This window comes from Aporhodopirellula aestuarii (assembly GCF_023701485.1).
GTDB lineage: Bacteria > Planctomycetota > Planctomycetia > Pirellulales > Pirellulaceae > Rhodopirellula > Rhodopirellula aestuarii.
Map to the genome: position 1 here is coordinate 447,628 of NZ_JAMQBK010000060.1, position 57,671 is coordinate 505,298.

Consider the following 57,671-nt stretch of genomic DNA (forward strand, 5'->3'; position numbering starts at 1 on the left):
TACCGAATCACTTCTATGTACCTGCTTAGCGCTGTCGGCTCACTCATGTTTGCGAAACGACTAACTCAACAGCCCGCTCGCGCCGTTCCGCTAGGACTTTTGGCGGCAGGGCGCGACCCCAGGTTCAGGTTTGACGAAGCACTAGCTCGCTGCTTCGGCGGTAGTGATCTCGCGTGATTTGCGACTCAGCAAGGCGTTGGCCTGGTCATCGTCGATGAACTGTTCCGCTTTGGGATCCCAACGCAGTTCACGGCCGAGCATCAGGGCGATGTTGCACATGTGGCACGAGGTCATCGTGCGATGGTGCGACCACACGTCCGAGATCGGTAGGCCACCGTCTTCGATGCAGGCGAAGAAGTTGCCCATGTGATTGCCGGATCGTTTGCCTTTGCAAAGTTCGGCGATCTTGTCATCGAGTTCTTTGCGGTCGGCGTCGGTCAACGCTTCCATCGGGCGACCTTCGATCTTGCCACGGTTCACGAAGATACGTCCCTTGTCGCCTTCAAACAAAATTCCGTTGCCGAAGTCGACGTTGTCGCCTTCACGTTTGTAGTGATCGTTGACGCTCAGTGTGGAACCGTTCTCGAATTCCAAATCGATATGGAACTTCGTCGCCGTGTTGTACCCGTTGGGTAGCGAGGCTTCTCCGTTGAGGAACGAGTTCCAATTGAAATCGGCGGGAACGATCGGCGTGAATTCACCTGTGGCCGAAATGCGTACCGGGCCGGTTTCGCCGGGGGCGAGTGCCCACTGCGCGATGTCGATATGGTGGGCGCCCCAATCGGTCATTTTGCCGCCGGAGTATTCGAAGTACCAGCGGAAGAAACGCCGTCGCTCTTCGCTGTACTTGGCTTCGGGAGCCGGGCCGACCCACAGGTCCCAATCGAGATCGTCGGGGGCGGTGGTGTTTTCAAACGGGCCGCCTTCGGGTGCACCGCCGATGGCGACGTAGGCGTTGACGTTGTCGCCGAGGCGTCCGGTCTGCACCATGGCGATCGCGGTGAGGAAGCGGCCCTTGTCGCTGCGTTGTTGGGTTCCGACCTGGAACACTTTGCCGGTTTCTTCGACGACTTTGCGAATCTGTTTGCCTTCGTCGATCGTGAGCGTCAGCGGTTTTTCGCAGTAAACGTGTGCACCGGCACGCAGCGCGGCGATCGCGATCGGGACGTGCCAGTGGTCTGGGGTTCCGATCGTGACAACGTCAGGCTTTTCGGTTTCGAGCATCTCGCGGTAGTCGCGATAGGTGTTGAGTTTGCCGCCGAAGGACTGATTGAATTCCGCGGTGTGTCGATCATCGACGTCGCAAACGGCGACCATGGTGGCGAATTTCGCGGCTTGGCGGGCGACGGCGCCTCCGCGGTTGTACCGTCCGCGGCTACCGCCCACGCCGATCGACGCCAAACGTAGTTTTTTCGAACTCGAGTCGTCGGATTGGTCCGCGGCAGTCGTGGTACCGGCTAGCGTCAGCGCGGAGCCGGCCGCGGCGCTGGTTCGTAAAAAATCTCGTCGATTGGCATTCATGGCAATGTCCATTTTGGGGAGGGGGATAGGAACGTGCGATGTTAGCAGAGTCTCACTCGATACTGCTGATTTTAAACGTCCACGCGAACTCGCATGGCATTTTAGAAGGGTTCATGGAGGGGATGTTGATGACGACATCGGATCCGACCTGTCTCCAGCTCAGTTCCTCATCACGGCCGAGCATGGTGACCACCGCGTCTTGGGATGCCGTGACGTCTTGGATCGTCAACGTTTCATCGGGGAATAGGCCGCAAATCGCGTAGAGGGCCTTCCCTTTGCGTGTGAAAACGGCCTCTTTGCGGGCTTTGCCTTGGTCGGGATTTTTCAGCAGTTTGTTGACGTCGTATTGGACGCGGTAGTTGCCTTTGCCGAGTTCCTCTTGGATGCCCGCGGTCCACTGGCAAGTCTTCTGATGGGTTGTCGTGCCGTAGATCGCTTCGCCGTTGACGTCGAGCCAATCGCCGATCTCAGCGAGTCGCTCTTCCATCAACGGTGGAATTCGGCCGTCGGCCGTCGGGCCGATGTCGAGCAGGAAGTTGCCGCCCCGTGAGACAATGTCGATCAGCATCAAGACCAGCGATTCGCTGCTGTTGTAATCTTCGAACCGTTCGGTTCGGCTGTAACCGAACGAGTGAGCCATCCCGCGGTTTTCTTCCCAAGCGTTGTCGGCATTGGGAAGTCCCGCGCCGTATTCGGTGGTGTAATAACCGCCGTGTTTGTGACGATCACCTTTGCCCCAGCGGTCGTTGATGACGACCTCGTCTTTGCACGGCGATTCGTTGAACAACCAAGTCAACATTTCCGAAGACCTCCACGTCTCCGCCGGATGATCCCATTCCCCGTCAGTGAAGATGACCGCGGGTTGGTATTGATTGACCATGTCTTTGAATTGAGGAATCAAATGTTTCTCAACGAACAAGTCAACGTCAGCGGTGTAGAGCGGGTTGAACCATTCGTAAATCGAATAATACAGACCCATTTTGACATCCGTTTTGCGGACCGCCGTGGTGAGTTCGCCGACGAGGTCGCGGCCGGGTCCGGAGTTGGTGCTGCACCACGGGCGTCCCCACGCGAGGTCTGATTCTTTGCTCGGCCAGAGACAGTAACCGTCGTGATGTTTGGACGTCAGTACAACGTATTTTGCGCCTGACTCTTCAAATGATTTTGCCCACTGGTCGGCGTCGAAAAGCTCGCACGTGAACATCGGCACGAAGTCGGGATACGTGAAGTTTTCACCATACACGCGATCATGAAACGGTTTGACGAACGGGTGGGAACGTCGTTTCGGATTTACAAGATCCATCCAGTACCACTCCGAGTATCGACCAACTTCGGAGAACGCGGGTACTGAGTAGGGACCCCAATGAATGAAAATTCCGAACTTGGCGTCTCTCCACCACGCGGGGGTCGGGCGGGCATCGATCGCTTGCCAAGCCGCTGCTTCTCTTTCTTGTTTGGTGAATTCCGCTTTCGTTTCGACTGATTCGGTTTGCTGCGCACGGGCGACACTGAACAAGCAAACGACGGACAACGTCACCGACAGAAACGGCGCAACGCGATATAGCACGGCGGGGCTCAGAAGAGAGTGGAAGGGTGGGAAGGTTTGGTGGGAGGGCAAACGGCGAGCCGTTTGACGGCCAAATTATAGTCCCTGGCCCCGTGCAGAGGACGTCCGATAGCACGTCCGCGACAATTTTACGTCTATTGACTTCGCTTCAAAAACGCTGGGCTATTTTGTGCAGCGGTATACAAATGCGGGCGGTAGATTACGCCACACTGTGGGACTGCGATGAACGTCCGAGAAAGTCTCGCGAAGTCGCCGAGAGAAGCGGACGCCGGCGGGGAGCACAACGCCTTGCCAATACGCGAAGGTCGCAAATTGGCCGCCCGGTTTAAGCACGTCAAGCGTCGCGTCGAGAATGCTTCGTTGCAGCGACTCGGGAAACGAAGCCCATGGCAGACCACAAATGATCGCGTCGACTTGTTCCATTCCCGCGGCCTGACATAGACGGGCCACTTCCGCGGCCGATTCCTCGTGGACGAGCGTGTCGGGGCACCGCTTGCGGGTGATTTCGGCGAGTTCGGGCGAACGTTCGATCGCGAAGAATTTTGCATCGGGGTGGAGTCGCCGCTTGATGCCTTCGGTGAACACGCCCGTGCCAGGGCCGTACTCCACCACACCGCGTGCATTGTCCCAATCGAACCACTCGACCATCGTTTCGACGAGTCCCTGGCTGCTCGGCGCGATCGCCCCAACGGCGGTCGGATTGCGAGCGAAGTTTTTCAGGAACGTCCACGCCATCGCTCCATTGCGAGCGGTCGGTGCAGCCTGCTCGGGGCCCGATTGCGAGGGATTGGTGGAAATGGTTCGTGCTCTCGGACGCGGAAATTTGGCGTGAAACTCATCTGACGATCGCTCGTCCGATGATAACGCATTTGTCCCTTCCGGTGGCCGGTCGTGGTTCTTGAGATTTGCCACGATCCGCCGAGTTTATTGAGAGTCGGGCGGCCGAATCAGTCCAGATCGACCTCGTCTTCCATTTCGATATTCAAACCCTTGAGCACGTCGCGGAGTTTTCGTTCGAGGTCATCGAGTTGCAACATCGCTTCGTCTTGACGACGTTCCAAATCGGCGAGTAGTTGGCCGGGGGCATCTGCTTCGGGGTCTGACAGGCTCGTAGGAAACATCGAATCGCTTGATTGGAGTACGGTCGCATAGTTGAGATTTCTGGGCTCCCAGGCCGCTGGATGGGCCGCCAAAAGGGTGGGAGCGGGGAGCGGTCCGACGCGTCGATCGATCGGCCACGGTTATGACGATCGACCGTTTATTCCGGAATTCGCAGCGGCGGGCCGGTCGTGACGGTGGTTCCGAAAAGCGAAGATTTGACGGTTGTCCGGCTGGCGACGGTCGTATCGATTTTGGTATCAGTGCAGCGTGATTGACCGGAATCGCCGGTTAAAAATTAAGAAATGGGATCCCGTTCCAAACCAAAAACGGGGCGGTAGCCGGTGAAGGTGGAGCGAACGTGAACGCGAGTTCGCACGACCGAAATGCGAGCCGATTTCATGACTCCTCCCACCGAGGTCGTGCGATCGCGGGTTACCCCTGCGCCTGCTTGGTGCTGTTGTGCGTGCTGACGACGGTGTGTTCCCAATTCGGGTGCCGCGGGATCGTCAAGTTTGGCGAGAGTCGCCAAACGGTGGCCGCCCGGCGGTTGTCTCGACAGGGGCTCAAAGCGGCACGCGATGGAGACTGGATCGTCGCCGAGACGCTCTTCAGCGAATCGCTCGAGGTCTCTGATAACAACGATGCCGCCCATCGTGGACTCGCCGACACGCTGTGGCAGCGTGGCCGTCGCAACGACGCGATCGAACATCTCAAACAAGCCGTGCAGCTCAGCGCTGGGGACCCCAAGCACCTGCAACGGCTCGGCCGCATGTATCTCGAACTGGGGCGTGTCGACGAGGCAGCCCGGCAATGCGAAATCGCTCTCCAGTCTGATCGCGAGTGGGCGGCGTTGTGGGCGTTGTGGGGTGACTGCGAACTCGCTCAATCGCGGACCGAATCGGCCCTCGCCGCTTACCATCGAGCGTTGTCGTTGCAGCCCGATTACCCGTACGTGCAATTGCAGGCGGCGGAAATCTATCACCAGCAGAAACGACACGATCGGCTGCTCGCCACCCTCGACCGACTCAACGAATCGGAGGGCTCGCTCGTGATGAACCAGACCGACGGAGGCATTGTGCCCGGTCGCGCCGATTTATTGCGTGGATTGGCGATGCGAGAACTCGGCCGGATCGAGGAATCCAACCGATACCTCGTTGCCGCGGCCCAGAAAAACCCGGCCGACGTGACTTCCCGGTTGCAGTTAGCGGCCGCCTCGATCTCCAACGGGGATCCGGTTTCAGCCCAGGGCTGGTTGGCTCAGGCGATGCAGGTCGATCCCGAAGCCGTCGCCGCGTCGGGTTGGGTACGCAGTGGAATCGACACCTCCGAACTCGCCAACAACGTGATCGCGTCGGCGATGGAGGATCCTTTGGCGGGCGGCAGGGCGTCCTCGTACGGCCCGCCGTCTGCGTACCAGTTGCCGGCGAATTTCGAAGTGCCGACCTCGCGTTCTCGCATGGCGGTCGGACCCGTCGATTCGGAAAACCGCTGATTTTCCCCGTGGTATTCGCTCGCGATTGACGCCACCCACCCACACGCCCGGTTGTGACGGGAGGGTTTTGCGAGGATTCTATCGGACGACTGAGACAGTGGGCGGGGTGACCGCTGGCGGCCAGCTTTGTTGGTTGCTGGAGGAAAGTCCGGGCTCCATAGGGCGGGATGGTCGATAACGTCGACCGGCCGTGAGGTTAGGGAAAGTGCAGCAGAGAGCAGACCGCCGAACGGTTTGTCGTGGTGCCCTTCGGGGATCACGGCAGATGCGTGGTAAGGGTGAAACGGTGCGGTAAGAGCGCACCAGCGACCGGGGTGACTCGGTCGGCTTGGTAAACCCCATCCGGAGCTAGACCAAACAGGGTGCATTCTACGAGGCGGCCCGTCTCGTTATCGACACCCGGGTAGGTCGCAATTGAGGCGGCGAGCAATCGTCGTGCACAGATAAATGGTCACTGGCAGCAACGCTGTTACAAAACCCGGCTTACAAGCCCACTGGCTCAGTCATTTTCATCATTCTTGTTCCTACCCCGCCGTACGCCAGCGGGACCATTCCCAGTCATGACGATCTCTCGATCCGACGAACGTTATCTACGCCAATCCCAGTTCGACCCGATCGGACATGAGGGACAGGCCCGCATCGAATCCGCTCGGGTGGCCATACTCGGTTGCGGCGCCCTCGGCAGCGTTGCCGGCGAACTGCTCGCCCGCGCCGGCGTCGGAATGTTGCGGCTGATCGATCGCGATCTCGTCGAATGGAGCAATCTGCAACGCCAAGGGCTCTACACCGAACACGATGCCGAAACGGCCGCCGCGAAAGCCGAAGCAGCCGCGTCTCATTTGCGAGCCATTAATTCATCGATCGAAATCCAAGAACGCGTCGTCGATATCACGTCCGCGAACATCGCCCGCAACCTCGAAGAGGTTGATCTCGTGATCGATGCGACGGACAACTTTGCCGCGCGGCTGTTGCTCAATGATTGGTCCGTTCAGACGCAAACGCCGTGGGTGCATGGCGGGTGTATCGGTGCGGGGGGACAGGTGCGTTTGTTTGGTGGTGGTTCGCCGTGCTTCCGATGCCTCCTGCCGCAGCCTCCCGCGCCTGGCGAAACCGCCACCTGTGACACAGCCGGCGTGCTCGGTCCGGCGACGCATTTGATCGCGAGCCTGCAAGCATGTGAAGCGATCAAGTGGCTCTCGGGCAATCGGCTCGATGTCCGCAACGAGATCGTGTCTCTGGATTTGTGGAATAATCAAATTCGCACAATCCGCTTGTCGGCGAACGAGAACTGCCGTACCTGTGTCCAGCATGAATACGATTTTCTAAACGCGTCGACGTCTCACGCTCAAGCGGCCGAGACGCTCTGTGGCCGCGAGGCGGTGCAAATCGCGGGGGCCGGCCGCGACGTCGATCTGCAGCGGATGGCTCAGACGTGGGAATCCGTCGGGACCGTCAAAACGACGAGGTTTTTCGTCAGAGTGTCGCTTCCCGAGGAACGTGTGCTCACGCTTTTTCGCGACGGCCGGGCGGTGATTAGCGGTGTTCGCGACATCCCTCACGCCCGTTCGTTGTTCGACCGCTACGTCGGTTCTTAGCTGCCGTTTGTACCTGCGAAGGTTTGGCGTCCGTTTCAACCGACACACCCATTTTCCGCTAAGCTATCGGCATGTCCAACGTCACTCCCGCCGCTGTCGATTCACCTACACCGCCCGCACCGTCCGCCAAATCGGACGATGGCGGGCCGCTGCTCTCGCCGGCATTGTTGCAACGCCTCGAACGGCTTGAGCTGGTTTCTCGAAAGATCTTTCGCGGGCGGATGAAGGGCGAACGGATCAGTCGTCGGAAAGGGCAAAGTGTCGAGTTCGCGGATTTTCGCAATTATGTTCCCGGCGACGACCTGCGGCTGATTGATTGGAACCTCTACGCCCGGCTCGACCAACTCTTCCTCAAGTTGTTCCAGGAAGAGGAAGACCTGCACTTCTATGCGCTGATCGACACGAGTGCGTCGATGAATTTCGGTTCGCCGAACAAACTACGAGTTGCCAAACAACTCGCCGCCGCACTCGGTTACGTCGGACTCTGCCGCGGCGATCGGGTCAGCGTTCAAGCGTTGGGGCCGGCCGGCCGAGCGGCACCGGTGGTTCGGTCTCGCGCGGCATTGTGGAAGCTGCTGAAATATCTCGATGGACTTACGCCAGCGGCCAATCTCGATGTCGAAGCCAACGTGTCGCTGCACGATGGTGTGAAGGACTTTGTCTTGCGTGGGATGTCGACGGGGGTCGTGGTGTTGATCACGGACCTAATGGACAAATCAGGGTACGAGTCGGCGCTGCGGATGTTGATCGGTCGCCAAATGGATGTCTTCGTATTGCATGTGCTCTCGCAAGAGGAACTTGATCCGCCGCTGCGGGGTGATCGTCGGTTGATCGATGTCGAGGACGGCGACGCGGCTGAAATCACGGTCAATCAGTACGTGATCGATCGTTATCAAGAAACTCTCAAAGCGTTCCTGCATCAAGCACGGCAGTATTGTGCCCAGCGATCGATCATGCATGTGTTGGTTCCCACGGACACGCCGATCGAAACCGTGATGACGAAGTACTTGCGATCACGGGGAGTCGTCCGATGAGTTTGATCCCCGCGTTGACCGGAGTTTGGCCGTGGTTGGCGCTCGTCGCGGTACCGATCGGCATCGTGCTGCTGTACTTCCTAAAGTTACGACGTGAACCGGTCGAGGTGCCCAGTACGTTCTTGTGGTCTCGCACGATCGAAGACCTGCACGTGAACAGTTTGCTGCAGCGACTGCGAAATAGCATCCTGCTATTTTTGCAGCTGCTGGCCGTGTTGTTGGCTGCGTTGGCACTCTTTCGTCCAGGCGTGCGTGAAGACACCACTTCCTTGGGACGCCTTGTTTTCTTGCTCGACACCTCCGCGAGTATGCAGGCGCCGGCCACCGTGTCGGACGACGCCAAACCGATCACTCGGTTTGAACAGGCTCGGCAACAGATCGGTCAGCGGATTGCGACGATGCACGATGACGAGACGGCGATGTTGATCACGTTCAGCGATCGGGCGGAAGTGATGCAGGCATTCACGTCGGATCGATCTCGTCTTCGCGATGCGCTTGATCGGTGTAAAGTCACCAACCGGCCGACCGATATCCTTGGTGCCTTGCGCGCCGCCGACGGGCTCGCCAACCCGCGTCGTACGTCCGAAATCGCCGACATCGGTGACGTGCAAGTCGCCGATGCGTTGCCCGCTGACTTATTGCTCTACAGCGATGGGGGCTTCCAAAGCGTCACGGAGTTTAATCTCGGTAACTTGCGACCGGTCTATCACGCGATGGGTTCCACACTGACCAAAAATCTCGCGATCGCTTCGTTTTCTGCCAACCGCGATCTGCAGAATCCGGAAAAGATCGAAGCGTTCGCAACCGTCGTCAACAGCGGTGATGAACCGGCCACGGCCGACGCGTCGCTGTATCTCGAAGGCCGCCTCGTCGATGCCGCCTCCGTTTCGCTTGATCCCGGCGACCAGACCGGGGTGTCGTTTTCGGTGGAGGCGTCTGATGCGGTTCGTTTGCGTTTTTCGCTTGATCTCAAAGATGATCTTAGCGTCGACAACACCGCCTACGCCGCGCTGACGCCCTCGGGGCTCGTTTCTGTATTGGTCGTCTCGGACGGAAACCGACCGCTCGAAATCGGGCTGACAACTGAAAAAGCACAACGGATCGCCGTGTGCGAATTCGTTGCACCGGAGTTTTTGGAAACCGAGGCGTTCGCGAAACGTGCTGCCGCCGGTGATGATGACCTGATCATCTTTGATCGCTGCCGCCCGCCGAAATTGCCCCTCACCAATACGTTCACAATCGGGGAATTGCCGAGCGAGGAATGGAAGTGGACGACGCCACCGGGCAGTTTGACGTTGATCGACATTGACCGCACGCATCCGGTGCTGCGTTACCTCGAAATGTATTCGTTGCTGATATTTTCCGGACGCGGTATCGAAGGTCCCGAAGGCACGTCGGCGCTGATCGAATCCGACTTGGGGACCGTGATGTCGATCGCCCCGCGTGGCGGCTATCGCGACTTGGTGCTCGGGTTCGAACTCGTTAGCAAGAACGAAGATGGCGAGACGGAAGCGAATACAAACTGGTACGCCGAACGGTCCTGGCCGGTCTTCTTGCTCAACGTACTCAGGCATCTCGCCGGTGCCGAGTCATCGGCTGCGGCTCCGTCGTATCATCCAGGCGAAACCGTGCCTGTGCGACTCGAAAGCGCCGTTCGGGAAGTGTCGCTCGTGCGTACCGGAGAAAAAGACGCTGACACGTCTCTCGGTGAACTTACCGTTGGTGAAGGCGGCAGCATCGAAATCGTGCAGACCGACTTGCCCGGAAACTACCAACTCGTTCGCTCGGCATCAACGTCGGCGGACGCGGGACGCAACGTCGTCGACCGTTTTGCGATCAATCTGTTTGATGTGCAGGAGAGCCGCGTGTCGGCGAAGGAAGACGTGGAGCTCGGTTACGAAACGATTGCCGCCGTTGACGCGGGGATTGAAACCCGCCGCGAATACTGGCGTCCACTCCTCATGCTCGCCCTCGCCGTGCTGTTGGCCGAGTGGTGGCTCTATACCCGCCGGTTATCGTAAGCGACAAAGCGACAAAGCGACAAAGCGACGGAAATTTTGAATCGCTGTGTCGTCGTCGCCTCCATTGCGAAGGCGACTGACGATTGGCAACGCGATCTATCCCTCGGTTCCGCTAGTTTCAGCGGCGAGGTCTTTAACGCGGATATTTTTGAAGCGAACTTTGCCTTTGGCGCCTTTGTGGATTTGTAGGCCGAAGAAGCCGCTCGGGTAGGTGCCGTCGTCTTCCCAGTGCGCGGCAGGGACTCCGTTGACCCATGTTTGGACCACGTTTCCTTTTGCTCGGATCGTCAATCGGTTCCAGCCGCTGCGATCGAGTGCTTGCCGGGCCGGTTCGTGTTCTTTCAACCACAGCGGGTAGAAGTATCCGCCGCAGCTTTGGCCGTAGATGCCGCCCGACCAGTAGCGGTCGCCCGTGATGCCTTCCATCTCCGCTTGCGGACCGAAGACGACTTCTCCTTTGGATCCCGGTTTGGCTTGGGCTCGAAACATCACTCCCGAGTTCCCATCGACTTCCCACTTCATTTCACAGGTGAAAACGAAGTCGGTGTAATCGTCTTTGTCGGTGCTCAGGTAGGTGCTCTGCGAACCGGGAACACAGGTTCCGACAATCTCGCCTTCGATCACTTCGAAGGAACACGTGCCGCCACGTGGTGTCCAACCGCTCAGGTCTGTTCCGTTGAAGATGTCTTCAAATCCGTCTTCTAACGCGGGTTCCGGATCGGTGTTGAGTTTCATCTCCTCGGGTTGCGGGATGTTCTCTTGTGATTTGTATTTCTGATACCAGGCTTCTTGTTTCGGGTCGACTTCGTTGGCCGCCGCGACGTTGGTAACAAGCAGACCGGTGCAAAGGGCGAGTAAGGCAAGCGAAATTCGCTGATCGAACGAACAGGTCGTGAGACGCATGTTGGGGGACTCAGTGGGTGAGCGGGGTTGCGGAGGCAGGGTTTCGGTATACGCATGCATAATCGGGAGGCTCCCGAAGGTCTGCCGATTCTATTTGGCCGGTCGAGCAGTTGATAGTCAACGGTCGAGTAGCTGGCGGAATTGGATCGACATCTGACGCCCCAAATGGTGCATGGGCTATGTTGGCGGGCGAAGTATCCACACATTCTATCCCGGAAAAGTTCCGTTGACAGCGAAGACAGAAGCAACGAATTCGTCTGAAACCGCGAGTACACCGTGGTGGTCGCGGGTCGAGCCGCACGAACGCAGTGCGGTGGGATGGGCGACGGCTTGGTTCTTTTGCATCTTGCTGGCGTACCTGATTGTCCGTCCGGTGCGGGAGACGATGGGCAGCATCGGTGGTACACGGCAATTGCAGGGACTGATGTTGGCGACGTTTCTCGTCATGCTCGCCGCCGTGCCGCTGTACTCGTCGCTTGTCGCGAGGTTGCCGCGTCGGTGGCTGGTGCGAGTCGTGTATCACTTCTTCGCCGTTTGCCTAGTCACGTTTTTTCTGTTGATGCAATTGGAAGCGGAGTTTGTCCGCACGTGGACCGCGAGAGCTTTTTTCGTGTGGGTGAACGTCTTCGCGCTGTTCGCGACGAGTGTGTTTTGGAGTGTGTTGGCGGATCTCTTTTCGAGCAATCAAGGCAAACGTTTGTTCGGCATGATCGCAGCCGGTGGAACCGCAGGCGCCATCACAGGGTCATTGCTTACCAGCCAACTCGCAACGCAGCTTTCGACGGGTGTCTTGCTGTTGCTGCCGGCGGTGGTGATTGAAGCCGGGTTGTGGTGCGCGTGGCGATTGGAGAAACAGTCGACCGTCGTGCCTGACGCAGGTGAGCCGACTCCACGGCCAACCGAAAGTCCGACCGGGGGCGGGCTGCTCTCCGGGATCACGCACGTGGTCAGGTCGCCTTACCTCGCCATGATCTGCTTGTTTCTGGTTCTCGTGCAGTCCTGCGGGACGCAGTTGTACTTCCAGCAAGCCGAGATCGTGGCGTCAGAAATCGAAACCAAGGAAGCCCGCACGCAGTTGTTTGCTTATCTGGATTTGGGGACGCAGTTGCTCACCTTGGCGATACAAGCGTTGCTGTCCGGTGTGATTCTCAAACGTTTGGGCGTGAGCGTCGCTCTAGTCGTTCTACCGATCATCTATTTTGCCGGATTTGCATCGCTGGCGATGAGTCCTGTCTTGCCAACCCTCGTGGTGACGATGATCGCCACGCGGGCGGGAGCCTACGGGATCACGGTTCCGGCACGTGAGGTTTTGTTTACCGTTGTCAGTCGGGAAGACAAGTACAAATCGAAAAGCTTCATCGACACCGTTGTGCTTCGCGGCGGTGACGCCATGTCGGGCCAATTGTTCGGCTTTGCACGGCAACTCGGCGTCAGCATCACGACCATGAACGTGTGGGCGTTGCCCGTCACGGTGGCCTGGGGATTGGTCGCGTGGAAACTAGGTCGTTTGCAAAAACGACGGGCTGCGGAGTTGGCCGCCGTCTCCGAAATGGAAGCGTGAGAACGTGTCGAAGTTATGCCAGAATCTCTTCGACGACGCGGCCGTGGACGTCGGTTAATCGAAAATCACGACCGGCGTAACGATACGTGAGTCGTTCATGATCGATACCCAAGATATGCAAGATCGTGGCGTGCAGGTCATGCATGTGGACGCGATCGTGAAGCGAGTAATATCCGTAGTCGTCGGTTTTGCCATACGCGAACCCTGGTTTGACGGCGCCGCCGGCAAGTACCATTGAGAAGCCTTGCGGATTGTGGTCGCGTCCGTTGGCACCTTGTACAACAGGCGTGCGACCGAATTCACCGCCCCAAACGATCAAAGTGTCGTCCCACATTCCGCGTTGTTTTAAGTCCTTTATCAACGCGGCGATGGGGAGATCCGTCGCGAGTGCATTCTTGTTGTGCCCGGCGACCAGATTGCTGTGTTGGTCCCAAACCTGGCCGCTGCTCACGGTAATGAAGCGTACTCCCGCTTCGGCCAATCGCCGAGCGAGTAGGCAGCTTTGACCAAACGACCTAGTTGCTTTTTCATGGATTCCGTACGCGGCTTGCGTCGCTGAGGACTCAAGGTTCATGTCGAATACTTCTCGGGCAGCCTCCCGCATTCGAGATGCCAAGTCCATGGCTTCAATCGCACCCTCGATTTCTCGATCGGGGCCGCTGCGATGATGGTGCAGTTCGTTCATTTGGCGAACGAGGTCAATCCGTTGGCGAATGTTTTGAGGATCGGACGCACCGTCGAGGTACGGAATTTTTCCACTGCCGAACCGACCGTTGCTGCCTATCGCGGTCGCTTGATGCATGGCGGGTAGGAATGCGGCACCGTAATTACGTGGGCCTCCATGCGCGGTGGCCGGGCCGATCGCGATGTGAGCGGGTAGATCAGGATGCCCACTGCCCAACGCATAGCTGACCCATGCTCCGACGCTGGGACGCACCAAATTATCACTGCCCGTATTCACCATCCCGACGGCTTGGCCATGCGATTGTCCTTTCGTGTGCATGCTGCGGATCACGCACAGCGAGTCGGCTTGCTCTGCCATATGAGGCAGCAAATCGCTGACCCACAAGCCTGATTCACCGCGTTTGGAAAAATTCCACGGCCCATTAAGCAATTTAGGGACGGCGTCGATATTTGGTGGCAGCGCAAAGGGAAGCGGTTTCCCATCATCGCGGGCGAGCAACGGTTTGTAGTCAAACGTGTCGACGTGGCTGGGACCACCATGCATGAATAAGAAGATCACCCGCCGAGCACGAGGGGGCACATGCAGCGGCCGGACCGCGCCCGCCGAATCCGAAACGGAATCCGACGGACTGCGCGATTCCGCTTTTGCGGTCGTCCAGGGAACAAATCCCGAGATCGCGAGTGAGCCCAACGCAAACGATCCCGTCACGCCGAATTGACGCCGTGTCAACTCAGGAGGTAGCCACTGGCCGGTGACGTCACGGGACTCATTCGAAACTACTCGACGGCGATATCGATTCATTGCGCTCAATCCAAAAGACGGAATTCGGTGCCAGCAAATAACGCGGCAACCCACTGCTGCCAAGCCTCAGGTGATTGCCGATCATCGGTGAAAAAAGTCTTTGCGAGCTGTTTGTCGTCCTCGGTGGGCAAACGTTGCAGGCAAAGCTGATAGACGAGATTCAATCTCGCCTCAAAATCCTCGGCGTCTCTCATCACTCGGTCAGCGGTCGTGTTTGCCCACTGATTGATTTCGGGGGCGTTGAGCAGCACGAGGGCTTGGCCGGGCACGTTGGTCGTCGGACGCCGTCCGACCAAAAGGTCCGGATCGGCCGCATCCAATGCCGTCATCATCGGCGATAAAAAGCCCCGCACGATCGGCAAATAGATCGATCGACACGGGGTCGCAATGCCGGTAATTTTTCCCTCCGTGCTGTTGCCATCGTTTCCCGAAACCAACACGCCGTGCGATTTCATGGGATCAAACAGCGGCGTTCGCGAGAGCGTTCCCGTTGCCGCCAACATCGCGTCACGGATCGATTCGGCGGGCAATCGTCGACGATGCATCCGCCACCACAGTCGGTTCTCTGGATCGGCGTCGCTGCTCGCCGCGTTATAGTCGCTCGCTCGATGGTACGCCGCTGAATTGACGATGTCACGGAGCAATGGCTTGAGATGCCAGCCCCCACGAACAAATTGCGTGGCGAGATAATCGAGTAACTCGGGATGAGACGGTCGTTCGCCCCGCTCGCCAAAATTGTCGACCGTGCGAACCAAGCCCTCGCCCATCAAGTGCATCCAAACGCGATTGACGAAGACCCTCGCAACGAGCGGATGATCCGGATCGGTCAGCCAATCTGCTAGGTCCAATCGACCGCTGCCGCGAGGATTCGGGATCGCCGCCTCTCCGCTGCTGCAAACCTGTAGAAAACCCCGCGGGACGACCTGTCCGTGGTTATTCACTTCACCGCGAATATGTACCGGACTATCGGAGATTTTGGGTGTTGCCCGATCGGTTGGTGCCATGGCCTGCGGCAGCGGCGGTGGCTTCTGGGCGGTTAGTTCTTTGAGTTGCGTTTTAAGTGCAGCGAGATGGGATTGAGCCGCTTCGATGCGTGCCCGTTTCGCCTTGCTCGCATCGTCTTGGTCAGGGTGATTGAGTTTGTGGAGATCGTCGGCAGACAAGAACTGCACCGCGTCGGCGATGACGTAACCGTTCGTCTCGCGATTCGACAACGTGACCACCGCGGGTGAGGAGGAACTGAATTCGAACGTGCCCAACGTGGTCCAAAAGGGGGCAATGTCGTTCTTCTGTTGGTTGATCGTTACCGTTTGGGTTCCGTCGGACGTTTCGATGGTGACCGGGACTTTGGACGCGCGGTTGGTGTTTGCTGAATACGCCACGCGTACTTCGTATTTCCCGTCGTCAGGCACCTCGGCGGAGAACTGAATGGTGGTTTTGCCTTTCTGCGAGTTGTCGTCGTGCACGTAGCCTTTGCCTATAAAACCTTTGGTATAGGTGGACTCTTTCCAGGTCCCGGTCTTGGTTGCCTGTGTGTCATCGATGACGATTCCCAATTGCACATCGGAAGTTCCCGCTTCGGCGTCTTTCAGTGATTTTTCCGCCTCTGCGATATCCGATTTCAGCGACTTGGTCGCCGCTTCGTATTCGCGAACGGCGGCCCGGTGTTCTTCCGTGGTGGGTAACGACACACGGTTCCACGTGCTGACGTACCGTTGGCTTTCACCTTTCAACGTCACCGTGCTTTTGAAGATGCCTGCCAGTGCGTAGTAATCGGTTGTGGGCACGGGATCGAATTTGTGATCGTGGCATCTTGCGCAGCCTAAGGTGAGTCCTAAGAAGGCTCGTCCGATGGTGTCGATTTGTTCGTCTACGACGTCGAGTTCCAGCTTGGTCTTGTCTCGCTCGCTAAGCATCTTGGTGCCCAGCATCAAGAAGGTTGTGGCAACCAAGTTGTCGTGTCGTTGCTCATCAGTTTCGAAAGGCAGCTGGTCTCCCGCAATCTGCTGGCGAATCATTTGATCGAAGGGACGGTCCGATGCGAACGACCGGACGAGGTAGTCGCGATACCGCCAAGCTTCGTGAAAGGTTGCGTTGAAGTCGCTGCCGTTGCTGTCGGCGTATCGAGCGACGTCCATCCAGTGGCGGGCCCAATGTTCGGCAAACCCTTGAGAATCCAGCATCTCATCAACGATGCGTTCCCAGTTTTCCCAAGACGGATCAGCCATCCATCGTTGTTGAAGTTCGATGGATGGTGGCAGGCCGGTTAAATCAAATGCGAGTCGTCGCAGCCGAAGCTCGTCGGAGGATTGAGCGTTCGGTGAGACGCCGGACTCTTGCAAACGCTGTCCAAGAAACTGATCGATCGGGCCACGAGAACCTTCGTAAGGCTCGATTTCGGGTTCGGTGAACGACAGCGGTTGGAAGGCCCAAAACTGGCGTCCTTCTTCGATGTCGATCTTTTCACGAGGCACCGACGCAGCAGGCGGTGTGTCACGAGGGTCGGTGGCTCCCGCCGCGATCCATTCTTCAAAATCTCGAATCACCGAGTCGGGCAACTTGCCCGTCGGTGGCATCTCGGTCGACTCGTACCGGATCGCCAAAACCAACGGGCTGGATTCCACTTCCCCGGGCTGGATGGCGGGGCCGCTGTCACCACCGGTCAACATCGCATCGGACGAATCCAGCAGGAGCGAGCCGCCGATTTCGTCGGCGTCTGCCGCGTGGCACTCGTAACAGTGTTCGACGAGAACCGGGCGAATTCGGTTTTCGAAGAACTCGACTGACTCGGCAGGTTCGCTAGCCATGGTTTGTGTGGCTTGACAAAGCAAGGCGAGCAAGCATGCGGACAAATACCGCAAAAAATGGCGGGAGGTGGGCATTGTGATCTTGTCCAAGGCGGGTCGGGCGACCCTTGGGTGGCGATCTAGGGGGCGGGGGATGCCATGGTAGCACAGATCTTGGCGTCGATCATCAAAAAAATGGAGCCCCCACCTCCCGCCTAATTCACCCGTGTCCCTGGCACTTGGAGAACGCGGCGCCGCGTCGGCGGCTGCGAAATCAAGTGGCTTTGGCAATTCGGATCGATGCCGATACGGTTGACTTACTGCCTGCCTCGGTGACAACTGCAGCCGACGATATTGCAGTACTCGCTCTCGCTGCTGACTCCGCCGTCACGCTGCCAGTAGAAATCACCACGAGGCGCGTTGTCGCCATAACGGTTCATCCGGTCAGCTTGGAAAACAGAACCGCCCGCGATCACGAGCGAGATTTTTTCGCTGTCGCGAATTTGCTTCGTGGGGTCCGCGTTTTTACGCAGCACGATCAGGTCCGCCAGTTTTCCTACTTCGATTGAGCCGAGGTCGCGATCAAGGCCGAGGTACTTGGCGCCGTTGATCGTGCCACACGTCAAAGCTTGCATCGGAGTCATGCCGCCCTGAACGAAACTCCACATTTCCCAGTGCGTGCAGATGCCGGGAAGTTGTCCGTGCCCGCCTGCTTGCACGAGGCCGCCTTGGTTGACGACGTCCCGCGCGATCTCGGCAACTCGCATGTGGTTGTAGTCTTCTTCAGGAGCCTTTTCGCGACGTCGTGATCGTGGATTCAGGACATGAGGTGGGATGAAGGTTTGCAAACGCGTGTGCAACCAAAGGTCGTCAATTTGGTACCAATATCGTTCGCCGGAGAGCCCGCCGTACGCGACGCTGAGCGTGGGGGTGTAGCCGACGCCGGTGTTCCGCCATAGATCCATCACGTCTTCGTAGGCGGTTTGGACAGGGAGTGTGTGTTCAATGCCGGTGTGTCCGTCGACGATCATCGTCATGTTGTGCATGAACGTGCTACCGCCTTCGGGGACAACCATCATTCCGAGTTCCCTCGCCGCCGCGACTACCTGTTGGCGCTGGTCACGACGAGGTTGGTTGTAGCTCTTGACCGTGAATGCCCCGACGGCCTTCATCCTTCGCAGGTGAAAGCGGGCGTCCTCGATCGAATCGATCTCGGCTTTGATCGCACCCGTCGCACCGTAAAGAATCTTTCCGGTTGAAAAGGTACGCGGTGCGGTGATTAGTCCGGCCTTGGCTAATTCGCTGGCGGCAAAGATACTGTGCGTGTCGTTGCTGGGGTCGTGTATCGTTGTCACACCGAAGGCCAATCGCGCATAGTCGATCCAATTGTGTTGTGGCGTGATGCCGAACGTTGCTTGGGCGCCATGTGCGTGTGTGTCAATGAATCCTGGCAAGATGACTTGCCCTTCTACATTCGTCGTGACATAGCCCTCGGGAATCTTCACTCTCTTGCGTGGTCCGACGGCGACGATGCGATCTTGATCGATCAGGATGACGCCATCTTTGATCACTCCGGCATCACCCATGGTGATGATGCGTCCGCCGACCAAAGCGCGGCGGGTGTCCGGTTTAGCAGTCGGGTGGCGAAAACCGATGTGATCCGTGGTGACCGCGGACGAATCTTCTTTTGCGTCAGATTCACCGTCTGCTGGGCTTGGCGGTTGCATCGCCTTGGCGACTTCGCAGGTGAATAGGTCGGGGCCGAGACTCCAGTGCAACCGTTGGCTATCGCCGGAGAAATGCAGGAACTCACCCGCCTCTTCACTGACCTTTACCACCGGGATGCCTTTGGCGTTGGGGCCAACCTGGATCGGTTGCGGGGAGTTCACAAAGGGTGCAATGAAAACGTGAAAACGCTCGACCAATGCGATCGATTTCCCATCAGGTGAGACTTCGAAATCGGTAGCCCAGTCGCTCTTGTAGTGCTCTCGCAGGTCATTGCCGCTACGATCGATCGATACGAGCGTCACGTTGTCAGATTCTTTGGACCCGTTCTTTCGGATTAGAAAGATGCGATCACCGGTGGCATCAAATTGCGGATCGGTGCCCTGCTCGCAAAGGAACTTGGGTGTGCCATCTTTGACCGACGTGAGGTAAATCCCAGGCTCGCGAGACCACAATGCGGACCGCAGGTGGCCACCACCCCGTTTTTCGTAAACGATGTCCCTTCCATCGGGAGAAAACGACGGGTACATGTAGTGTCCCGGTTTGGTGGAAACGATCCAGTTTTCGCGTCGTTCGGGATCGACCGAGGCGACTCGGATCGTGCCGAGCTGTTGATCGTTCCAGGTCGTGTAGACGATGTATTGCCCGTCTTTTGAGAATGATGGCGAGAACTCAAAGTGATCGGTTTGCTCAGTGAGTCGAACTGGCGGGCCACCGGCGAGCGGCTTGAGATACAGATGTCCGAGGGCTTGATAAACGACTTGCGTGCCGTCGGGTGAAACGCGGACGCTTTGCAGCATCTTGACGTCGAATTCGTCTTCACCGACCCGAATCGGGTGTCGGACGGCTTTTCGAACGTCGCGTTGGTCGCGGATGCGAAACGGGATCACTTCCGCGTTGCCGGTCTCCGTATCGATCCGACGGATTTTTCCTTTTGCCCAAATCACGATCGAGCGACCGTCGGGTGTCCAATCGAAACCGGAATAGACACCGTGGATCGCCCACGATTCTTGCATGTCGCGTTCGAGTTCATCGTAGATCACTCGGATGCTACCGGATTCGATGTCGAACAAGTGCAGACCGGTTTTGACGCCAACACGTCGAACAAACGCGATCGTTTTTCCATCAGGCGATGGCGTCGGTCGGCAGGCGCCGCCGGGGCCACGAATCAGTGTTTCGGTATCGCCTTGGACTAGGTCGAGACGTTTGATCGCGTAGATGCCTTTGTGAGCATCCTTGTCGTACTCGAAATCTTGACCGGGGGTGACGTCTTGGCTGTAGTAGAGATAGCGACCGTCAGGCGAATAGGCGGGTTCGTTGACATCCTTTTGGTCGTTGGGGCGTTTGGTTAATTGAGTGCCCTCGGTTGCATTCATGGCGACGGCGTCGCGGTGATACATGTGGCATTCGCCGGCGCCGAGCGACCTGCGGCTGGTGAAGTGTTTACGCGCGACCAGGTATCGTCCGTCTGGAGACCAAGTCGGGCTGCTGAGCAGGCGATAGGTCTCGTTAGTGACCTGCGTGAGCGACGAGCCGTCTGCGGTCATGATCCAAACGTTGTCGCCCGCTTTTTTGCTCTTGCCGACTCGGTCGCTCGTGAAGGCGATGTGTTTGCCGTCTGGACTGAAACGCGGTTGCATGTCCCACGCAACGGTCCGTGTCAAATTTTTGGGAAACCGTTTGCCGGTCGCAGCGGTACCGTCGGCTCCTTCAATCGGCATGACATAAAGGTCACCGAGCAAGTCGAAAACGATGGTTTGACCATCGGGGCTGACGTCAAGATTGATCCACGTTCCTGTTTCGCAATCGATCTTTTGTCGCTGAACCGGTCCCGGTTGTGACTCGATGTCCCAGGTCTCGGGTTTATCAGCGGCGTCAGCCTTGTCGGTTTCAACATGACGAGATTCCGCCGCCGACAATGAACTGGTCTTGAATGACAGGGTGGTTCCCAGCCCGCTCGAAAAAAGGGCCAGCAATGCAATGCAGATGCGGTGACGGAAGAGATTGGTAAGGGGCATCGAGATTGGTTCGGTTGATGGTGCGAAAGCCAGTGACGTTGAGTGTTACGTTCCGCGTCACTGGAGGGCATTCACCCCACCGTTACCGTCCAAGCCGGAAGGTCTTGATTGAGTTTATCCCGAGCAACGCTCGGGACATTCTACTCACCAACTTGATTTAGCTTCATACCCATTTGAATATCTGTTTGCATCTTTTGATTTTGTCCGGCGACATCGATGGACATGTTCGCAACGGTGTTGATGGAGACCTCCGAAGCGATCGGGAAGATGGACGATTCTTCGATCTTCGTGGTGCCTGAACCGCTGGACTTCAGCGAATCGAGTTTCAATGTGGTGCCGGCGGGCAACATCGGGTTTTGGATTTCTTGAGGGTCAGCGTTTTGGCTTACCGAAACAGACATTTCGAATCCGTCACCTGTCATGGATGTGATTTCATGCGTCGATGTTTGAGTGAGTTTCATTCCATTGGCTTCGAGGTTTTGAATGACGCGCCACTTGGCACCTTGACCGATTGCCTCGATCGGAAGCGGTGAGCTTAATCGGTTCATGGCATCCTTCATGCCTTCGAGCATTTGTTTGATTTGGGGGTTGAGTCCAGCGGGAATGTCGAGTTCACCTTGCTGGGTCAAGCCACGATTGGTGACAATTCCGCGGCCGGTTGCACCGATCATCGGTGCGAGCATCTTTTCCATCGTCTCGGCAATGGGCGATGGATTGTTAGGATCATCGACCACTTTCATGTCCGTGTATTGGAACTCAAAGCGGATATTATCTTCGGCGGTAATATCGGTGACTTGAATTTCCATCGTCATCTTTTGCGGCGGGATTGCTTGGGAGGGCATGGGGGCGCCGCCGAGCGAAACTTTCTGCTGCATGTCGATGATCATTTCCGCGGTTTGCTTGTCTCCGACTTGAGGTGTGAAGCGGACGACGCGCCGGGGGGCGGACCCCGGTTCGATCAACTCGACCACGATTTCTGGGGCCTCGTCGGCGTCTTGGCCGCTTGCGGGTTGGGCAATAGCAAGAAGTGCGATGAGCACGCACAGGGTTGCTGGGGAAGAAAGACGCATCGCAAGTCTCACAATGGGTTGTTAGCGGATCGCACGGCGGAAATCGCCGTGACTGCACAGAATATATCAGGAGTTGGAAGGCCATGCGTTCCCGAGATTGTGCGGCCGCACTTATCGTCGCTGCGAGACATGGGCGTGGCTTTCCGCTTGCGTGGGATCGCTTTGGCGAACAGAATCACACCGGTGTTCTTTTGGGGACGCCTGCCCGATTCATGCCAAAATCCGTTCTAGGATCCATCACGTTGCCACTCCGAACGAATATGCGATCACAATATCCAGCCCGAAACCGAAACGGTGTTCGTGATCTGGTGATGGTCTTTATTTGCGGCGTCGCCCAGGTGATCGCTGGGTACGCGAACGCGCAAGAGTTACGGTTGAATGAGATTCAGACCGTTGGAACGCATAACTCCTATCGGATATCGCCTCCTCGTGAAATTCTCGGGTTGATCAAGATCACGTCTCCCGCCTCCGCAGAGGCTCTCGACTATTCGCATCGTCCGATTGCCGAGCAGCTTGGTGATTTGAAGATGCGGCAGTTGGAACTCGACATTTACGCGGACCCCAAAGGCGGCCTGTATTCCAATCCGATTGGGCATGCATCGTTGCCAGACAACGACGAATCAGCGAGGCTGCATCCCAATGCCGAGGGGGCGATGGATCTGCCCGGCATGAAGGTGTTGCATTCGCCGGGGTTTGATTACCGCAGTACCGTGCCGACGTTCGTGGCTGCACTCAAGCAGATCCACAATTGGTCGCAACGTCACCCGACGCACGTGCCAATTCTGGTGCTGGTGGAGTTGAAGGACTCGGTGGTCGGACCGGCATTGGTAAAACCCGTGCCATATGATGAGAAATTGTTGGATGATGTTGACGTGGAAATTCGTAGCGTTTTCGAAGATGGCGATTTGATTTTGCCGGATCAAATTCGAGGTACACACCAAACGCTCCGTGACGCGGTTATCGACGAGGGGTGGCCGCGTCTTGATGAGTGCCGAGGTCGTGTGTGGTTCGCATTGGACAACGAGGGGCAGCTGCGAGAACGTTATCTCGCGGGGCATCCGTCGTTGCGCGGTCGTGTCATGTTCGTTTCCGTTGACCCCAACCATGAAGCGGCGGCGTTTCGTAAACTCAACGACCCGATTCGAAACTTTGCTGAGATCCGAGATGCGGTGCGTCGCGGTTTGATCGTTCGCACCCGCGCTGATGTGGAGACGCGTCAGGCCCGCAGCGGTGACACGCGGCGCCGCGAACGAGCGTTTGAGAGTGGTGCCCAGTACATCAGCACCGACTATCCGGTCGCCGATCCGAGACTCACCGATTATCGCGTGGCGTTACCCGGTGAGGTGGAATACCGTGTCAATCCGGTAACGTCGCGGCGCGATTGAGTTTTTGGAATCGACGCCTGAGTCGTTGAAGACTTACCAGGGGGATTCCAACCAAGAGCGAATTTCCAACTCGCCGCTTGGTCCCATTCGAACGCGGATCGCACCTTCTTTGGACGTAACCTGCACGCCGCCCCCGGCAGCGGAAAGCATCTCTGTCACGGCAATTTTGGCGGCTCGCTTTCCTCCGCTGACGACGGTTTCGCGGGGACGGGCCCATTGCAGGACGGCGTCCGCGTCCATTCGCAAACTGCCGTGATGCGGCGCCATCATGACACCACCAGGAGGCGGCCGCGGAGTGGAGATCAACACTGAAGTGCCCGGCGGTTCGAGGTCGCCGGGTAGTAATAAACATCGTCCACCATGGTCAATGCGCAGCACCAACGAGTTGGCGTTGTCGTTGGCATCGAGCAATTGCGAAGGCGGATGCAGGACACTCACATCGCGTAGCCAACCGTTCGACGCAGCGGAATCGAAGACGCTCTCAGGCGATTGATCGCGGTCGATTTCATAGACGGGGATTTTGTACTCAGCGATCACGCGTCGCGTCCGTTCAAGCATCGCTCCCTCACCAGACAGCATGCCCGGTGGTGTGATGATGCAACCGATTGAAAAACGTTTGGTTAATCCCGGCAACGCGTTGAAGTGATCGGCGTCGGCGTGCGAAATTGCGATCCCGCGAATCTTAGTCACGCCCATCGACCACAACACGTCATCAATCTTTTGGCTGCTCTGGTTGAGGTTCCCCATCCATCCACAGTCATACAACCAAACGTCATCTGGGTTGGGACGCAGAATCGTTGCAGTCCCGTGTCCGACATCCACAAACGTCGTTTCATAAGTTCCCGGGGGAACTGAGCTCGGCGTGGTTGCTGACCACCATGCGGCGACAAACCAAATCAGCGACCAAACCCCGATCGGTAGCCGACGATGGCCGCCGGATCGAAACGCAATGATCGCCAGGAGGACCACGTAGTAACTCATCACCCATGCCGCCGACGGGTTCGGTAACCAAGCGTGTCCTCCAGGTGTGGCACTCGCGGTGTTGATGACAAACTGCATCACGCCGAGGATTTGCGAACAGATCCAACCGGGGATGGTTGCCAGCGGCAAGAACACCCAACCGGCAATCACGGTACCCACGCCTGCCGAGAGGGCAACGGCCATCAGCGGCGAGAGAACGACATTGACCAAGACGCTGATGGGCGAAACGACATGGAACTGTTGCCAAACGATCGGCAGGGTGATGACCGAAACACAGCCGCTGTACCAGAGCGCCGTGGCAAGGAATCGGCCGACGAAGTTGACCCGTTGTCGCCAGCGTCCGTACGACTGGCGGGCGAGTTCATCAAAATGATCCTCTAACGCGATCGCTTGACTGGCGGCGGTCTGCCCTTTCGCCCGCGGTCGCCCGCACGTGAGCAGCGTCGCGACGGCGAGAAACGACAATTGCATCCCCACGCCGAAGATCGCATTGGGCATCCACCATGCAAGCAGAATCGCGGCGAAAGAGAGCGAATTGATCGGATGGTAGGGGCGAGCCATCGCGGTCGACAAGACGACCGTGGCCAGCAAAATCGCGGCCCTCAACACCGGTGGACGCCCCCCCGTGATCGCGACATAAAACAATGTCACCATTGCCAAAAACACCAATTGCCCGCGCAGCGGGAGACGGAGCAGTCCGCTGACAATCCGCGCAAGTACCAACAGGATCCCCAGGTGCAGACCGCTCACCGAGAGCAGGTGTGCCGTTCCCGTGACGAGCAAAGCTTCGGAAGTGGATCGGTCGAGCAGGTCGCGTTGTCCGAGCACCAGCGCCAACGCAAGGCCTTGTTGGTCGGGTGAAATTTGTTGCAGGATGGAATGCCGCGCCGATTTGGCCATGCTCGCGACCGTCCGCTGGCCGCGTTGCCAGAGAGAGAACCTTTCCGGTGCACCGGGGGCTTCGGCGTCACGGTCGCTTGATGAAAGGATGTTTTCCACCTGATCGATTTGGAAGACGCAGTGAAGGTTGCTGCGTTGGGCCCAATCTCGCATGTCGCGTTGGCCGGGATTGGTCGGTGACTGAATCAGCGAGATCTGTCCAAAGAGCTTGACCCGATCGCCAGGCAACAGGTCTGACCGATCGCCATCGACCCGTACCATCGCACGACCTGAAAACGCGACTTGGTCGAACCGAATGCGTAGGGACTCGATGCGGACCTGCAAGATGGTCTGGTATTCGGTTCTGCCGATCGCGGCGTTTTCCCAATCGCCGTTTGTCGCGATCGCATCTCGTCTCAACTGGGCGGGGCGATCGACGGTGCCCACCATGATCATCGGTTGTGCCGTTTCGTCGAGGACATCGAGAACGGTGGCGGATTCGTAGTCAGTGACGCTGCGGGCATGTCGCAGCGCGAACAGACTCAGCACTAACAGGCATACGAAAACGACTCGGAGGCCGCTCGTTCCGAATCGCGGCCACTTCAGGCAGCCGAGCATGCCGATCGCCGAAGCGATCATGAGTCCCACCCATGTCCATGCGGACCATGATGTCCAGCGATCGAGGGTGACGCCGGTCCAAGCAAACCCCGCCAGCACCGTCAGCGGCTGACGCCATGCGAACGAATCGAGCCTGGCCTTGAGGTGTAGGGAATCAATGCGGCGTAAAATGGTGCGCAGGATCATGACAATCGTTACAGGCCGCAAGGTCGCAGGCCAGCTTTCCTTTTGATGCCGTTAAAGTCTACCTACAACGCGTCATGCGCACTGCCTCCGTGCTACCTATTGATGACCCAGGAGTTTCGATCCGCTTAATCGACTCTCTCAGCACCACCTTTTCGCACGAGGACCCGAGATGTCAGTTTCTACCCCTGCCACTTCTACCAATTCGATCTCCGCCGGCGCCGCAACGATTACGTTGGATCGTCGACGAAAAGAACGTCGTGATGAAAAGGCAGCCGAAACCGCCGCAGTCGCGAGTCCACGTCGCAAACAACAGCGTCGTCGTCACATCGATCCTACCACTTGTGAGCGTGACTATTCGGATCATGAAGTCGAATTCATGAAGGCGATGGACGAATACAAGCAAAGCTCCGGACGCATGTTCCCAACGTGCAGCGAAGTTCTCGAAGTCATCCGGTCGCTCGGATACGTGCAGTTGTCCGACGAGCAGTTCGCACAACTCGGCCTGGACGACGAAGTCGCCGAAGAAGCAGCCGTGATGAGCGACGAAGAAGCCGACGACTTCATCGAAGCCTAACGTTTCGCGGCCATCGGCGTCTCAGGATCGTCGATCATCTCGAGAGCTGGGATGTTGTCCTGAGGCAAAAGGCCAGAGGGGTTTGAAAAACTTCTCAAACTGATGACACTGATCGGCTCGCCGAATCCTACGATCAAAGTTCATCATGTCGACCGAAACGAATCCTCCCAAAAGAGTCACGACTCGCACTCTCCAAGCGATGCGAGATCGTGGCCAAGCGATCACGATGTTGACCGCATACGACTTCCCCACGGCCAAGTTGCTCGACGAGGCCGGAATTGACGTTTTGCTGGTCGGGGATTCACTCGCCATGGTCGTCCAAGGCCATGATACGACGTTGCCCGTGACAATGGATCAAATGATCTATCATGCCGAAATGGTTGGCCGGGCCTCTCAACGGGCGATGGTTGTTGTCGATCTGCCGTTTCCCGAGGGGCAAATCGAAATCACGCGCAGCATCGAAGCGAGTGCCCGCGTTCTCAAAGAAACCCGCTGTCATGCGGTCAAACTCGAGGGCGGTGCCGAGCAGGCAGGTCGGATCGAAGCGATTGTCACCGCGGGGGTCCCCGTCATGGCACACGTCGGTCTGCGACCGCAAAACATCCACGTCGATGGCGGGTACCGTTTGCAACGCGACACTGAGAAATTGGTCTCCGATGCCAAGGCGGCCGAAGAAGCCGGTGCGTTCGCGGTGTTGATCGAATGCGTGCCGGCCTCGGTTGCCACCGCGATTACGGCGGCGGTGAAAGTGCCAACGATCGGAATCGGTGCCGGTCGCGACGTTTCCGGGCAAGTTCTCGTGACTCACGATATTGTCGGACTGACGTCGGGGTACACGCCCAAGTTCACGCGTCAGTTCGCCGATCTCGGCAAGGGTATGCGAGACGCTGCGAAAGAGTATCTCGAACAGGTCCGCAGTGGCGGGTTTCCGAGCGATCAGGAAAGTTTCTGAGGTCGTTGGTCCACCCAGCGCCGAGATTTGCCCTCACTCCGCGGCAGACTGCCGTATTCGACGAGCGAAACCGGAACGCGGAGCGTTAATCGTTCCCGCATCAGTTCTTCGAGTGCGGTCACGACCGCGGAAGATTGTTCAGCGTGTCCCTCGGAGGATTCGGGCGTCTTTTCGATTTCGATCCGGATCTGATCCATCTCGTCTTGCCGAGTCGCGATCATGCGAAATTCCGCCGAGGGGCTGACTTCGCGAACGATCGCCTCGATGCTGCTCGGGAAAACATTCACACCCCGAATGACGAGCATGTCATCGGCACGGCCCAGCACGCCGCCGGGCAAGTGCACGAAGCGGCACGGTAAATCGTGATTCCAACGAGGTCGAACGATGTCGCCGGTGCGGTACCGGATGACAGGTCCGCCGTGTCGGCCCAAGTTGGTCATCACCAGTTCGCTGGTTTCACCTTCTTGGGCAGGACGGTGGGAACCGCTGGCTTCATCGAAGACAAGAAACTCGGCGATAAATTCGGATTCGGTGACATGCAAACCCGAGTCATCACTGCTGGCAAATCCCCACGCCCCCAGTTCGCTGGCGCCGGCGTGATCGACCACGCGAGCATGCCACTGAGATTCGATCGCCGCTCGCACGGCGGGGACGCTGCCTCCGGGTTCGCCCGCGACGATGATCCGAGTCACGCTGTTGCGGCTCAGGTCGACGCCATGTTCGGTCGCAACACTGGCGAGATGCAGCGCGTACGTGGGCGTGCAACAAAGCACCGTGCAGCGTTGCTGTTCGATCAATTTCAGCCGTGCGAGGCTGGACAGCCCGCCGCCGGGTACGACCAGGACGCCGCGTTCGACCAAGGCATCGTTGGCTGACCAGAATCCGATGAAGGGGCCAAACGAGAACGCCATCATGGCGACGTCATCACACGTCACCTCCGCGGCATCGAGTACGTATTGCCAGCAAACCAGCCACCACGCCCAATCGTCGGCGGTATCGAGCACCGGCATCGGCCAACCGCGAGAGCCGCTGGTTTGATGAAAGCGACGGTAGTGGTTCTTATCCAAATGAAACAGCAACGCCGGGTCACCAGGATGTTTCCCCAGCAGATCGCTCTTATTGAGCAACGGAAACGACGACAATTCGTCCAGTCTCGTCAGTGGCAATTCATGAGCGGCAAGTGATTTTGCGTATAGCGGATGGTTGCTCAACGAGGCCAAGAGGCGATTGAGTTTTTTCAACTGCAAGCGGCTCAAATCGTCGCGATTCATCTCGCGGCATTGGGGACGTGTCGTTGTGGGCATGTGAATGGGATGCGGGTGAGTTGGTGCAGCAAACGAGGCAGCATCATAGCCGTGATCATCGCTCCGTACCGCAGGGCTGCTTCCTTCATACCGATTCGGCCAGGTTGCACAATCGTGCTCTCGGCCCACGAAAGTACCCACACCAATGCCGCGGCGGCTGTAATCGATACGGTGCATCGCAGAATCGATTGCTTAAAATTATCGATCCGCAAACCGATCACGCACCACGGAAGGATACCCGCGATCACGATCATGCCCGCCCAGTACACCGGTTCACGTTCGGCGAGTTGGGTTTGCCTAACTCCAGCCGCGAACAGAGCAAAACCCGCCGTCAGGATGGCGAGATCCCAGAGAGAATATTGCCTCGCCTTCGCTGTGAAATTTTGGGCCCGCAGCCGGATATCTTCGTAGGACCGGCAAAGGCAAACCAATCCGGCGAGCACCCAGGTTTGGCACAACGTCGAGGGATTGTCCCAAGATTGCCAAAGGGAGACAGTAGTATACCCACCGGCAATCACGACCAGACACCAGGTTTGCGGGGCGAATCGGCGGGGCTGTGCGAGCGTCACAGCGAGAGCTGCCCCATAAATCAGCCCCAGTCCGATTTCTCGGGCAATCGGGTGTTCCAGTGAGATCAGCAGGTTTAGCATCCCTGTTAATTTGATTTCACTCCACATTGATCACAATCGAGTTCTTCATCACAAGAGACGAGTCTGAGCATGGACGGGACGACTGAACCGATTATCGCGGTCATCGGAGATCCGATCGCGGGTAATCCGACCCAATTCGCATTAGAGACCGGTTTCGCAGCCGGGCAGATCGATTGCCGGGTGGTGTCCGTCAATTTGTCACCGGGCAAAATCGCGGCCGCGTTCGCGGGCATGGACGCCATGAATTTCCGCGGAGCTTGGGTGGCACCGACATGTCGCGTTGGCGTCGAAGCGGCTCATATCGGTGACGATTCAACTGACGTTCAGGAGAACGAATCGAACGCCTCTCACCTCCCACAGGGCGTGTCAGGGCCCTTGGAGTTGCCCGAACGGGGCCGGATGCTGCTATGCTGGGATTGGATGGTCCACGATACCTCCGAGGCCGTCGCGTCCGCTTGGATTCCCTTTTCAATGAAGCAGCAGGTGTGGGCCAAGCTCGCCTCGAAAGCACTCGAACAACAGGACCGCCGCTGTGTGCAATTGTGGTGGGTCGATGGGGGGGCGGGGCATGCTTTCGACAAACCAGATGATTCCCCCGAGCGGATCGAGGACTTTAAGCAGGAGTTGCTCGAGCAGATGAAGGGGACGAAAAACCACCGTTGGGATACCCTGAGCGCGGACCAGATTGAGATCATTCACCACCCCGCTCGTATCCGAGCCGAAAAACGTGGCGACGACGAGGTAGACGTGATCGTTTTTTCCGACTCAGAAAACATCTCGCTGGCTGATTGGCGCCTTCCATCCAACAGCGTCACGATTGATCTGAATGAGAATTGGGATCCTGAATATCTCTTGCTCTGGGACCGGCTGAAGCTAGCGACGTCCGAGGAATCGACTGAAGAGTGCATCCGCGGGGCAGACGTCCACGCGGCTTGTCTCTCGGAGTTAACCAAGTCGTTGTTCGGCAAAACGGTCGAAGCGGAAGTGTTCCTGGAGGCGATCGATGAATATCTCGGCGTCTGAACCGTGTGAGAAAACATGCAAGCATTCCTTCGTCCATTCAATCGGCTGCACGAAAGCGAGCCACGCGTGAATGGTTTGACTCTCCGCGACGACTACATCGTCGAAACGATTGCCCGTCTTCAACGGCGGATCAGCGAACGGTTTCCCGGCAGCGGTTTGTGTCGTTTGTGTGGGGAATTGCTTGAGGTGGCACGCCGGGCATCGGAGCGTTCAGCCAAGATTGGCCGGCCGATCGTCTGGATTCGTGTCAGCGGCTACGCGTTGGCCGTCGCTTCGGTGATCTGCTTCTTGTGGTTCGCGGGGTTCTGGGCGGCGAGCCACAGCATCGAAAACGAAGTCGAAAAATTGACCGATCTGGTGACTACCGCCGAAGCCGGTGCCAACGTGCTGTTGCTCTTCGGAGCAACGTTGTACTTCTTGATCTCGTTGGAGAATCGAATCAAACGACGTCGGGCATTGACGGCGATTCATGAACTGCGTTCGCTCTGTCACATCATCGACATGCATCAATTAACGAAAGATCCAGAGCGCGTATTAAAAGTTTGGAAGAGCACGACCAATTCTCCTCAACAAAAAATGACCCCTTTGGAGCTGAATCGCTATTTGGACTATTGCAGCGAAATGTTGTCGTTAACGGGGAAGATCGCCGCCCTCTACGTCCGCGACTTCGATGATACCGCGTCTGTCGCGTCGGTTAGCGATGTCGAACAACTCAGTACGGGGTTGTCACGAAAGATATGGCAGAAAATCATGATCCTCGAACAGCAATCTGCACATCGTTTGGCGATCGCTGACGACTTAAGAGAAGGTCAACAATGAATCGTCAATCCACCCGGCCGTCCCGCAATGATCGCAAGACGCACGATCGCCTTTGCGATGCCGCGGAACGTTTGCGAGACAGCGTGAACCGGCTTTCGTTCGACGAGCCGATTACGCATATCTACAATCCACTCGACTATGCGTGGGATCTGCACCAATGCTATATCCGTCAGGTGTCTTCCCAAGCGGAAGTGCTGTTGTTGGGTATGAATCCGGGGCCGTGGGGAATGGCTCAAACGGGTGTGCCTTTTGGCGAAGTTGCCGCCGTTCGCGACTGGATGGGGATCGAGGGCGAGGTCGGCAGCGTGGAGCACGAACACCCCAAGCGACCGATCGAGGGACTCGCATGTCCGCGTAGCGAAGTCAGTGGTCGACGTTTGTGGGGATTGATGCAGGAGCAATTTGAAAGTCCCGAGGCGTTTTTCCAGAAGCACTTCGTGCTCAACTACTGCCCGCTGGTCTTTATGGAGTCGAGCGGTCGGAATCGGACGCCCGATAAATTGCCAGCCGAAGAACGCGACGCGTTGCAAGAATGCTGTGACGAGCATCTTCGTGACGTGCTCTCATTGCTGCCCTGGAAGCACCTTGTGGGAGTGGGTGCCTTCGCTGAAAATTGTCTCAAACGAGTCGCCGGCGACAACGCATCGTCGGCGCAAATCTCCCGAATCTTACATCCCAGTCCCGCGTCTCCCGCCGCCAATCGAGATTGGGCGGGCACCGCTTTGGCGCAGCTGCAAAGCACAGGTGTGTGGTGAACGATCAAGTCGGACGCCGTCGTACGGCAGTGAATTGTGTTCTCTTTTCGAGCTTGGCGGTCATCCTATTGATGACGCTCAATCTGCCGTGTGAATACGTGCGGGTTTTGTCATCTCGCGAGGGCCGGATATCAGATACGTCCATATCCGGGGTGTCCGGCGGGGCGGGCTCGGTTGAGCATGCGGGTTGGCCGTTCGATTATCGGGTGCAACTGTTGGCATCGAACAAGCAGCCGATCGGACCGCCCTTGTACACGTCTTACTGGGGCATCGTCGGAAACGTGTTGTTCGGCGTGCTCACGGTGGTGCTGATCAGTGGTTACACGTGGCGACGTTATCACAAAATTCGGTTGGCGCAAAATTCGAAAAAAGTCCGGATGCGTTATGACGCGATGACCGCCGGGGGCGCGCTGTTGATTCCGTTGACGCTCTTCCTAATCTCGGCTGCGACCGCGGCGTGGCATCGGCGGATTGCCTTCCACGCGACGTATTATGGACGTTGTTCGATGACCGCCGAGCTACCCAAGTGGATGGCCACTCGAATACCGAAACCATTGTTCCCGGCGTTTCTGCGACTGCGTGATGTCGAGGTCTTTCAACCTTCGGCGTCGTTGACAAACAAACTACTGAGCCTCCCGACATTGCGTGAACTGCGGTTCATCGCCAAGGATCTCGATGAAAAAGATTTGGCGCGTTTGACGCGAGCGAGGGAGCTCACCGAGATCGTGATGGAAAGCTGCACGCTGAGTCCGGGGGCGATGGAGTTGCTCGCGAATCACTCGCAACTGCGGAAGATAGCCATCCGCCGCAGTGTGCTCAGCAAATCTGATTTGCAAAACCTGAATCGTCTTTGCAATTTGGAACGTGTCGACTTTTCCAGATCATCCTTCGATTTTGCCGACTTTCGCCAATTCGGTTGGGCTTCGACCGTGAAGTCTATGAGGTTGCCCACGCCCGGGGGTGACAACAGAGAACGCCTGAGTTTGGAAAACTGGAATGCGTTGGAGGAGTTGACTTTGGAGCGGACGCGTCGACGGGCGCCCGACGCGACTGTCGAGTTGCATTTGGAGGCATGCCCGCGGTTGAAAACGATTTATCTTCCGGGCCCGCAGCGGTATTCGCTCCACGGGAATGCTCTGCCCGCGTTGGAGAATATTTTTGAGGCGTTGGATCTCCCATTCGGGAGTCCCCATGATTCGTCCGCCGTATTGTTGCCGCGGTGGGAGGATCTTGAGCTGAACAATGTTCCGAGACTCACGCGGATCGAATGCAACGCCAGTGATTTGAACAAGCTTCGGGTCGGGGGAGCCAAGCGGCTGCATGACATCGTCATTGGTAGATCGCTTTACGTGCGGCGGCATCATGAAGAATACGAGCCGATCGAATACCCGCAGACGCTGGATTGGATCAAAGCGATTGGGCGGCTGCCGGATGTTCGATCGTTGAGCATGGACCGCGTTCGATTGACGGAACGTGAGATTGCGCTGATCTCGAAACTCGATTCACTCGAGCAGTTGAGCTTGACCAATTCCGGATTGACGGCGGATCAGTTGGCGCCGCTGGCGAAAATGCAGTCTCTCAAGGAGTTGGACCTACATCAATGCGAGCTGGATCACCAACTCTTGAAGCGATTCCTCGAGTTACCAAAGCTGGCTCGAATAACCGCTGGTCTCAGCAACATTAATCAACTGCACCTGAATAATCATCAACGGATTACCAGCATCAGCACGCTGCCGTTGAAAAATCTGGTTTCCCTGAAGATGCGGAATCTACCTCGATTCTCGGGGACAGTCGTCGTGCAGAATGACCTCCAAAAGATGGTGGTCAGCAACGTGCCGGGCATCACCGAATTGACGGTCGAATGTCCATGGCCAGAAGACGCCCGCTTGGAGAAAGTTGACGGTTTATCGCGTTTCGCCGCTGGTGGACGCAACCTCGATGATCGGGTGGTTCGTCAACTGGTCGACTGTGACGAGCTAGATCAACTGGTGCTCGCGTACACGTCGGTGTCTCAAGATGGTTTGCGTCGTCTCGGAAAACTTAAAACACTAACGGCGCTCGAAGTGCCGGGTAGCGACGTTGACGACGACGTGACGAGTTCATGGGTTAACCTCGAACGGTTGAGGCGGATCTGCTTGGATGACACCCACGTATCCGAGCAAACGACCCAATGGTTCAGAACGCTCGCGAGTCTTCGTTCGCTGAGTTTGAACCGCGTCGATCTCAGTCGAGCTGCGTGGGAGAATATCAGTGCCTTGTCCCAACTCTCCGAACTGTCTTTGGTGGGTACGTCGATGCCGTTGGGGCTACTCAATCGCTTGGTCCGCCACGGCGGTCTGGAAGTCCTCGACATCTCAGGGCACGAGATTGACGACGAGTTGATTGATGCGATCGTTCGCTCTCGCTACCTGCACACAATCATCATGAAGAATTGTCAGTTTGAGCTGGAGCAACTCCAGCTCCTATTGACCGAGCATCGGCAAACCACATTGGTGATGTCGTTGAGCCAAGAGGAACTGGACAAATTGTCTCCCGAATTGCAGGCAAGAATCGATACGAATTCGTTGGCCAACCGCCGCGATCGCAACTCTCGGCAGAGCCACCGCGTGACGATTCTATCGAAAGAATTCAATCCGATTGTTGGAACGGAGACCGTCGTGAGACGCCCATTCGCGGTGGAGCGATTTCGAGATCCTGGTCATGTAGCCGAGCCGACGGAACACGCGTTGCTTGAGGCGATCTAGGCCGCGAGTCCCTCGCCACCGGCGATTCGTCGATCATGATTTCAATCGCCATTGTCGTGGGGTTGGAACGCCGCGATGACTTCTTGTTGCACGGTCGGAGGAGCGGGTTCGTCGTGGGAGTAGCTCAGCGTGAAGGCCCCCGATCCGGCGGTGATACTCTTGAGGTCGGTGGCGTAGTTTTGCAACTCGCTCAGCGGAGCGGTCGCACGGATCATGCATTGGTCATTGAAGACCTGCGTGTCGTTCACTCGCCCACGTTTGACCGACAGGTCGCCGGTGATGTCGCCCATGTACTGCGCCGGGATGCTGACCTCCACGTTGACAAACGGTTCGAGCAACACCGGTCGAGATTTCTTGATCGCTTCCACGAATGCTTTGCGTCCCGCCGTGATGAACGCGATTTCCTTGCTGTCGACCTCGTGATGTTTGCCGTCATAGACTTCGACCCGGACACCCGACATCGGATAACCGGCAATGGCTCCTTCGTCGAGGACCTGCCGGATGCCTTTTTCGATGGCGGGCATGAATTGTTTGGGAATCGAACCGCCGACGGTTTTGTTCTCGAATTCGAAGCCCGTTTCATGATCTTGCGGCAAGGGCGCCACGCGTAGATAGACCTCGCCGAATTGCCCCGAGCCACCAGTCTGTTTTTTGTGGCGGTAGTGAGCCTCGGCGGAGGCGGTGATGGTTTCCTTGTACGCGATTTTTGGCGGTGACGTTTCGAGTTCGATACCGTACTGCGATTTCAGTTTTTCAAGGACGACTCGCAGGTGGAGTTCGCCGAGACCCCGCATGACGGTTTCGTTTGTCGCCGAGATGCGTTCGACGCGTAAGCACGGATCCTCGGACTGTAGTTTTTGAACGGCGGCGGAAAATTTGGTCTCGTCCGCATGACGCTTCAACTCGATCGCCAACCCATACATCGGCTTGGGGAGTGCGAGCGGTACGAGATGCGGCGGGTTTTCTGTCGTCGCTTCGTCGTGCAAAACGCCATCGAAATGAACATCGTCGATCTTCGACACGGCACCGATCTCGCCGGGGCCGATGACGTCCGTTTCTTTGTGCTCTTTCCCTTGCAGTCGCATGACATGACCGATCCGCAACGGTTTGCGAAGGTCATCGATGTACAATTCGCCCCGCGCTCGCACACAACCTTGGTGGACGCGAAAAATGCCGAGTTTGCCAATGTGCGGATCGGTGGCAACGCGGAAGATATGTGCGATTGTCGGTTTGTCTGGATCGAATTGCGTCGGTAGCGGTTCGTCCCCTCGCACAAAAGGGCGCGGGTTCCCTTCGAGCGGGCTGGGCAGCAACGAAGCGGTGACGTGCAGAAGGTGTTTGATTCCGGTTCCATTGATTGCCGACGCAAAAACGATCGGAACCAAATGGCCTTGCCGGAGCGCCTTTTCGAAGGCTTCGTGCAGACGAGCGGGATCGAGTTTTTCGGCTCCTTCTTCGAGATAATTTTCGGTGAGTTCGTCATCGACTTCGACCACTTGCTCGACGATCTGTGTGTGTGCGGCCTCAGCGGAACTGAAGGCGGTCGAGTCATGAGCGTCCGTTTCAAAGACATCGATGACGTCACTGCAATCCGGCGTCGGCATGTTGATCGGTAAGCAAACTTCTCCAAAGGCGGTTCGGATCTCGTCCACCAAGTTTTCGAGATCCACGTCCGGTAAATCGATTTTGTTGATCAGAAACATTCGTGGCAGCTTTCGCTCTTCCGCGACTTGCATCAGTCGACGCGTTTCACTCTCGATGCCTCGTGATGCGTCGATCACGACGACGACCGATTCGACCGCCGGAAAGCATGCGATCGCATGGCCGATGAAGTCGGACATGCCCGGTGTGTCGATCACGTTGACATGATGGCCTTCGTGGTCGAAGTGCACGATGCTCGGTTGCAATGAGTGTTGGTGGCGATGTTCTTCGTCTGAAAAATCGCTGACCGTATTGCAGTCCTGTACGGTTCCCTGGCGTTTGATCTCGCCAGACTCAAACAACAGACGTTCGACGAGGGTGGTCTTTCCTGACCCGGTCTGACCACAAAGACAAAGATTGCGAATGGAATCGGGAGTGGGGATCGTCATTGGTCATATTCCTCTTTCGTTGATCACTGAAATCGTGTTTCGCGTACCAAAGTTCTGGACTGAATCCTAGCGACTCTTCATCACCGTCGCACCGAAGGAGGTCGGCATGACGCTGCGACGAAACGACGCAAGTTTTATTCTATCGTGTCCGCCGTGACGATTCGACGCACGTAAAGGCCGTGTAAAACGGCTGGTTTCGTTTGCGTCCCTTTGTCGAGCAGGACTAGACTGCGGAATGCCAATGGTGACACCGCATCGTTCCCCATTCGAACCCTTTCGATCGAACGTGTCCCGTCTTAACGGTGGAGAGTTCAGAGATGATTGAGCGTGATGAAAATAAGGCGAAACAACGTGATGGGATCGCAATTCGCGAGGATTCGGAGTCCACGCCGAGTAGCCATCCGCCGATCTGTTATCGGATGCATCCTGAGAAACAGATGCTCAACGGGCACGAAACGTGTCTCGACGCCGGTCGCTGTTCGACCTCCATCGGCAAAGATAATGTCATGCCACCGTGTTTGCTCAGTGAGCAGCAACACAGCGTAATCGACATCGGAGGCGTGCACCGGGTTGCTCTGATGATCACGCCCCAGAACCATGGCTCGACGGCCGACCAAGCTTGGGAAGCGATTTCGACGATCCGGGTGATTTTAAATCAACAGCCAACGCCGATGAAAATGGTTCAACAAACCGTCTTTGTCCGCAGCGAAAACGACATCCCCACAATTCGTCGATTGTTCGAGGCGTATTTCGGAGACCAGACCCCGGTCACCAACTACATCATCCAACCGCCCTGCGGAAATCAAGCGTTGGCGATCGAAGCGTGGGCGATTGGTGGGGACGGCGTCGACGTCACGTTTCACAATGTGGACGTTGTTACCGTGGATTACGATGCAATGCGATGGATTTACCTGTCGGGCATCACGCCACCGACATCCATGAAAACGTCCTATGGACAATCAGAATTTTGTTTTGCCGAACTCGATCGCAGGTTGCATCGGATTGGTGCTGAATTTTCAGACGTGCCACGAGTGTGGTTGTACCAAGGTGGCATTACGAATTTGGAGGGAACCGTTGAACGATACCGCGAATTGAATCGTGCCCGCACCGATTTTTTCGACGAGTTGACGCGAACGGGGGCTATGAAAAGCAGCGATCGCGGCGTCGTCTTTCCCGCTAGCACCGGTATCGGTACCAAGGGCAACGGTTTGGTGCTCAGCGCCATGGCACTGCAAACCAAACGTTCGGACGTGCACTTGGTCGCGTTGGAAAACCCGGGGCAAACATCCGCGTTCGATTACGAGCGTAAGTTCTCGGTGAAGAGTCCCAAGTTTTCACGGGCGATGGCGGTGGTGGCCGATCGATACGCGACCATTTGGGTATCGGGAACCGCGAGCATCCTTGACTCGGAATCCGTTCACCTCGGCGATGTCGAAAAGCAGACGCAACAGACCATCGACAACATCGAACGTTTAATTGCCGAAGACAACTTGTCGCACCATGGGTTCAAAGGTTGTGGTGCGACGTTGAAGGACTTGGCGAAGGTGCGTGTGTACATCAAACACATCGAAGATTACGAGAAGTGTCGGGCGATTTGTGAAATGCGTTTTGGCCCTCTGCCCATCATCTATGCCCACGCGGATGTGTGCCGCCCCGATCTATTGGTCGAAATCGAAGGCGTCGCTTTTACGTCGGTTTGAATTTACTAGGTTCAGCGAATAAGGAACCCTGGTCATGATCCGAACTCGAACCCAACGAGTTCGTCAGCGAAAACAACGACATCAGTTGATGATTCGGTTGTTGATGATCGCCGTCGTGCCACCCATGTTGGCAGGTGCATTGTTCTGGGCAATTACCCAGATGAGAGGCGAGTCCGTATCCCAGGCGGCCGCAGAAAACGCTCCACCCGCCACAGCTAATCTGTCACACGATCTCGCTTCGTCGAGTCAACCGCGGCCCGCCGCTCGCGCTCCAGTGCGCTCGGTTTCGTTGCCAGAAACCAAACCGGTGGTCAAGGAGGTTCGCGAAAGTGGTTTGACGGTGGTGGATTTATCCTCCACGGATTCGCGGCCGTCTTCCATGCAGTTGGCCGAAGAAGAACCCACCGTGTTGGCGGTCCGGCGAAAAGACGTTTCGGATGAAGAAACGCTGACCGGCGCGTTTGAAAGTTCGCTGCCGTTGCATGGTCACAACAGTGTGGACGACGCCGTGTTCGGGAAACTGTTCAAACTCGGTATCCAGCCGTCGGGGTTGTGTTCGGACGAAGTGTTTCTCCGCCGCGTCTATATCGACGTCACCGGTACCTTGCCGGATGCTGCTGAAGCCGCTGCTTTTTTGCGTGACACCGACCAACGCAAACGAGAAAAACTGATCGATGAATTGCTCGAACGCGATGAGTACGCCGACTATTGGGCGATGAAGTGGTGCGACGTCCTACGGGTGAAAGCTGAGTTCCCGATCAATTTGTGGCCCAACGCGGCCCAAGCTTATCACCGCTGGATCCGCACCGCGATTCGTGAAAACATGCCTTACGATCAATTTGTTCGCGAACTGATCACGTCATCGGGAAGTAATTTCCGGACCCCTCAAGTGAATTTTTATCGGGCGATGCAGAGCAAGGAACCCGAAGCGATTGCGAAGACGGTGGCGTTAACTTTCATGGCAACGCGAGCGGAGAAGTGGCCGCCGGAAAAACTCGCCGGTATGAGCCAGTTTTTCACCAAAGTCGGGTTCAAGCCGACCGGTGAATGGAAAGAAGAAATTGTCTATTTCGATCCGCGACAAGGTACCCAAGGCAACGATCCGTTGACGTGTGTGTTTCCGACCGGCCATCGCGTCGTAGTTCCGCAGAACACTGATCCACGGTTTGTCTTCGCCGATTGGTTGATTCAAGACAAAAATCCGTGGTTCGCACGTGCGATCGCGAATCGGACTTGGTTTTGGCTGCTAGGGCGGGGCATCGTTGATCCGCCGGACGATGTGCGGTCGGACAATCCGGCGACTAATCAAGAACTACTGAATCGACTCGCTGAGGAACTCGTGTCGTCTGGTTACGACATGAAGAAGTTGCTGCGTCTGATTCTCAGTTCGAGTGCCTATCAATTGTCATGTATCGACCGCTCGGGCGATGCTCATGCGGCCGCGTATTTTGCGTTCTATGCGCCCCGACGCCATGACGCGGAAGTTCTGATTGACGCGATCTGTCAAATCACCGGCACGACCGAAACGTACATGAGTATCATCCCCGAGCCGTTTACGTTTTTGCCCGACAATCAGCGTGCGATTTCGATTCCCGACGGAAGCATCACGAGTGCTTTTCTTGAAATCTTTGGAAGGCCGCCGCGCGATACCGGGATGCATTCTGAACGCAACAACAATTTGACGGCGGGGCAGTCATTGCACCTGCTCAATTCAAACCACATTCGTGACAAACTCAAGAAGGGCCGTGGACTGACGGACATCACGAAACGGACCATCAACACGACGCAAAAGGCCGAGCAGATCTACCTGGCAATCCTTTCGCGATATCCGACTGAAGATGAATTGCAGATCGCCAACACTTGGTGTGGTGATTGGCAAGGTACCCGCGAATTGGCGTGGGCACTCATCAACAGTGATGAATTTTTGTTTCAACACTGATCATACCTATACGGGAAAGAACGATGCGTCACTATTACAGCGACCACGCCACGTGCGGGCTCTCTTTGACTCGACGGCAAATGATGCATAGCGGTGTGTTGTCCGGTGCCGGATGGGCGATCGCCTCGCGACTTGCCGCCGCCGACATCGCAAGGGTGGAGGCTGCGAAACAAGGCAAAGCGGTCGAAGCCAAGGCTCCCAAGGCAAAAGCGGTGATTCAGGTTTGGCTGTCCGGTGGACCGACGCATACCGACACGTTTGATCCCAAACCGGATTCGGGCAGCGACTACACCGGGCCGCTGAGCCATCCGATTGAAACGAACGTGAGCGGAATACGCATCGGCGAATTGCTACCCGAATTGGCAAAGGTCGCAGACAAGTATTCCTTGATTCGCAGCATGACGCACGGACAGAACGGTCACGAGACGGCGTCGTATCTGACACAGACGGGGCGGATGCCGGGACGCCTCGTGTATCCGGCCGCGGGGGCGGTGGTTACCGCGTTTAAAGGTTTTCCTGAAGACGACAAATCAAACAGTGACGATCAAAAAGGTGCCGAGCGGTTGATCCCACCGTACATCGTTTTAACCGAACCGATGGGACGATTCTCCGAAGCCGGCTTTATGGGGATTCGATACAAACCCTTCGCCACCGGCGGGGATCCCAATGCTCGGCGGTTCGAAGTGGAAGGGATCATCAGCAAAGATCTTTCGGACAATCAACAACGGCAACGACGCGAGTTGCTCGGTCGACTCAATTCGCTTGGAAAGGTTGTCGGGGACAACGCGGCGTTGCAGCTGGCGGCCGGTGCTCGGAACGAGGCGTACGATTTGATAGTCGGTGACGCCGGCCGCGTCTTCGATCTCGACCAGGAACCCGGGGAAATGCGAGACCGATACGGGCGGACGAAATTCGGCCAATCCTGCCTCGCCGCACGCCGGCTGATCGAGAACGGGTCGAAGTTCGTTACGATCAATCACGGTGGATGGGACACACACAAAGACCACTTCGCTTCGATGCGACGCAAGTTGCCTGACCTGGATCGCGGACTCGGAACGTTGATCGCTGACCTGAGTGATCGTGGCATGCTCGACGATACGATCGTGTGGTGTATTGGTGAATTCGGACGCAGCCCCAAGGTTGCGATGGAGTCACCATGGAACGGTGGACGGCATCACTTTGGTGCTTGTTTCTCGAGTCTGATCGCCGGCGGCGGATTCAAAGGCGGCCAAATCCTTGGTGAGTCTGATTCACGAGGTGAAACGGTCAAGAACAGGCCGGTTTACCCGGGTGATTTGATCGGCACGATGTATGAACTGCTAGGGATCGATCCCGAAGCGAGTCTTCCTCACCCGATGGGCGAATTCGTACGAGCGACGCCAGGGAAAGATGAGGGGTTGGAAAGTGGTGGACGATTAACGGAGCTCATCTGATGAAGACGCAGTACCCTGCCCGAGATTTTCGTGCGTTTGGAATCTCGCTGCTCGTGTTCTCAATCGCAGTCGCGGGTTTTGCCAGCACGGCGCACGCTCAACAACGTCGCGACCGTGGGCCGCATCTTGCCTATGCCTATCCTGCGGGATGTGAGCGGGGCATGTCATGTGAGATTGTTTTGGGTGGCCAGTTTTTAAAGAACGCCGATGATTTTTTTATCTCCGGCGATGGCGTCACGATCGAGATCTTGGATTGGTACAAACCGATGGCCCGGGGTGAGTTCACCCAACTGAATCGAAAACTACGCGAAGCCGAAGTTAAGTTGGCGGCCGAGATGAAGTCCGAGGGCGGCAAAAGTCCTAGCAAAGCGGAAGTGGCGGTGTACGCCGGAGTCACTGAGACGCAGCTGCATGAGATGGAAATCTATCGCAAGCGTGATCGAGATCCAAAACGACAACCCAACGAACAACTCGACGAAACCGTTCGCATCAAGATGACGGTGGATGCCGACGCACGGCTCGGCAAACGCGAACTGCGACTGATCGATGGGGCGTCGATTTCGAATCCGTTGTGGTTGCATATTGGCCGATGGCGCGAAGTGCGTGAGTCACCTCCGAGCGAGATCGCGAGTGTTGTTGATAAAATCGACGACGTCGTGGAAACATTGCCGACCGTGATCAATGGCCAAGTGATGCCCGGCGAGACAGATCGTTTCGCGTTCTTTGCGCGTAAGGGCATGAAGTTGGTGATCCAAGCGGACGCGAGAGAGGTGATCCCGTATCTGGCAGACGCGGTCCCGGGATGGTTCCAAGCGGTGCTGCGGTTGACGGATAAGGACGGCCACGAAGTCAGCTATTCGGATTCGTTCCAATTCCGGCAGGATCCGGTGATGTACTTCGAGGTGCCTGAGGACGGTCGCTATATCATCGAAATTCGCGACTCATTGTATCGTGGCCGTGAAGATTTTGTGTACCGATTGACGGTCGGTGAGATCCCGTTTGTGACCGGCATCTTTCCGCTCGGTGCTCCTGTTGATTCAGAACAAACGATCCAAGTTCGCGGCTGGAATCTCAGCAACAACCGGCTGGCGGTGACAACGATGAGCCGCAATCGCCATCGCCCCGTCATGCAATGCAGGATGGTGCAATCGGGTGGCGTGGGAATCCAATTTCCGCTGCAAATCGGGTATTGGCCCGAGGTGTTCGATCAAGAACCCAACAACACACACAAAGACGCACAGACCATTACGGTTCCTCGTACCATCAATGGACGCATTAACTATCCCGGCGATGAAGACGTCTACAAGATCGAAGGCGGTGGACGCCTGGTCGCCGAGGTAGCGGCCCGACGGCTCGGTTCACCACTCGATTCGATGCTGCGATTGACCGATGCCGACGGCAAGGAAGTTGCATTCAATGACGACTACGAAGACCTGACACAGGCGTTGCAGACTCACCATGCGGATTCCCATTTGTCGACAACATTGGCGGGAGGCCGTGAACACTACTTGCATATTAGTAATGCGCAGTATGACGGGGGTAGCGAGTTCACCTATCGGATTTCGCTGCAGAAACCTCAACCGTCTTATGAACTCCGTGTCACGCCGTCGAACATCATCGCCAAGCCCGGCCAGAGCGTTCCGATCGACGTTTTTGCAATGCGACAAGACGGATTCGCTGGCGATATTGAAGTGTCGCTGGTGGACCCACCCGATGGTTTTCGGATCGATGGAAATGTCATTCCAGGAAGCGTTGATCATGTTGCCATGACGCTTTCAGTGGCTGCGTCGATGAAGGTCAACCGGAATAAAGATCCGATCCAATTGGAAATGCAGGGGCAGCCGCGAGGTGGACGCCGCGGCCCCGGATTGATTCGGCCCGCAGTCCCTGCGGAAAACATGATGCAAGCGTTCATTTGGCATCATCTCGTTCCGGTCGAGAACTGGAACGTCGTGATCGATGGGAAGAAGGGGGCGCGGATGCCGTTTGACTATGGAGCATCAGCAACCTCCGTCACGTTAAATTTGAGCGAGAAAGCTTGGATACCGATCATTCCAGACTCAAAGAATTTTGATCCGGAGATCATCTTTGTGGATGTCGCCGACCCGATCAGCGGAATCACCGCGAAGGTGGTCAAGACACGCACCGGAAACTATGCCATTGAGCTAGTCGTCGACAATGAATCGATTGCCGAGGACAAGCAATTCAAACCGGGCGACCGAGGCAATCTGCTGCTGAGCGTCTACAAGGAAGTCACCGCCAAGCCGACCGAAGACAATCCTGCGCCCACGCCGAGACGAAATAGCTACGGTTATCTGCCTGCGATGCCGTTTGAAATTTCGAAAAATCGCTGAGGATGTACGGGCTGCGAGATGATCGCAGGTGCACGATATGCCCTTTCAATAACACGTTTTTTTACACGGCTAAGTCGCAGCCTCGTCTTTTTTGGCGGGTTTCTCTTCCGAAGCCTGCGGTGGTGCCGGTGGAGCATCCGTTTCGTGCTCTGTTGGCAGAACGGTTGCGGCGGCGAGTGCCTCGTCTTCATCGGGTTGCCAGGGGTTTTTCCACTCTGACCAGTGGTCCATGTAGTCCGAACAGGCTTGGCAAGTCTGTGCCTGACACTCGATCCATTCTCGCGCCTGTTGGATGAGTTTGGTTTCATCGGCGAGACTCAAGCGACCAGTCATCACCATGCAGCGCAGAAATACAAAGTACGTATCGAGCACGTCGCAGCGGCAGTAGTCGCTGATCGCTTTGAGATCACCGCGGTCATAATAGGCTTGGACTTGATCACCGCTGAGCCCCATCTTGCCGGGTTTACCCAAAGATTGGGCGGCTAGGTTGAGCCCGCCGTTAAAACGTGCGGCTGAGAAGTTAGTCAGCAGTTCTTGCAAATCGAGATGCGATCCCGTGCTAAATCGATTGCGGCGAGATTTGTATCCACTGTCATCGAACCATTTTGGCACCGACAACCCGAATCGGAACGCCGCGAGTTCCATCAATGGGATGTCAAACGATCGTCCGTTGAAAGTCACCCACTGCGGCATGTTGTAGACCTCCCAGCCGTGCCAGAAGTGCTTGGTCATGACATGCGGGCGGAAGTGCGGTTCGTCGAGCGATTTGATATCGAGGAGACGAAAGTCAGCCGTGACCTTCGCAATCACGACCGAAATCGGAACCATGAAGGTGTGCGGAATGAACGTCGATCCGGTTTGTTCCAATCGTTCGGCTTGGTATTTGGCAATCGCCTCATCGGGAGTCAATTTTTCGTCGGGATAGCGAACCGCGGAGATGAGCTCCCCATCGGCGATGCTCTCCACGTCGAAAATTAAATGGGCAACGGCATCACTCATCGGATTCGATTCCTCGGATTCAACCCACACGGAATTACTTATGCAAGCAAATCCTAGCATATTTGGGTCGATCCAAAACGGACCCGACGCCATCCGATGCCGATACACCGCAATCGATTGAAAACGACGGTGGCATTGGGGTGAATCGAGCGAGCGCGAAAGGCGGAAAACATTTCTTCTCCGCCGTTTTACAGTTGCGTTTGGAAGCTAGGTCTCGCAAGCAGACGGGCTCATACCAAGGGTGTCTGGCCGGGAATGGCATGTCCGGAAGACGGTGGAAAACTGTCGGCATCCAGGTTTTTGGGAAAGAGATTGAGTTTTGATTTTTCGGTTACGAAATCCCACGTCACTCGTTGACCGGTGTAGGCCGCCAGTCGCCCCATCACGGCGGTCAGTGAACTTTCGGCGGTATCCTTCAATTCGACGATCGGTTTGCCAGTGACAATCGAATCGACAAGGTCTTTGTGTTCTTGTCGGTAAGCGTCCGAGATGCTCCCCTTGGCCGACCAAACCTCATTGCCTTTGCGATCGACGATCCGCGAGCCACCGCTCATCGCGGCGATGTGCATGGTCGCCTCGGTGCCATAGATCACGCTTCCGTTATCGCCTTTTGTACGTGGGATTTGTCGACACATGAACGAGAGGATGCGATCGCCAGGATATTGATAATCGATCGACATGCTATCCCACATTTCGCTGGTTTCGGGGCGCGTGAATCGACCTCCCGAACCGTATGCCGTTTCGGGGGGCGAGCCCATAATCCAGTTGAGCGTGTCGATGTTGTGGACCGCTTGCTCGGTGATTTGGTCGCCTGACAACCAAATGAAATGCATCCAGTTATCGAGTTGATAATCCAGTTCGCTCATTCCCGGTTGGCGATTCTTGAACCAAATGGAATTGGAGCAATATCGCGTCGTCGCACTGACGATATCGCCGATCGCACCGCTGCGGATTTGTTCAACGGCTTGAACATAGTTGGTTTGTCGGCGGTATTGCGTCCCCGTCACGATAGCCGTTCCATTGGCGACCGCACGATCGTGCGCGGCCAAGCAAATTCGAAAGCCCGCCGGGTCAACGCAAGTCGGTTTTTCGGCGAAAACATGCTTGCCGGCATCAACGGCTTCGGCAATGTGATAGGGCCGGAAACCCGGTGACGTGGTGAGCAACACGAGATCGACGTCGGGGTCTTCGAGGATCCGTTTGTAAGCGTCGAGACCTTCGTACATCTTATTGTCCGCGACGTCGACTTTCGCTCCATGACGACCGCTCATCGCCCGGCGAGTGTTCTCGCACTTTTGCAATTTGAGATCGGCGAGTGCAACCAGTTTGACGTTGTCGTTGATGGACATCGAATCGTTCAACGCGCCCGTGCCGCGTCCGCCGCACCCGATCAATGCCATGCGAATCGGTTCACGTGAATCCGAGGGAGTTGATTCGGATGTGTGTACCGCAAGCTGATCGTCGGCGGCTAGTCGCGACGAAACGGAAAGCGTCGCGGCAGTCGCTGCTGTGGAAGCGATACCGTTTTGAAGAAAATTCCGACGGCTGTTGTGCTTTTCCGAAGGCGAGATGGAGTTGGGGTTGGACTGGGAGGACATGGCTGAGCTCTGGGAGGTGGGGAGGGAGGGCAGGACTGTCGATGGCGCGAAGGATTGCGGGCGAACGCCAGGTTTCTCTGCGACACAATCCGATCACGTCGAACGGTCCCATCCCATTCTATTCGCAATAGCAGACGCGATGTTCTGATGACGTTTTGGAGAGTCAGTCGCGGATGCAAAGTCTTGCAAGCCATCTTCGCTGCAGACCTGGTAATACGCATGAGAAGGCTGCTGGTGTCCCGTCATCGTTGAATTGGCCCAGTACCGACTCTGCGGCTAGCCGACCGCTGATCGTGGCCCCTTCCATCGTCCCGGGCCAGCCCGTTTGCACGTAATCGCCCGCGAGGTGCAACCACGGGAGAGGCGTTTGCGTCACCGGGCGTTGCGTGTCGAAGGCCGGCGTCACACTGTAGACGGCGGCGGGGTCCGTCACCACTCGCGAATTCAGAAGCACGGCATCGTTCGCGTTGGGAAACGCCTGACGCAGTTCGTCAATGACCTGGTCGATCAAGATCTCCTTTGGTTCGTCGCTCAGCCGATGTCGGCCGCTAATGACGATTTGATGATAGTGACCCGCAGCGGGGTTTTGGGGATCGAGTCCGTGATGAAACAACCAATGTGCTGTCGTGCCCACCATCACGACGTGGCGGTGGGTCGTTAAACTGCGATCAAACCACAGGTGCAACCCGGTAATGGGCGACTGCAAAACCGACCCGAGTGTGTCGGCGAGTGATCGTTGCCAAGATCCGACTGTTTCGGGTTCATCACGAACGGTGATCGCATCAATCAATCGCGATGCGGCACGCCATGACGTTGCCAAAATCACATGGTCGACGTCGAGGCATTCTCCGTCTCCCACCGTCACCCTGGCTCGCGGTGAGGACGACGACTGCTCGAGAGTTTGGATGTTTCGCACGGACGTTTGGAGCCGCACATCCACACCACGCTTGCGAAGTACCGAGATCAATCGTTCTCCGAATATTTGCGAAAGCGGCTCGTTCGGCACCCACACGTCGCTGGCTCCTTGGACGCTGGCAAATCCGTCGATCATGACTTTGCGGGCCGCTGCCATGGAGACGCGTTGGGGAACATCACCGAGTGCGCTGACTAGAATCACATCCCAAAATCGCTGGCGAGTTTCTGCGTCTTGTCCGTGATCGGCCAGCCACCTGGCGGCGGTGACGTCAGCCAGATCGGCTTCGCTCGTTCGCATCAGCGACCACAGGCCGCGACGAACGCTCAGTTTTTGTCTCCACGTTAAGTAACGCAGTCCGGATAGCGCGGAGTTGAGGTGCAAGGGGGCGGGTAGGAACCGGTTCGCTCGAAACGGCGAAATGCCTGTCGCCGGATGATAAAAACTGAGTTCGTCGTAGCGTGTAAAGCAATCTGTTAGGCCGGCTTCGTCGATCAAATCGATGAAGTTGGTACAGCATCCCATCGCGACGTGTTGGCAATAGTCTGCCGTTGCACCGGAGACGGGATCGGTAAACGAGCCGGCGCGGCCGCCAGTGGCTTTGCGAGATTCCAATAGGATCACCTCGAAGCGAGGCGACTGCGGATCACGCGATGCGATGCGAGACAACGCCATCGCGGCGGACAACCCCGCGATGCCGCCGCCGATGATGGCAACGCGCGAGCGCGGCGTGGATTGCCTGTGATCGTCACTCACGGATTCGTCTCGGCCGGTGCCGTTTGCGAATCGCGAGGATCACGTCCGAATTCCACCGGTGGGATCGGCAGTCTTCGGTACAGCGGACCGACAAAATGTCGCGAAACGATTCCGATTCGCTCCGTCATTCCCAGTGAAACGCGGCGTTGGACGATCGCGTCAGGGTCTTCGGCGATGCGTTGCAACAACGCCCGGTACGTCCTCCACATCATGCTAAACATCGGTCGCCCGGCATCGTCGAGCGAGTCCCAGACTCGCCATCCTGAATCGAACAGTTCCGAAGCGCGGCGGGTTTCATCGAGGATCAAACATCGCAATCGCGCATCACGACGCGGGTGCAGCAGGTCGTCTTCGTCGAGGCCGTGTTGTTCGTAGTGTTGTCGTGGCAAGTAAATCCGGCCGCGGGAGGCGTCTTCGGAAACGTCTCTGAGGATGTTGGTTAATTGAAAGGCAAGACCACAGTCGACAGCCGCTTGTTTTGGCAGTGGCGAGCGGAAACCCCAGATATACAAACACGCGATTCCGACCGCCGACGCGACGAGATAACAGTAGTGTTCGAGTTGTTCGAAGGTGTCAAAGCGGTTCTTTTGTTGATCGGCGAGCACGCCGTCGACGATTTCCAAAAGATAGCGCGACGGGATCAAGTAACGGTCCGATGCATGACGCAGTGCGGGCATGATTTCGCGGGCCCGCCCGGCTAAGTCGACTGACGTGTTTGCCGACAGTTCTTCGAGTCCTTCGGCGAGGCGAAGCTCGCCATCGGCTTCGCCGATCAGATTCATTGCGGTGGTTTGACGCCACCAGTCCAGCCACCGACGTCGCAGCAGGATCGGTTCGTTGCAATCGCCGAGGTCATCGGTGACGCGTGCGAACGCGTACAAGGCCGACATCGCATCACGTTGCTCACGCGGCAGCAACCAGAACGAGCGATAGAAACTGCTGCCGCTCCGCCGCGAGATTCGTTTGACCGCGGCATAGCTCTTGGCTACCTCTTTGCGTTTGATCGAATTCATGGTGTTCCCTCACCTGCTACTTTGGCGTGGTTCGCCATTCTTCGTTGACGGTCGCCGGGCGAGGCTTTGCGCAGTAATGCGCGAGCGAACAGGTAGGCCTGTTTACCTTTACTGACCGTCGGCCGGCGGCGCAGCACATCGCAATCGATTCGCTCGATCGCGTCAAGCGTCGCAAGACCTCCGTGAATGAACAGTTCGATGTCGGCGGCTAACCATTTTGGCAACTTCGCCGGTAACGTGCGGCCTCGTTCGAAACGCTCTCGCGTGCGCGCACACTGCGAGGCGATCGCGTCGCGAAAGCAACGTGGCGTGGATTGGCCGGTCTTGATGGTTTGCTCGATCAAGGTCTCGTCAAATCCGTGATCAGTCATGACTGTCGCGGGCAGATAAATTCGTCCGATCGCGTAGTCACGTGCGACGTCTTGCCAAAAATTTGCGAGTTGCAATGCCGTGCATATTTCGTCGCTCAACCGGACGTTCTCATCCGAGTCGCTCTCGCCCATCGCGAGGACCAATCGCCCGACAGGGTTCGCCGAACGGGCACAGTACTTCAGCAGCGAGTCTTCGTCGTGATAGCGGTGCACGGTTTGGTCTTGCACAAATGCATCGAGCAGATCGTCGAACGGTTGTCGCGGCAATCGGAATTGGCGGATCGTGTCCGCCAGCGCGATGAACAGCCCCTCCACATTCTGATCGTCGTAAATGCGAGCGAGGCAATCGCGATATTTGGCCAGCGATGCACTCGCCACCGCGGCCGATTCGGATTCGTCGGCCAGATCGTCCGCGGTCCGGCAGAACGCGTAAACATCGAAGAACGGTTGCCTCATTCGCCGTGGTAACAACAGGCTGCCGACCAGAAAATTCTCGTAGTGAGATCGCGCGATGTCTCGGCACTGCCGCCTCGATGCGGCGAGCTGCGAGACGGTTGGTCCAGCTGAGGTTGTGGCGGGAGGGGGGAGGCTCACGAGGATTGCGTTGTCTGCCAAATGGGGAAGTACGCCAATGTTGGAAATTCGAGGGGCCGATGGAGGTACGCAGTGGGCCACAAAAACCCGTGAAAACCGAGAAACGGATGGCTCAGGAGGATCATCCGTTGGACGGGCCCGCAGGTCTGCGGTTATTCTACCGCGTCGGCGATCTTTCGAGTTGCCCCCGCGAAAAACCTTTGTTTGCTATTCATTTTTGTCCCTGACGCGTTTGACTGTTTTATGAAGATCATTTTGGCCGCTCCCCGTGGATTCTGTGCGGGCGTACACATGGCGATCGATTCGCTCGCTCTCACGCTGCAGAAATTCGGACCGCCGGTCTACGTCTACCACGAGATCGTCCACAACCAGCATGTGGTGAACGAGTTTCAGGGCAAGGGTGCCGTGTTCGTGAACTCGATCGACGAGGTTCCAATGGGCAGCGTACTGATGTTTTCCGCTCACGGGGTATCGCCAGAAATTCGTCAAGCGGCGAAGGAGCGAGAATTGTTCGCGATCGACGCCACCTGTCCGCTGGTCACGAAAGTGCATCTCGAGGCGATCAAATACGCCAAAGCGGGGTACACAATCATTTTGATCGGACACGAGGGCCACGACGAAGTGCTCGGCACGATGGGCGAAGCCCCCGAAGCGATCGTGTTGGTCGAAGACGAAGCGGGCGTCGATGCGTTGGAGTTTCCGGCCGGCACCCGATTGGCATATCTGACCCAGACAACGCTGAGCGTGGATGACGCCAATCGTGTGATCTCGCGGCTTCGTAGTCGGTTTCCCGAAATCGAAAGTCCTCCAAAAGACGATATCTGTTACGCGACCCAAAACCGCCAGGAGGCTGTTCGCAAACTCAGCGATGAGGCCGATGTGGTGGTGGTTCTCGGCAGCCAGAACAGCAGCAACAGCCAACGACTGCGAGAACTCGCCGCCGAGAAGGGGCAACGAGCGTACTTGGTCGACGGGCCGCAAGATCTTTCGGAAGAACTGTTCAACGCCGATGACACGGTCTTGATCACCGCCGGCGCGAGTGCACCGGAGTCGGTCGTTCAGTCCGCGATCGATTGGCTGCAAGCAACCTTTAACGCTTCCGTCGAACCGCGTGAGGTCCGCAAGGAAGACGTTCGCTTCCCGCTGCCCAAACCGCTGCGAGCCTACGCGAAAGAGGTCAACGCAGGCTAAATCGAGCGACCCGTAACGCATGTCAGTGGCCGCCATTGGCGTCGTATCGCCCTCTTTCGATGCCTCGGCTAGTCGACCAGGGGGCGAACCCGGTAGGTTGCTTAAAATCTTGGACGAGCCTGCGATTCTCGTCCTTTCCCCGCCTGATTCCAGCATACCGAGAGTTTTCACATGGTTGAGCCGCTGCCAATGCCGTCGCCCCATATCACTGCCTCAGAATCACTCCCCAAGAAGCCGGGAGTGCTGGTGATTTTCGCAACTCAAAAAGAGTCTGAGTCCGATGCGGCGTCGAAGCAGGCCGAATTGGATGCGAAAGTTCGCGGTGCGTTAGACAAATCGCTGGTCGAAACCATTGACCGACTCATCGCTTCGGGCGAGATCTCAGGTTCCGCTGGCGAAACCGTTTGCGTCGCGACGTCCCACGATCAAGCACCGATGTTGGTGGTTGCCTCGCTCGGAAGTGCTTCGCAGTTGACCCGTGGTGGTGTGGTGGATGCCTCCGCAACCGTGGTCCGCAAGCTCGCCGACAAATCGCGTGCTCAAATCACATTTTTGGTCGGTGGCGAGATCGATTCCGACGATCATGACGCGTTGGTGGCGGGAGCTTTGACCGCGTGCGAAGGCCAGCATCTCTATCAAAGCCAACCGTCGACGTTTGTTCCCGAAAGTTTGACCTTTGTCGGCATCAGCTCGTCTGCGGCCGAAGTAGGTGAAAAAATCGGCTCGTCGGTGAATCACACCCGCCGGTTGGTTAACGAGCCACCGACAATCATGAACCCGACCGAATTCGCTAACCAAGCCGCCGCGATGGCCGCAGCGGAAGGTTTGACTTGTGAGATCTGGGATGAACATCGTCTCGAGTCGGAAGGTTGCCGTGCCATTTTGGCCGTCGGACGTGCATCGACCAGCCCTCCTCGGCTGGTGATTTTGAAACACAACGGCGGTGGGTCGGAACCCCCGATCGCGATCGTGGGCAAAGGGGTCACGTTCGATAGCGGCGGTTTGTCGATCAAGCCAAGCGACGGGATGGTCGACATGAAGTGCGACATGGCAGGCGCTGCGACCGTCGTGGGAGTCATGCGGGCGATCGCGCGACTCGGCATCAAACGAAACGTGATCGGCTTGTGCGGGCTCGCCGAAAATATGATCAGCGGTGATTCCTACAAACTCGGCGACGTCATCGAGACGCGGTCCGGCAAAACGATCGAGATCCTCAACACGGATGCCGAAGGACGCGTTGTTCTCGCCGATACTCTCGACGTCGCTGTTGAACATGGGCCTTCGGTGATCGTCGACCTGGCGACGTTGACGGGGGCGTGCATGGTCGCGCTCGGAAACGACGTTGCCGGTTTCATGACGAATAATCAGGACCTTTGCGATGAAGTCACCTCGGCAGCTCAAGTCGAGTGCGAGCCGGTGTGGCAACTGCCGATGTTCCCGCTCTACAACGACAAGGTGAAGAGCAAGGTCGCCGACATTAAGAACGTCGGCGAAGGTCGATGGGGCGGCGCGATCACGGCAGCTAAGTTCCTCGAACACTTCGTCAAAGACACGCCATGGCTACACATCGACATCGCGGGACCCGCGTTCGTCGATTCGGCCAAGCCTTCGCGTGATGCGGGAGCAACGGGGGTAATGGTACGGTCGCTGATCCGATTTATCGGCGACAAACAGTAGACGCCGGGTTGGCAAGGATCATCACCCCTCAAGCGAACCAATCATCTCGGCTGATCAGACCGGGGGGAAGGCCGCGTTGGGCGCCCATGGGTCTGATCAAGGCGGGATCCGATTTCTCGCAGCCTACGAGATGAGTTAAAACACTTACCGCGCACGGGTGGTAAGTAGTCGTCCGCAGTGTTGTGCCTCCCCCCTTGTCTGACGGTTCGCGTCGTCCTAACCACATTTGCTGGGCAATTTCGAGCTCAAAGGGGCTCAAAACGCACCTGTTTTTGCGGTTTCAATTCGACTGGGGGTATGGAGTAGCCGATATTCAATCGTGGGCAGCAGGAAGGACTGAGTCGAGATTTCATACCCTCGGCAAATCCAGTGGGGTATTCCTGCGTTATTTTTAACAGTGTTCGGATGGTCGGCGCCTGGGGGCACAGGTTCGATCATCCGAACACGTTTTTATATGTCATCCATGAGACGACACGCCCGTCGCGGTTTCTGTACGCGACAAAATGACGGCAGTCTCTCTCTCAGCACGATCGATCATGTCGTCGATTTGAGTGCGTCCGGTTTTAGTACTGAACCTCGGTCACGCCACGGGCACCCGATGGCAGTTTCCCTGTCACGGTGATATCAGTCAGACGATATCGCCCCGGCACCCATCTTTGGCTGCTCTTGGTTGCGAACGCGGCTTGGCGAACCACCAAGGTTTCACCGATCTCGAGCGGTTTGTCTTGATACAAAAAGTACTGCCCGTTGAGGTTCACGGTGACGTTCGGGATCGCAAAATCGGCCTCGTTCTCAATCACCACCACGTCTTCGAGAATCTGTTTTTCGCCATCGAAAGTCGGCAGCGGGCGTCGGTCTACGATGACGTTCACGGGGAGTTGGTGTTCGCTCGCTTTTCCAAAAATGATCGCGTAGGCCGACAACGTGATCAGGGGAAACAAGCACACCGCCGCAAGGGCGAGGAACAACCCGCGCGTGGACAACTGCGCGACCGGGGCGATCGATCGAGGGCTTTCGAATACGACATCGTCACGAGTTTCCGAATCCACCGAAGGTGGTTCAGTCGAGATCGAATTTTGCGTTGCGTCGGGCTGCGGGTGGCCAGTGGATTCGTTCATGCAGTCATGATAGCAAGCCGTCATCTGTTTCCGCACCCTCTGGCGGATCCGCCCAATCCCATTTGCCGCACGTTTCGATAACGACATCGTCTTGGCGTTGGTTCGGCGCCACCATGATCAGGGGCAACGTTTCACCAGCGGGCGAGAACCGCTCGGTCAGGTCAGGCGAATGGTCTCCGCTTGTGGCTTGCGAAAACTGCTTCGCTTTTTCACGTCCCATCACAAACAATCCCGTCGCCAACGCGTCGGCGTCAATCGCGTTTGGAGTCACGACGCTGAGCGAGAGCAAGTCGCCGGCAGGTTGCCCCGTGCGGGGATCGATCACGTGCCCGTAACGTTTACCCCGATGGTGAAAGAATTGTTTGCCGCTGCCGCTTGTTGCCAGTGCCGCGTCACGTAGCCAAATCCCAGCTAGTCGCCGGTTGGGTTTGGTCGGATGCGATATCCCGACTTTCCAACCACGCGGCGGAAGCGAGTCAGCGGTATCTTCGGATTCGACCCCGGCGTCATCCTGTTCCTTGTCCGGTTGTGCAAACTGATCGCCTCGTGCCAACACACTGCTTTGTCCAGCGTGGATCAGGAAGTCGCGAATGCCGGCTGATTGCAATTGATCGGCGAGTCGGTCGATCGCATCGCCTTTGCCGATCCCGCCCAAGTTGATCTGCATTGACGGCCTGGCCAGTTCCGCGGTACGACGGTCGGGATCGAGACGCAAGTGTTGGATGCCCACGTGACTCAGAGCCGTCTCGATTTCTGCAGTGGAGGGTTTGCGGCCTTCTCGGGTCGTGAATCCCCACGCGTCGATCAGCGGACCCGCGGTGATGTCGAACGCGCCGTTCATGCATTCGCTCAGTCCGACGGCGTGTTGCAAGACCGCGAACGTGTCCGGTGAGACCGTGATGGGGCCGCGTCCGGCGGATCGATTGACCGCTGAGATTTCGCTCTTGGCATCATAGATCGTGAGCCGATCCTCGATCGCGTCGATCGATTCGAGTGCGTCGAGGACCACGTCGGCCACCGAGCGGCGGCCGATTCTTTGTTGTTCGTCACGCACCAGCACGACGAAATCGCATGCCATCGCACGGTGAGACAATTCGAGGAGATTCATGTCTACCGTTGTAACGCGTTCGTTTGACTTTCACAGTCCTGGCGGACGATCGAATCCGATTCGGACCGCTCCACACGTTCGGCTTCGACGAATCGAGAACCGCGAAAGCGACGGTTACGATCCGTTGACGAGAAGGTGGACGATTCGGCACGCATGTCCGCGGCTCGACTCGTTCTTTCGATCCGTTGTTTGGATCTTGATTTCGTGCGTTCCCGGTTCCAATTCGCTTTCAAGAAGTACGACCCACGGGATATGCAGACCCCGGCTCCATTTCGTGAACAGGTCCCGCGTCTTGGTCGGTCCGCCGTCGATTTGGTAAGAGATCACACCGGCGTCCGGACCTGCGGCAATGAATAGTCCGACGGCGCGGCCGTCGAACGTCATCGAGAAAGACGCATTCGGTTTTGTCGCCACCAGCATTGGCACATTCGCAAACCCGTCACGTACCGAACCGCCGACCCCGTCGCTCGTCGGATCGCAGTCACTGACGACTTCGAATCCGTCCGCATCCTTGATCGAATCGAGGGGAACATATCGGCCGCGGTCGTAGCTAAATCGGTCGATCGGTTCCGGCATCTCGTGCGGCGTCAGCATGCTCTCGGCGGGCAGCGGAATTTCCCACGCGGTGCTGAGCAAGCGGCGGATCGTGGACGCATAGATGCGATGACCATACGGCGAAGGATGTAGATTGACGAAATCCTTTTTCCAATCGAATTGACCGGCGTCGATCCGTTCGGTGACCTCTTTCGCCAGTTGGATCGTTGAAACACCGTAGTGGTCCGCTACCGCTTCGTGCTGCCTAATCGCCTCAGGAATCTGATCGTTGCGATAATTGGCCATGTGCCGCGGTTCGACGAAGTGCATCACGACGACATCCATGTTGGGATTGGATCGTCGTGCGTGGCGTAGGATCCCTTCCATGCCGCGGGTCATTTCGACGGGCGTCCGCATATTATGAAGGTCATTCACGGCGGCTTCTTCAAACAACAGATCAACGTCGCCGTGGCTCAGCACATCACTAGCAAACCGAAAAGCACCTGGAGTGGATCCGGTTGACGGGATTGCGGCGTCGACGAAATCGAATTCGGTTTGAGGAAAACGTTGCTGCAGATACTCGCAGGTCAATTGACGCCATCCGTCCATCTTCGTGATCGATCCGCCGAGGAACGCGACGCGGCCGCGTTTTTCTTTCTCGAACACGGTTCGGCAATTGTCGAGCGAGCCACGCAGGACGAAATGGTCTTCGTGTGCGGATAAGTTCGCCGTGTGTCGCTCGATGAAGTCGGCAACGCGAACGGGATCAGGGTGGGGGAAGTGATGACCTCCCGATTTCTCGGTGCCCTCTGCAACGGTCATGATGTCAATTTTTCCGCCAAGTTTGCGATAACGCTCGGCGAGAATGAACGTGTTTTCTGTCGGCGGCACAATGACGTCGTTGAGTGACACAATGTGCAAAGCCGGAATCTTCGCGTCCGCGATCGGTTGCAGCCGATCGATCGGGTTGCCCTTAAATTCCAAGGCGGTTTCTTCGGTCAGCCCGTACTCTTCCAAACAGATCTGCCAAGTCTTCGGGTCGCCACGTCCGGTGCCTTTACCGCCCGGCCAACTCCTGACGTCGCAGACCGGTGTATCGCAGTAAATGCACCTGACGCGTTCTGGCCAACGTGAGGCGAAGCCATAAACAAACAGCCCGCCGCGACTGACACCTTCTAAGGCGACTTCGCGGTTGAGCCCGTGTTCGACCATGAAATGATAAAACTTGTCCCAATGTTGCATCGCCCGTTCGCTGCCCAACATGCCGTTGGTGTCGATATGGGCGACATGAAAACCACGGTTCAGAAGAATTCGGTCGGCTTCGGCATGGAAGCTAGGAAACCGAGCCCGCCACACCCAAGGATGGCCGGGTGCGGCGACTTTCGGTTCGACGACAAATGCTCGACGACCGTCGAACTGAAATTCGTATCGGTCGAATCCGTTCCAGTTTTTTTTCTCGCCGGGCCATGATTGCGAGTCAAGGTTGACCACCTCCGCACTGGCCTGATTGGCGATCAGGCCACCCAAGCCGAG

At 57.0% G+C, this 57,671-nt stretch carries 39 protein-coding genes and 1 other RNA gene (1 of these 40 running past the window's edge); 19 read left to right on the forward strand and 21 right to left on the reverse strand.

Annotated elements, in window-relative coordinates:
* Nucleotides 1–141: 141 nt before the first annotated feature.
* The 4 genes from NB063_RS22265 to NB063_RS22280 all read right to left on the reverse strand — a co-directional run bounded on the left by NB063_RS22265 (nt 142) and on the right by NB063_RS22280 (nt 4,209).
* Nucleotides 142–1,521: a Gfo/Idh/MocA family oxidoreductase gene (locus NB063_RS22265; RefSeq protein WP_250931091.1), complete on the reverse strand. Its 1,380-nt coding sequence runs from the start codon at nt 1,519–1,521 to the stop codon at nt 142–144.
* A gap of 52 nt (nt 1,522–1,573) precedes the next feature.
* The gene (locus NB063_RS22270; protein WP_250931092.1) at nt 1,574–3,088 is read right to left on the reverse strand and encodes an alpha-L-fucosidase; all 1,515 of its coding nucleotides are present in this window, start codon (nt 3,086–3,088) and stop codon (nt 1,574–1,576) included.
* Between the two features lie 162 nt (nt 3,089–3,250).
* Nucleotides 3,251–4,000, reverse strand: coding sequence for a class I SAM-dependent methyltransferase (locus NB063_RS32485; protein ID WP_250931093.1), 750 nt, complete (start codon nt 3,998–4,000; stop codon nt 3,251–3,253).
* A 35-nt stretch (nt 4,001–4,035) separates the two neighbouring features.
* Complete coding sequence (locus NB063_RS22280) at nt 4,036–4,209, reverse strand: hypothetical protein (protein ID WP_250931094.1); 174 nt, start codon at nt 4,207–4,209, stop codon at nt 4,036–4,038.
* Between the two features lie 338 nt (nt 4,210–4,547).
* Here NB063_RS22280 and NB063_RS22285 point away from each other — a divergent pair, with 338 nt between their 5' ends.
* The 5 genes from NB063_RS22285 to NB063_RS22305 all read left to right on the forward strand — a co-directional run bounded on the left by NB063_RS22285 (nt 4,548) and on the right by NB063_RS22305 (nt 10,331).
* Nucleotides 4,548–5,681 (forward strand): tetratricopeptide repeat protein, encoded by a 1,134-nt coding sequence (locus NB063_RS22285; protein ID WP_250931095.1) that lies wholly within the window; start codon nt 4,548–4,550, stop codon nt 5,679–5,681.
* Between the two features lie 94 nt (nt 5,682–5,775).
* An RNA gene (gene rnpB, locus NB063_RS22290) (RNase P RNA component class A) lies at nt 5,776–6,183 on the forward strand.
* A gap of 58 nt (nt 6,184–6,241) precedes the next feature.
* Nucleotides 6,242–7,276 carry a ThiF family adenylyltransferase gene (locus tag NB063_RS22295; RefSeq protein ID WP_250931096.1) on the forward strand — a complete coding sequence of 345 codons (1,035 nt, stop codon included), beginning with the start codon at nt 6,242–6,244 and terminating at the stop codon, nt 7,274–7,276.
* A gap of 71 nt (nt 7,277–7,347) precedes the next feature.
* Nucleotides 7,348–8,310, forward strand: a complete 963-nt coding sequence (locus NB063_RS22300) for a DUF58 domain-containing protein (protein ID WP_250931097.1) — start codon at nt 7,348–7,350, stop codon at nt 8,308–8,310.
* Nucleotides 8,307–10,331 (forward strand): vWA domain-containing protein, encoded by a 2,025-nt coding sequence (locus NB063_RS22305; protein ID WP_250931098.1) that lies wholly within the window; start codon nt 8,307–8,309, stop codon nt 10,329–10,331. The genes NB063_RS22300 and NB063_RS22305 overlap by 4 nt, the downstream gene beginning before the upstream one ends.
* 96 nt (nt 10,332–10,427) lie before the next feature.
* On the opposite strand, the gene NB063_RS22310 is transcribed toward NB063_RS22305, so the two are convergent.
* Complete coding sequence (locus NB063_RS22310) at nt 10,428–11,234, reverse strand: 3-keto-disaccharide hydrolase (protein ID WP_250931099.1); 807 nt, start codon at nt 11,232–11,234, stop codon at nt 10,428–10,430.
* 226 nt (nt 11,235–11,460) lie between these two features.
* Between NB063_RS22310 and NB063_RS22315 the strand changes: the two genes are divergently transcribed.
* Nucleotides 11,461–12,795, forward strand: coding sequence for an NTP/NDP exchange transporter (locus NB063_RS22315; protein ID WP_250931100.1), 1,335 nt, complete (start codon nt 11,461–11,463; stop codon nt 12,793–12,795).
* A gap of 13 nt (nt 12,796–12,808) precedes the next feature.
* On the opposite strand, the gene NB063_RS22320 is transcribed toward NB063_RS22315, so the two are convergent.
* The 4 genes from NB063_RS22320 to NB063_RS22335 form a co-directional block, all read right to left on the reverse strand.
* A complete protein-coding gene (locus NB063_RS22320; protein ID WP_250931101.1) occupies nt 12,809–14,281 on the reverse strand; it encodes a DUF1501 domain-containing protein in 1,473 nt (490 codons plus the stop codon).
* Nucleotides 14,282–14,286: 5 nt separating this feature from the next.
* Nucleotides 14,287–17,088 carry a DUF1553 domain-containing protein gene (locus tag NB063_RS22325; protein WP_250931102.1) on the reverse strand — a complete coding sequence of 934 codons (2,802 nt, stop codon included), beginning with the start codon at nt 17,086–17,088 and terminating at the stop codon, nt 14,287–14,289.
* A gap of 296 nt (nt 17,089–17,384) precedes the next feature.
* Entirely contained in the window at nt 17,385–20,810 is a 3,426-nt protein-coding gene (locus NB063_RS22330) for an amidohydrolase family protein (protein WP_250931103.1), read from the reverse strand.
* Nucleotides 20,811–20,950: 140 nt separating this feature from the next.
* Entirely contained in the window at nt 20,951–21,880 is a 930-nt protein-coding gene (locus NB063_RS22335; protein WP_250931104.1) for a hypothetical protein, read from the reverse strand.
* Nucleotides 21,881–22,140: 260 nt separating this feature from the next.
* Here NB063_RS22335 and NB063_RS22340 point away from each other — a divergent pair, with 260 nt between their 5' ends.
* Nucleotides 22,141–23,265, forward strand: a complete 1,125-nt coding sequence (locus NB063_RS22340; protein ID WP_250931105.1) for a phosphatidylinositol-specific phospholipase C1-like protein — start codon at nt 22,141–22,143, stop codon at nt 23,263–23,265.
* A gap of 33 nt (nt 23,266–23,298) precedes the next feature.
* Here the strand turns inward: NB063_RS22340 and NB063_RS22345 are convergent, their stop codons facing one another.
* The gene (locus NB063_RS22345) at nt 23,299–25,929 is read right to left on the reverse strand and encodes a ComEC/Rec2 family competence protein (protein ID WP_250931106.1); all 2,631 of its coding nucleotides are present in this window, start codon (nt 25,927–25,929) and stop codon (nt 23,299–23,301) included.
* A 169-nt stretch (nt 25,930–26,098) separates the two neighbouring features.
* On the opposite strand from NB063_RS22345, the gene NB063_RS22350 reads away from it, so the two are divergent.
* Entirely contained in the window at nt 26,099–26,503 is a 405-nt protein-coding gene (locus NB063_RS22350; RefSeq protein ID WP_250931107.1) for a hypothetical protein, read from the forward strand.
* A 145-nt stretch (nt 26,504–26,648) separates the two neighbouring features.
* Nucleotides 26,649–27,455, forward strand: coding sequence for a 3-methyl-2-oxobutanoate hydroxymethyltransferase (panB, locus tag NB063_RS22355; RefSeq protein WP_250931108.1), 807 nt, complete (start codon nt 26,649–26,651; stop codon nt 27,453–27,455).
* Here the strand turns inward: panB and NB063_RS22360 are convergent.
* Nucleotides 27,440–28,759 carry an acyl-CoA synthetase family protein gene (locus tag NB063_RS22360; protein ID WP_250931109.1) on the reverse strand — a complete coding sequence of 440 codons (1,320 nt, stop codon included), beginning with the start codon at nt 28,757–28,759 and terminating at the stop codon, nt 27,440–27,442. The two genes, panB and NB063_RS22360, sit on opposite strands and share 16 nt — an antisense overlap.
* On the reverse strand, nt 28,723–29,409 hold the full coding sequence (locus NB063_RS22365) for a hypothetical protein (protein ID WP_250931110.1): 687 nt from the start codon (nt 29,407–29,409) through the stop codon (nt 28,723–28,725). The genes NB063_RS22360 and NB063_RS22365 overlap by 37 nt, the downstream gene beginning before the upstream one ends.
* A gap of 69 nt (nt 29,410–29,478) precedes the next feature.
* Between NB063_RS22365 and NB063_RS22370 the strand changes: the two genes are divergently transcribed.
* Genes NB063_RS22370 through NB063_RS22385 form a run of 4 tightly spaced genes read left to right on the forward strand, consistent with a single transcriptional unit; the run spans nt 29,479 to nt 34,750 of the window.
* Nucleotides 29,479–30,432 carry a shikimate dehydrogenase gene (locus tag NB063_RS22370; RefSeq protein WP_250931111.1) on the forward strand — a complete coding sequence of 318 codons (954 nt, stop codon included), beginning with the start codon at nt 29,479–29,481 and terminating at the stop codon, nt 30,430–30,432.
* Between the two features lie 15 nt (nt 30,433–30,447).
* The gene (locus tag NB063_RS22375; RefSeq protein ID WP_250931112.1) at nt 30,448–31,251 is read left to right on the forward strand and encodes a hypothetical protein; all 804 of its coding nucleotides are present in this window, start codon (nt 30,448–30,450) and stop codon (nt 31,249–31,251) included.
* The gene (locus NB063_RS22380) at nt 31,248–32,006 is read left to right on the forward strand and encodes a uracil-DNA glycosylase family protein (RefSeq protein WP_250931113.1); all 759 of its coding nucleotides are present in this window, start codon (nt 31,248–31,250) and stop codon (nt 32,004–32,006) included. Before NB063_RS22375 ends, NB063_RS22380 begins: the two co-directional genes overlap by 4 nt.
* Entirely contained in the window at nt 32,003–34,750 is a 2,748-nt protein-coding gene (locus NB063_RS22385) for a leucine-rich repeat domain-containing protein (RefSeq protein ID WP_250931114.1), read from the forward strand. The genes NB063_RS22380 and NB063_RS22385 overlap by 4 nt, the downstream gene beginning before the upstream one ends.
* A 41-nt stretch (nt 34,751–34,791) precedes the next feature.
* Here NB063_RS22385 and fusA read toward each other — a convergent pair whose 3' ends face one another.
* Nucleotides 34,792–36,840 carry an elongation factor G gene (gene fusA, locus NB063_RS22390; protein ID WP_250931115.1) on the reverse strand — a complete coding sequence of 683 codons (2,049 nt, stop codon included), beginning with the start codon at nt 36,838–36,840 and terminating at the stop codon, nt 34,792–34,794.
* Between the two features lie 317 nt (nt 36,841–37,157).
* On the opposite strand from fusA, the gene NB063_RS22395 reads away from it, so the two are divergent.
* From NB063_RS22395 to NB063_RS22410, 4 genes are read left to right on the forward strand one after another with little or no spacing between them, the layout of a single operon-like run.
* Nucleotides 37,158–38,540 (forward strand): Rid family hydrolase, encoded by a 1,383-nt coding sequence (locus NB063_RS22395; protein WP_250931116.1) that lies wholly within the window; start codon nt 37,158–37,160, stop codon nt 38,538–38,540.
* Nucleotides 38,541–38,574: 34 nt separating this feature from the next.
* On the forward strand, nt 38,575–40,479 hold the full coding sequence (locus NB063_RS22400) for a DUF1553 domain-containing protein (RefSeq protein WP_250931117.1): 1,905 nt from the start codon (nt 38,575–38,577) through the stop codon (nt 40,477–40,479).
* A gap of 23 nt (nt 40,480–40,502) precedes the next feature.
* Complete coding sequence (locus tag NB063_RS22405; protein WP_250931118.1) at nt 40,503–41,912, forward strand: DUF1501 domain-containing protein; 1,410 nt, start codon at nt 40,503–40,505, stop codon at nt 41,910–41,912.
* The gene (locus NB063_RS22410; protein WP_250931119.1) at nt 41,912–44,266 is read left to right on the forward strand and encodes a peptidase; all 2,355 of its coding nucleotides are present in this window, start codon (nt 41,912–41,914) and stop codon (nt 44,264–44,266) included. Before NB063_RS22405 ends, NB063_RS22410 begins: the two co-directional genes overlap by 1 nt.
* Nucleotides 44,267–44,335: 69 nt before the next feature.
* Here the strand turns inward: NB063_RS22410 and NB063_RS22415 are convergent, their stop codons facing one another.
* The 5 genes from NB063_RS22415 to hpnC form a co-directional block, all read right to left on the reverse strand.
* The gene (locus tag NB063_RS22415; RefSeq protein WP_250931120.1) at nt 44,336–45,265 is read right to left on the reverse strand and encodes a 3'-5' exonuclease; all 930 of its coding nucleotides are present in this window, start codon (nt 45,263–45,265) and stop codon (nt 44,336–44,338) included.
* A 230-nt stretch (nt 45,266–45,495) separates the two neighbouring features.
* A complete protein-coding gene (locus NB063_RS22420) occupies nt 45,496–46,863 on the reverse strand; it encodes a Gfo/Idh/MocA family protein (protein ID WP_250931121.1) in 1,368 nt (455 codons plus the stop codon).
* A gap of 163 nt (nt 46,864–47,026) precedes the next feature.
* Nucleotides 47,027–48,532: a hydroxysqualene dehydroxylase HpnE gene (gene hpnE, locus NB063_RS22425; protein WP_250931122.1), complete on the reverse strand. Its 1,506-nt coding sequence runs from the start codon at nt 48,530–48,532 to the stop codon at nt 47,027–47,029.
* Nucleotides 48,529–49,545 (reverse strand): phytoene/squalene synthase family protein, encoded by a 1,017-nt coding sequence (locus NB063_RS22430; protein ID WP_250931123.1) that lies wholly within the window; start codon nt 49,543–49,545, stop codon nt 48,529–48,531. Before NB063_RS22430 ends, hpnE begins: the two co-directional genes overlap by 4 nt.
* Nucleotides 49,542–50,510 carry a squalene synthase HpnC gene (gene hpnC / locus NB063_RS22435; protein ID WP_250931124.1) on the reverse strand — a complete coding sequence of 323 codons (969 nt, stop codon included), beginning with the start codon at nt 50,508–50,510 and terminating at the stop codon, nt 49,542–49,544. Before hpnC ends, NB063_RS22430 begins: the two co-directional genes overlap by 4 nt.
* A gap of 243 nt (nt 50,511–50,753) precedes the next feature.
* Here hpnC and ispH point away from each other — a divergent pair, with 243 nt between their 5' ends.
* Both ispH and NB063_RS22445 read left to right on the forward strand, forming a co-directional pair.
* Nucleotides 50,754–51,701 carry a 4-hydroxy-3-methylbut-2-enyl diphosphate reductase gene (gene ispH / locus NB063_RS22440; RefSeq protein ID WP_250931125.1) on the forward strand — a complete coding sequence of 316 codons (948 nt, stop codon included), beginning with the start codon at nt 50,754–50,756 and terminating at the stop codon, nt 51,699–51,701.
* 171 nt (nt 51,702–51,872) lie between these two features.
* On the forward strand, nt 51,873–53,378 hold the full coding sequence (locus NB063_RS22445) for a leucyl aminopeptidase (protein ID WP_250931126.1): 1,506 nt from the start codon (nt 51,873–51,875) through the stop codon (nt 53,376–53,378).
* Nucleotides 53,379–53,941: 563 nt separating this feature from the next.
* On the opposite strand, the gene NB063_RS22450 is transcribed toward NB063_RS22445, so the two are convergent.
* From NB063_RS22450 to NB063_RS22460, 3 genes are all read right to left on the reverse strand, one after another.
* Complete coding sequence (locus NB063_RS22450; protein WP_250931127.1) at nt 53,942–54,496, reverse strand: hypothetical protein; 555 nt, start codon at nt 54,494–54,496, stop codon at nt 53,942–53,944.
* 4 nt (nt 54,497–54,500) lie between these two features.
* Nucleotides 54,501–55,604, reverse strand: coding sequence for an FAD:protein FMN transferase (locus tag NB063_RS22455; RefSeq protein ID WP_250931128.1), 1,104 nt, complete (start codon nt 55,602–55,604; stop codon nt 54,501–54,503).
* A 114-nt stretch (nt 55,605–55,718) separates the two neighbouring features.
* Nucleotides 55,719–57,671, reverse strand: the 3' portion of a protein-coding gene (locus tag NB063_RS22460) for an SGNH/GDSL hydrolase family protein (protein WP_250931129.1). 36 nt of this gene lie beyond the right edge of the window; only the last 1,953 of its 1,989 coding nucleotides appear in the window; its start codon lies beyond the right edge, outside the window; its stop codon occupies nt 55,719–55,721.

What these genes read in the sequence shown, in the direction of transcription:
- NB063_RS22405 (WP_250931118.1), top strand. Translation starts at nt 40,503, where the DNA reads ATGCGTCACTATTACAGCGACCACGCCACGTGCGGGCTCTCTTTGACT.
- NB063_RS22305 (WP_250931098.1), top strand. Translation starts at nt 8,307, where the DNA reads ATGAGTTTGATCCCCGCGTTGACCGGAGTTTGGCCGTGGTTGGCGCTC.
- NB063_RS22445 (WP_250931126.1), top strand. Translation starts at nt 51,873, where the DNA reads ATGGTTGAGCCGCTGCCAATGCCGTCGCCCCATATCACTGCCTCAGAA.
- NB063_RS22280 (WP_250931094.1), bottom strand. Translation starts at nt 4,209, where the DNA reads ATGTTTCCTACGAGCCTGTCAGACCCCGAAGCAGATGCCCCCGGCCAA.
- NB063_RS22410 (WP_250931119.1), top strand. Translation starts at nt 41,912, where the DNA reads ATGAAGACGCAGTACCCTGCCCGAGATTTTCGTGCGTTTGGAATCTCG.
- NB063_RS22320 (WP_250931101.1), bottom strand. Translation starts at nt 14,281, where the DNA reads ATGAATCGATATCGCCGTCGAGTAGTTTCGAATGAGTCCCGTGACGTC.
- NB063_RS22380 (WP_250931113.1), top strand. Translation starts at nt 31,248, where the DNA reads ATGAATCGTCAATCCACCCGGCCGTCCCGCAATGATCGCAAGACGCAC.
- NB063_RS22350 (WP_250931107.1), top strand. Translation starts at nt 26,099, where the DNA reads ATGTCAGTTTCTACCCCTGCCACTTCTACCAATTCGATCTCCGCCGGC.
- NB063_RS22455 (WP_250931128.1), bottom strand. Translation starts at nt 55,604, where the DNA reads ATGAATCTCCTCGAATTGTCTCACCGTGCGATGGCATGCGATTTCGTC.
- NB063_RS22335 (WP_250931104.1), bottom strand. Translation starts at nt 21,880, where the DNA reads ATGCGTCTTTCTTCCCCAGCAACCCTGTGCGTGCTCATCGCACTTCTT.
- NB063_RS22360 (WP_250931109.1), bottom strand. Translation starts at nt 28,759, where the DNA reads ATGCCCACAACGACACGTCCCCAATGCCGCGAGATGAATCGCGACGAT.
- NB063_RS22430 (WP_250931123.1), bottom strand. Translation starts at nt 49,545, where the DNA reads ATGAATTCGATCAAACGCAAAGAGGTAGCCAAGAGCTATGCCGCGGTC.
- panB (WP_250931108.1), top strand. Translation starts at nt 26,649, where the DNA reads ATGTCGACCGAAACGAATCCTCCCAAAAGAGTCACGACTCGCACTCTC.
- fusA (WP_250931115.1), bottom strand. Translation starts at nt 36,840, where the DNA reads ATGACGATCCCCACTCCCGATTCCATTCGCAATCTTTGTCTTTGTGGT.
- NB063_RS22295 (WP_250931096.1), top strand. Translation starts at nt 6,242, where the DNA reads ATGACGATCTCTCGATCCGACGAACGTTATCTACGCCAATCCCAGTTC.
- NB063_RS22450 (WP_250931127.1), bottom strand. Translation starts at nt 54,496, where the DNA reads ATGAACGAATCCACTGGCCACCCGCAGCCCGACGCAACGCAAAATTCG.
- NB063_RS22345 (WP_250931106.1), bottom strand. Translation starts at nt 25,929, where the DNA reads ATGATCCTGCGCACCATTTTACGCCGCATTGATTCCCTACACCTCAAG.
- NB063_RS22365 (WP_250931110.1), bottom strand. Translation starts at nt 29,409, where the DNA reads ATGCTAAACCTGCTGATCTCACTGGAACACCCGATTGCCCGAGAAATC.
- NB063_RS22340 (WP_250931105.1), top strand. Translation starts at nt 22,141, where the DNA reads ATGCGATCACAATATCCAGCCCGAAACCGAAACGGTGTTCGTGATCTG.
- NB063_RS22265 (WP_250931091.1), bottom strand. Translation starts at nt 1,521, where the DNA reads ATGAATGCCAATCGACGAGATTTTTTACGAACCAGCGCCGCGGCCGGC.
- NB063_RS22325 (WP_250931102.1), bottom strand. Translation starts at nt 17,088, where the DNA reads ATGGCTAGCGAACCTGCCGAGTCAGTCGAGTTCTTCGAAAACCGAATT.
- NB063_RS22300 (WP_250931097.1), top strand. Translation starts at nt 7,348, where the DNA reads ATGTCCAACGTCACTCCCGCCGCTGTCGATTCACCTACACCGCCCGCA.
- NB063_RS22370 (WP_250931111.1), top strand. Translation starts at nt 29,479, where the DNA reads ATGGACGGGACGACTGAACCGATTATCGCGGTCATCGGAGATCCGATC.
- NB063_RS22395 (WP_250931116.1), top strand. Translation starts at nt 37,158, where the DNA reads ATGATTGAGCGTGATGAAAATAAGGCGAAACAACGTGATGGGATCGCA.
- NB063_RS22375 (WP_250931112.1), top strand. Translation starts at nt 30,448, where the DNA reads ATGCAAGCATTCCTTCGTCCATTCAATCGGCTGCACGAAAGCGAGCCA.
- NB063_RS22415 (WP_250931120.1), bottom strand. Translation starts at nt 45,265, where the DNA reads ATGAGTGATGCCGTTGCCCATTTAATTTTCGACGTGGAGAGCATCGCC.
- NB063_RS22420 (WP_250931121.1), bottom strand. Translation starts at nt 46,863, where the DNA reads ATGTCCTCCCAGTCCAACCCCAACTCCATCTCGCCTTCGGAAAAGCAC.
- NB063_RS22310 (WP_250931099.1), bottom strand. Translation starts at nt 11,234, where the DNA reads ATGCGTCTCACGACCTGTTCGTTCGATCAGCGAATTTCGCTTGCCTTA.
- ispH (WP_250931125.1), top strand. Translation starts at nt 50,754, where the DNA reads ATGAAGATCATTTTGGCCGCTCCCCGTGGATTCTGTGCGGGCGTACAC.
- NB063_RS22330 (WP_250931103.1), bottom strand. Translation starts at nt 20,810, where the DNA reads ATGCCCCTTACCAATCTCTTCCGTCACCGCATCTGCATTGCATTGCTG.
- NB063_RS22400 (WP_250931117.1), top strand. Translation starts at nt 38,575, where the DNA reads ATGATCCGAACTCGAACCCAACGAGTTCGTCAGCGAAAACAACGACAT.